The organism is Rhodococcus sp. ARC_M12 (genome assembly GCF_022810385.1).
Taxonomy (GTDB): domain Bacteria; phylum Actinomycetota; class Actinomycetes; order Mycobacteriales; family Mycobacteriaceae; genus Rhodococcoides; species Rhodococcoides navarretei.
In genome coordinates, this window is record NZ_JALGQI010000023.1 from 1 (window position 1) to 57,671 (window position 57,671).

Here is a 57,671-nt window from a genome sequence, read left to right on the forward strand (position 1 = left end):
TCTCCTTCGGGACGCTGGTGTGTGGTCAGAGACCATCAGCATCGGAGGAGGCCCGCCCTCATTGGCGGAGCCACACGGGTGAGCACTTTCAGAGATCAGATCTGGGCATTTTCACTGAGCGCCGTCAACGGGGATGAGTCCTCAAACTCAGAACCACGGTGACGGGCACCAATCATCCCCCGAAGCACAGAAAGAACTCAGGGGGCCACGCGTCGACCGGACATTACCGTTGGTTCGCTGGGGTCGTCCCAGATGGTGTCAGCGTCCCACTGGTAGACCTCTTGGGCGCGAACCTTGTACATGCCTATGCTCCCGGCGTACTCGACGCGACGGCTGGTCAAACACTGAATCTGGCCGTCGTTCTGATAGATCACGGTGGCGAGGCTGTCGAGCAGGCCCTTCAGCAGATTGTCGGCATCCTTTCGGCGGCTGCCACGAGGCACAAGTGAGGTGACCGAAATACACATCGGACTGTCGACGGTCGGTTGCCGGCCGCGAGAGAATTCCTTCAGCATGGCGGTTACTGCCACCTTGAGCTCGGCGTTGCGGGCGTGGTCAGTTTGTGCGGACCAGGGCTCCACCTGGATCGGCCAGTGCTGGATCACGGCATCCGGCACCGGTTCGCATGCGTTGCATGGAAGTTGCGCTATCGAGCTCATCTTCGACCTGGGTGAAAGTGCTGCCACAGGGCGACGTGTCGGCCATTCGACACGAAAGTCAGGAAGGTACGCGGCTTTCAAGGTTCCACGCATAGACACCAGCCACTCGTGCACGTCCTGGCGCTGCCGAGGCGTGGGTGGGTCGGCCAGCGCCCTTGAGGTCTCCTGTGAGTAGAACGAGAAGATGACCGCCAGGCGCGTATCCGGCGTGTCGTGTTCGGTCAATAGTTGCAGCGCTGAATCGATCGGATGCAAGCTCATGGATTGATCCAACCTTGCCGGTGGCGTGCGTACCCCGTCGGTCCGCGGCCGTACCGATACTGACCCATGGCACGTTCTGAACTGTAATGAAAATCGTTACCGATAACGGATATTATGTCAGGTAAAGTGCTGCATATTGTTCCAGCACTTCGCTTTTCGAATATACGAGGAGCTAGCGAGGGAGGATCGAGCCAGGCAGATCGACCTGTACATGGCAGTGACCGTTCCGCGCATTTCGAGCCGTCCTCGGTAGAAGCTTGATGAGACCACCGTGAGGATCTCGCAGCAGCGCTATGCGATGCCGGTACGGACAGCCGAATCGACGGTCCTCCACGTGACGTGACCGCCGTCTACGGATCCGGTACGGACGGCACGTCGACACCGATGGTCGAGCGGGCTGCTGGGGAGCCGACGCGCTCGTACGCAGCCGTCATGTCGATGGACGAGACCGAAGCGACGCTGGTCAGTGCATCGGACACAGTGATGATTCGCCCGTTGACGTACGGGCGGATCTTGAAGAGCTCCTCGACGACCGGGCGCGGTATCTCGATGGTTCTGGTCAGTGCGAAGTCGATGTCGAAAACTACGACCACGACCACGTCGTAATCGCTATCGCGGATTGCGCTGAGGTTTCGTCTGCCTCGAAGCTCGGTCTGCCGCATTCCCTTGACCTGCAAGCGACGCCCGCTCGGATCCTGGACATCCCAGCCTTTCTGGGAGAACGAACCTCGCTGGCCACCGTAGTGCTCGTGCACTATCGCCTCAGCGATGTCACCAACCGGGTTGTTGTTCGTTCGAACTACTCCCCGGACACGGAGTTCGTTCATGGTTCCGGCCCACAGGCGCAGCAGCTCGGCAATGGTCAACGACGACAGGTCTACAGGCACGGCGGCCATGGTAGGCCCGGAAGTCGTCCGGGAACGGAGCGCCCACGACCGCGCACCTGACGTCGATGGACAGCATCGTAGAGATGGTCGACGGCCGACTTCGGGCCGATGCGTCGAGGAAGTGAATCGGGGGCCCCGTCGTCGGACCCCGCGGGTCGAGGATTGGTCATTTGCTTCGGATCGCTATGCGGTATTGCCTGCGAACAGGAGTTCTGGTTCACTAAGTAAATCAGCATTAGTAATCGATTGGAGCTTTCGATGACGCGCAGAGCAGTGGTGGCGGGTGTGGGAATGATCCCCTTCGCCACACCGAGCAAGTCCGATACCTACGACGTGATGGGCACTACTGCCGCGCGCGCGGCATTGGCCGACGCTGGAATCGAGTACAACGTCATCCAGCAGGCGTACGCCGGGTACGTATACGGCGATTCCACGTGCGGCCAGGCCGTCGTGTACGGACTTGGGTTGACCGGTATCCCCGTCATCAACGTCAACAACAACTGCTCCACCGGCTCCTCCGCCCTGTATCTCGCGCGGCAGGCCGTCGAATCCGGCGCAGTCGATGTCGCACTGGCGGTCGGGTTCGAGCAGATGCAACGCGGCGCACTGTCGATGGGCTACTCCGATCGACCGAGTCCGTTCGAGCGCTTCGACGAGGTGATGGATCAGATCCAGGTCCGAGACGAATCCCCCTTTGCCGCACAGATGTTCGGAGGTGCAGGCAAGCAGTACGCAGACAGGTACGGCACCTCGCCCGAGACGTTCGCAAAGATCTCCGTCAAGTCCCGGTTGCATGCGGCGAACAATCCCTACGCGGTGTTCAAGACCCCGACGAGCGTCGAAGAAGTGCTCGCATCGCCGCACATTTACGGCTCACTGACCCGGTTGCAGTGCTGCCCGCCGACCTGTGGGGCCGCTGCGGCGGTCATCGTCAGCGAGGAGTACGCGAAGAAGAACGGGCTCGACGCCTCGATCGTGATCAAAGCGCAGGCCATGACCACCGATTTCGCCTCGACGTTCGACGAGAAGGACATGACCAAGATCGTCGGCTACGACATGTCGAAGGCAGCGGCGCAGCAGGTCTACGAGATGTCCGGTGTCGGCCCCGAGGACATCCGCGTCGTCGAGCTGCACGACTGCTTCACCGCCAACGAGCTGCTCACCTACGAAGCGATCGGTCTCACGCCCGAGGGAACGGCCGAGAAGTTCATCAACGACGGCGACAACACCTACGGCGGCCGAGTCGTCACCAACCCCTCCGGCGGGCTGTTGTCCAAGGGGCATCCGCTCGGCGCGACCGGCCTGGCACAGTGCGCAGAACTGGTGTGGCAGTTGCGTGGACAGGCCGAGAACCGTCAGGTCGAGGGAGATCTCAAGGTCGCTCTGCAACACAACATCGGACTCGGCGGTGCCGCCGTGGTCACCCTGTACGAGAAGGTGAGCTGAGAATGTCCATCGATCCCGCAGCGATCGGGACCGAGCTCGAGCCGGTCGCGATCACCGTCGATGCAGCGCGGTTGCGCTTCTTCGCCAAGGCAATCGGGGAAACGAACCCCGTCTATATCGATACCGATGCGGCCCAGGCCGCCGGGCATCCGGATCTGCCGGTGCCGCCGACGTTCCTGTTCTCCATCGAGCTCGACAGCCCCGATCCGTTCGCGTGGATGTCGGACCTCGGTGTCGATCTGCGCTTCGTCTTGCACGGTGAGCAGATCTTCACCTACCACTCGACGGCACATGCAGGCGACACCTTGACCGCGAGGTCGACCATCACCGATATCTACTCGAAGAAGGGCGGTGCGTTGGACTTCGTCGTCAAGGACACCGCCGTGACCCGAGCCGACGGATCCGCCGTCGCCGATCTTCGCGCAGTGCTCGTCGTACGCAACCCGGGAGGCGGACAATGACATCCACCGAACACATCACGGTCGGGACCGAACTTCCGGCCCTGGACGTCGGCAGAATCTCTCGAACCACGCTGGCGCTGTTCGCCGGTGCATCGGGCGATCACAATCCGATGCACATCGATATCGACGTCGCGAAGTCTGCCGGCCTCGAGGACGTCTTCGCCCACGGCATGCTCTCCATGGCCCACCTGGGTCGGTTGCTGACCAATTGGGTTCCGCAGGAATCGATTCGGTCCTACCGGGTTCGGTTCGCCTCCATCACACCGGTATCGGCCAAGCCGACCGCCACCGGCAAAGTCGTCTCCATCGACGACTCGGCCGGAACCCGAACCGCCACTGTGGAACTCACCGTCACTCTTGCCGACGGCACCGTCACACTCACCGGCGACGCCGTCGTCGCACTCGACTGAAAGAGACCGTTCACATCATGGGAAATCTCGACAACAAGGTCGCCATCGTCTCCGGTTCCGGACGCGGCATCGGCCGTGAAATTGCGCTCAAGCTCGCCCGCGAAGGCGCGAAGGTCGTCGTCAACGATCTCGATACCGCACCGGCCGAGGAAACCGTTGCCGCGATCACAGCAGCGGGCGGGCAGGCCGTGGCATGCGCGGGCAGCGTCACCGACGACGGCTTCGCCGAGCGGTTCGTGCAGACCGCAGTCGATTCGTTCGGCGGCCTGGACATCATCGTCAACAACGCCGGCTACACCTGGGATTCGGTGATTCAGAAGATGACCGACGAGCAGTGGGACGCCATCCTCGACGTGCACCTCAAGGCCCCCTTCCGCATTCTGCGTGCCGCGCAGCCCGTGATCGCCGCCGCGGTGAAGAAGGCCAAGCAGGACGGTCAGCCCGTGCCGTGCCGCAAGGTCGTCAACATCTCCTCCCTCGCCGGCACCGGCGGCAACCCCGGCCAAGCCAACTACTCCTCGGCCAAGGCAGGCATCACCGGTCTGACCAAGACGCTCGCCAAGGAGTGGGGCCGCTACAACGTCACCGTCAACACCGTGGCGTTCGGATTCATCAAGACCCGCCTCACCGAAGCCTCGGCCGACGGCGCAGCCACCATCGATGTGCAGGGCCGCGAGATCAAGGTCGGCGTCAACCCCGATCTGATGACCGCGATGGAGCAGATGATCCCGCTCGGGCGCGCCGGCGCACCCAGCGAAGCCGCGGGATCGGTGTACCTGCTGTGCACCCCCGAGTCCGACTACGTCAGCGCCCAGACCTTGGTCTGCGGCGGCGGCTTCAACTTCTAGGAGTCGACGATGAAGACAGCGGACTATCGGCCGACATGGATCGACGACGACGTCGTCGCGCTCAAGGACATGGCCACGAAATTCTTCCAGGCCGAGCTCCTACCGAACCAGGAACGCTTCGCCGAGCAGAAGTGCGTCGACCGGAGCTTCTGGAACGCCGCGGGAGACCTCGGTCTGCTGTGCGCCTCGATCCCGGAGGAATACGGCGGCGGCGGCGGGACCTACGCCCACGACTTCGCGATCTTCGACGCCCAGTACGGTCTCGGCGACACCAGCTTCGGCAACATGGTGCACAGCGGCATCGTCGCCCACTACATCCTTGCGTACGGAACCGAGGACCAGAAGCAGCGATGGTTGCCCAAGATGGCCACCGGTGAGATCGTCGGGGCGATCGCCATGAGTGAGCCGGGTGCCGGATCCGACCTCAAGACCATGCGCAGCAGCGCCCGCCGCGACGGCGATGACTTCGTGCTCAACGGGGCGAAGACGTTCATCTCCAACGGCAAACACGCCGACCTGGTCATCGTCGCCGTCAAGACCGATCCGTCGGCCGGTGCCAAGGGCGTATCGCTGATCGTCGTCGAGACCGCCGATGCCCCGGGATACCGAGTGGGGCGCGTGCTGGACAAGATCGGCATGAAGGGTCAGGACACCGCCGAGTTGTTCTTCGAAGACGTCCGTGTCCCGGCCGAGAATCTGCTCGGCGACGCCGGCGCCGGCTTCGCGTACCTGATGAAACAGTTACCACACGAGCGGTTGGTGATCGGGGTGTGCGCAGCCGCAGCAACGCAAACCGCTGTGGCTCTGACAGTGCAGTACACCAAGGACCGTGCGGCATTCGGCGGTCCGCTCTTCGACATGCAGAACACCCGCTTCCAGCTCGCCGAATGCGCCACCCTTGCTCACGTGTCACGAGTGTTCGTCGACAGCTGCATCGAGCGTCATCTGCGCGGCGAGCTCGACAGTGCGACCGCGTCGATGGCGAAGGCGTACACCACGGAGGTGCAGGGGCAGGTCGTCGACAAGTGCCTTCAGCTGTTCGGTGGCTACGGATACATGGCCGAATATCAGATCGCCCGGATGTACGCCGATGCCCGCGTGCAACGCATCTACGGCGGATCGAACGAAGTGATGAAGGACCTCATCGCGCGATCGCTGTAGCTGCTCCACCGCCCGACTCGAATCGAAGAGAAAGCGACGAACACTGTGGGACCTCTGGATGGCGTACGAGTGGTCGAGATTGCGAGCCTGGCTCCGGCCCCGTTCGGGTGCATGATCCTGGCCGATATGGGGGCCGAGATCATCCGGGTCGACCGCGCGGGCGGACGTGCATCGGCAGGTCTCACCCCGCCTGCCGGGCCTCTCGATCGCGGGCGGCGCAGCATCGCGGTGGATTTGAAGGATCCTGCCGGGATCGAGGCGGTACGCACACTGGTGGCCACTGCGGACGTGTTCGTCGAAGGATTCCGGCCGGGGGTGGCCGAACGTCTCGGCATCGGACCTACCGAGCTGCTCGAGATCAACCCGCGGCTGGTGTACGGGCGCATGACCGGTTGGGGCCAGGACGGCCCGCTGGCCCCGCGGGCCGGCCATGACATCAACTACATCGCCGTGGCCGGGGCGTTGGAACCGATCGGGCGCGCCGGTGAGAGGCCCCACGCGCCGATGAATCTGGTCGGCGACTTCGGCGGCGGTGGGTTGATGCTCGCGCTCGGGATCGTCTCGGCACTGTTCGAGCGGGAGCGGTCCGGGCAGGGACAGGTCGTCGACGCTGCAATGGTGGACGGGGCAGCGTTGTTGACCACGTTCATGCACGGCATGCACGCCAGCGGCATGTGGGACGGCCCGCGGGGAACCAACGCCCTCGACGGTGGAGCGCCGTTCTACGACACCTACGAAACATCCGACGGTCTGTATATGGCCGTCGGATCGGTGGAGCCGCAGTTCTACGCGCAACTCCTCGACGCCCTGGGCGTGATTGCGGCCGAGATCCCCTCCCAGTTGGATGCCGCCGCATGGCCGGAGCTGAAGAAGCTGATCGCAAGCAAATTCGTGCAGAACACTCGCGCGCATTGGACGGAGGTGTTCGCAGACTCCGACGCCTGCGTCTCCCCCGTGCTGTCGCCATGGGAAGCGCACGAGCACCCGCACAACAAGGCTCGCGAAGCGTTCATCGAGGTCGGTGGGGTCGTGCAACCGGCACCGGCCCCCCGGTTCGACCGAACGGTCAACGCGGTTCCGGTCCCGATGGACGACGGCGGTCGCGACGTGACCGAGACGCTCACCCGCTGGGGTCTCGGGGCGGACACCGTGACCGCGATGACCTCCTCGGGCGCAGTCCGCTGACCGATACGTGCGATCAGCGATCGAGCCCGAGTACCGCGTCGCCGATGCAGGCGAGCTCGTGAACGAGTTCGCCTGCCGGTGTCGTGGTGAACCGATCGACCGCGATGTTGACGACCACGATGTTGACCACCGTGATCGCGGCGAGGACGGTTGCCCGCAGTTCCTCGGTATCGGTATCGGTACCGGGATGAACAGAGGCCAGAAGATGAACCCACTCGTCGACGTATTCGCGCTGCCTGGACCGCAGCTGGTGCCGCAACGGGTCGGTCAGACTCGCCGTTTCGTTGACCACGATGGTCACCAGAGCAGGATGATCGGTCATCGACTCGATGTACGACACCAACGACAGATGCACGCCGTGCGCCGCAGATTCCGCGTGTGCGAGCGCTTTGTTCAACCCGATGTCAAGCATGTCGGCACCCCGATTGAGTGCGGCGATGAGAATGTCGTCCTTCTTCGCGAAGTGGTTGTACACGCTCGGTCCGGCCATTCCGGCGGATTGCCCGATCTCGTCCATCGTCACAGCGTGGAAGCCGCGTTCGGCGAACAGTGTTGTCGCTTCACCCAGAAGGACTTCTCGCCGAGAGCGGCGCGTGTGCCGTGGCGGTGCGAGTGTCCTGACAGGGTCGACGCTCGGTTCCGGCTGATCGAAACGGACGTCGACGACCCTGCCGATGATCGTCTCGAGCAGTGACCGGTACCGCTCGCTGGGCACCTGTGCGCGGTGGTAGGAGGGACTGAGCAGGATTGCAATCACGGCATCGGCGAGGAGTCGGCACTCGTCTGCACTGGAGGCCGGCCTGTGAGCGGCGATCAACTCACCGACACGCTGCTGGCAGTATCGGCGGCGATCGCGAAGTTCGGTCCGTTGATGCTCGGGGAGATTGCGGGCCTCGCGTTGCCAGAGCACTCCGATGTCGCGGCGCGAGACTGCCAGCGTTACCAACGTCGACATCGTCGAGGCGAAGTCGGCAGTGTCGTCGGCGAGCGCGGCAACGAACCGATCGGAGCCTTCGAGTGTCAGTTCGGTGAGCATCGATTCCTTGTTGCGGAAGTGCTTGTACAGCGCTCCTGCTGTGATGCCCACCGCATCGGCGATCTCGGAGATGTTGGCGTTGCTGTATCCGACAGTGCCGAACTGAGCCGCAGCGGCCGTCAATATCTGGGCCCGACGGTCGCGGGGGCGGCGCGTACCGACTCCGGTGGACTTCACCTGCGCTGTACTCATTGCCCGCCGATCCGTTCCGAACATCCGATGGTGCCGATCCTAGTGATGTACCACGCGCACACCGCACTTCTCGTAACTCTCGACGCCGCACCGGGGCACGGCGTCCCGTCGCGTCGCCCCCTGGGATCAGGGCGCTGAGCTCGCGAAGCCGACAAGGCTGTAGAAGCTAATGAAAAATTACTTATTGCATTGAAAGCCACTACAGAACGATTTGCAACCTCTACTATTGCCAGTAGAAATTTACCGAGCAGGTATCGAAGGGGAAAGCGGCTATGCCAACGATCGGAAGCATGTTGACCGTCAGTGCGCAGCGGTGTCCGGACAGGACGGCGCTGGTGCTCGCATCGAGTAGGCGTACCTACCGAGAACTCGACGCCGAGGTCAATCGTGCAGCCCACGCACTGCACCGACTCGGGTTGAGCAAGGGAGATCGATTCGCCCTGATGGCCGGGAACTCCGATTGGTTCGTGATCGCGTTCTATGCCGCGGCAAAGCTCGGAGCCATCGTCGTACCCATCAACCCACGATCCGCTGGACCGGAACTGCGCTATCTCCTCGACGATTCAGGTGCATCGGTCCTGGCATTCGATGCAACCGTCTCGCAGGTGGTCACCGAGACCGTCGGTGACGCGAGCTCCCCGCTGCTCCTCGCGCTCGGACACGTGGAGGGGCACCGCAGTCTCGCGGACCTCGCCGCCGACGAGCCCGACTCCACACCCGAGGTCCTGGTCGACGAATCCGACGATGCGCTGATTCTCTACACCTCCGGAACTACAGGTCGCCCCAAAGGCGCTCTGTTCGACCATCATCGGACCATCTGGGTGGGTATTTCACTCACCAGCCTGTTCGGGCTCACCGAGGCGGACCGGCTGCTGCACGTCGCTCCGCTCTACCATGCAGCCGAGCTGACGATGATGCTCATTCCCGGCACGATGGTCGGCGCGACACATGTCGTACTCCCCGGCTTCGAGCCCACAGCAGTACTGGACGCGCTCGAGAGCGAGCGGATCACCGGCTTCTTCGGCGTGCCGACGATGTACCAGATGCTGCTCCGCCAACCCGACCTCGCCGACCGCGACCTCAGCGCATGGAGGACCGGAATCTTCGGTGCCGCACCGATGCCCGCTGACGCCGTCGGCCGCCTCCTCGACGCACTGCCGGCAGTGAACCTCTACCAAGCGTGCGGTCAGACCGAAGGTGGACCGGGCGGAATCTACAGCCGCCCGCACGAGGTACGGGCCAAGCCCTCCGCAAGCGGCCGATTCAGCCTGCTCAACACCGTCGTCCGAGTGGTCGACCCGGAGAACCGGGATGTGCCACGCGGGGAGACCGGGGAGCTGATCCTGCAGGGCGAGACCGTCATGAAGGGCTACTGGAACAAGCCGCGAGAGACCGCAGACGTCCTACGCGAGGGATGGCTGCACACCGGCGACCTCGCGCGAATCGACGACGACGGATACATCACGCTGGTCGACCGAATGAAGGACATGATCATCACCGGTGGCCGCAACGTCTACTCCGTCGAAGTCGAGAATGCTCTGGCCGGCACCCCCGGGGTTGCCGACTGCGCCGTCGTCGGCCGCAGCGACGCCGTGTACGGCGAAACCATCGTCGCCGTCGTCACCCCACTTCCCGGTTGCGACATCACGCTCGACGAACTCCGTGAGCACGCCGGAAAGCTGGTCTCCGACTACAAACTGCCGCGCGAGCTGGTCATCGCCGAGATCCCCCGCAACCCGTCCGGCAAGATCATGAAACACAAACTGCGCGACAAGCTTCAACACAGCGCAACGTCGTCAGGGCCAAGCCAACACCCCTGACGGCCGGCGTCGCTGCGATACACCCGCCACCGCCGACCGACTCGTGCAGCGCCTCGGCACTGCACGAGTCGCACGCAGCAGCGGAGCAACACCTCCGACACGACAGCATCGAGATAGTCAGTTCCACACAACAATCGGCAGCGCGGGGGCCTGCCGCCACAGACCGGACCGGTCCGGTCCGGCAACGAACAAGGACCGACATGACTGCACGCCCCCTCTCCGTCCTGCGACCGGTCTGCGCGATCGCTGTGGCCGTGGCCATCGCGGTGACATCGGCACCGACTGCCGCCGCCGCGCCGACCAGCCTTGCTTTCATCGAGCCTTACGACATGGGGCCCACCGCAGCGCCGAACGTCGAGACCACGTACGTCACTGTTTCGGCACCCCTCGGGCCCAGCGGCATAGCAATCCCCGATGCCTGCCAGAACCTGGGCTACCTCCGCGTCAAATCCGGTTCGGGCCCAGATGATCCGGAGAAGTCGGATGCAGTACTCATCACCCAACCGGGGGTGTACGAAGGCGCAGGAATGTTGGCACCGTTCGCCTCGAACACCGTGCGCGCAGCGGCCCTTCAGGGCCGCAACATCGAAGTGTGGGTCATAGACCGCCGAGCGAACTGTCTCGAAGACCCCACCGGGCTCGAGCGCGCAAAACAGAACAACGATCCAGATGCTGCAGCGCAGTACTACCTACAGGACAACGCGCGCATCGAAGCCCCCCTCGATCCTGACATCGCCGTGACGAGTCTGCTCGGCATCGAGCAAACTCTTCGCGACCAACAAGTCATCACCGACCAGCTCCCAGAGCAGTTCAGGTCGAGCAAACTCTTCTGCGGAGGACACTCCCTCGGAGCCCTCATCGCCGGGGCACAAGCCAATCGGCTCGACGTCAACGGAGCCCTCGCCGCACCCTGCGCCGGATACTTCTCCCTCGACTCTCGTTTCGCCACCACCGGCTCTGCATTGTTCGACGCCATCGACTCACTGGGCATCGGACTCAATGCCCTCACCCCCGCGACGGGCGTTCTACCGACGATCCCGCTGCTCAACCGCGCCCTGGGCTTGGCGGCGAGCATCGCTTCCGCTGCAGACCTTGCCCCCGATGCCGAGTCCACGATCGTGGGCACCATCCCCGACGACCTCCTCAACGAGCTACTTGCACAAGCGCTGATATCCCCCACCGTCGTCGACTTTCTCCGCGCCGAACCCGACATCTCCCGCACTCGAATCACCAACGCGGCGCTGCTGGGACTCGTGCTCGACGACAACACCCAACCACTGGGCTACTTACGCAGCAGCATCGGCGGATTCGGCACGCCCGCCGACCTCAAGAACCTCGTTCTCCCCGCCCAGCTGCCGCAGATCTACACCGGTCTCGTCGGCGGGAACACGATGGTCGCCCCCGTTGCCATCGACGGCCCAATCACCTGGCTGCCCTACGACCGCATCCCCACCAGCGGACTTCAGACCCGCGACGGCATCACGTACACCACTCCCGACAGCGAAGTCACCGACATACGACAACTGGCGAGCTTGATGGCGAACCCGGTAGTCGACGGCATCGAGTGGAACTTCCCCCTGCGACTACTGCTCGAACTGCTCGCTCTCAACTCCGGAGACCGCACAGCGGACCTGCAGAACTTCGCTCCCGTCCTGACCATGCCCGACCGCCCCATCCTCTACCTGGACGGCGCGGACTCCGGTTTCGCAGACGGGCTGCAGCAAGCAAACGCACCCACCGACGGTCGCACCATCGCGGTTACCGGCTACAACCACCTCGACGTGTGCACCGCCGCGTGGACGCAGACGCGGCCGGAACCGGTCAGCGCAGCGATCGTCGGCGAACTAATTGCGCCCACCTTGGACTGGTAGAACGACCGTAACGGTCAGATATGCCAGGGGTGACGCCGTCGCAGACAGGATAGGAAATATCGACAGCTCGGTCGGAGTCACCGATGATGGCCATGGACGGTACCGCGTTGCAGACGCTGAGCAGAAGGTCAGCTCTTGCTGCGACAGGAACAGGTGTGGCTTCGCCGGTCTCGACAGCGTGTGTGCGATTGTCTCGAATCACAGGCAAAGACTGCTGTTTGTCGAGTTGGCGCACCTCGTCTTGACCGAGCTCGCTCATCGTCTGCGCAAGCAACGCCCGAGCAACGACATAGCCGGCGGGAGCCGCACGGGTAGCGGATTGACCGTCTTATACGGTCGACGTTGACCGAATCGTAACGCGCCGCCAAGATCGGCGCGAGCGCTCACGGTCCGATGGTGCTGGATCAGTATGAGGAAGCGTCACCATGGCATTCAGGCACTGTGCCGCAACTAGTTTCATGAGGCAGGTTGCCCTGCAGCATATTCGTCAGTGCCCGCCTCTACAGTGTCGGGTGTGAGCGACAACCAGTGCGTGGCCACGGTGCCTGAGCGTGTGCTCGACGAGCTTGCGCAGGTGGTAATCGACAGGATCGATCAACTCCTCGATCGGGTGACCGATCGCGCTGTGGGCGCGCCGCCTCCGGGATCGGCGGCGTGGGAGTTGGAGTGGAGTGCCCGAGACACTGTGATCGGACGTGCGCGCGTGGCCGAACGGTCGCGTGTACGAGAGGAATTGGCGCGCCGCGCGTGCGCCGAACTCGGCATCGCCGAAGGTTCCGCACCGGCGGTGCCGGCTCGGCACGCTCCCCCGGTACGACCCCTCCGGACGAAGCCCGGACGTGTCCGCGTCGACGAGGCGCAGCTGACCTTCTTCTGAACCTGCCGCTCGAACTCTTTTCCCCGATGGGTGCAGGCGTACGACCCCGCTGCTGTCCTGCGGCACCCGTTTACCGACGCACGGTGCGTTTCTTGGTGCCTGCGGTGGATTTGCGGTCCTCGAACTTCAGCTTGAATCCAAATGTCTTGCTGCCCTGGTACGTACCTGCGGCCAGTGCGCCTCGGGCCCGGTACGTCTTACCTGTCTTGCTCGTGGCGTCGAATTCGATGGTCTCCCCGGCCAATAGCTTCTCCAGTTCCTGATCGGTGAAGTCCTTACCCCGCCAGTGTTCGTTGGCACCCCATCCGCGACCTTTGAACGTCACCGGCTTGCCTTTCCACACTCCACTGACCAGATCGGTCCGAGGTGCACGCTCCTCGAATCGAGGGTTGAAGCTCACGTGTGGGTACTGCTTACCGTCTTTCTCCCTCACACCTGGTTCGAGCTTTCCCGTGCACGTGAACGTCTTTCCCGACTTCGCGCTCGTCGAGACGACCTCGATGACCCGGCCGGACAGCAGTGCCGCTACTTCGGTGTCGGTGAACCGGTGGCCGCCGAAGACCCGCTTCGCGCGGGTCACGACCGTGCCAGCGTGGGTGAAATGCAGCTCCGGTGGCAGCTCGATCATCTCCATCGCTTCTCGGGTCACCCCGGCCTTGCCCATCCGTGCGGTGAGCTCGCCGGACAACGTCCTCGCATTCGCCGTCATCGTCGCGAGGTCGCGGCGCACCAGATCCGCCACGAGGGAAAGATAGTCGGCTGCCTTGCCGGTTCCGGCCTCGATCTGCGCCATCTGCTCGAAGACCTGCTCGGTGATCGTCAGATCCCCGATGTGCGTGCCCGGCAGGATCCGATGGTTGAGTTCACCGATCGCGCTGAGGGTGATCTTGCCGCGCTTCTCGATCATCAAGGCCTTGCCGCCCGAGTTGTTCGTGACCTCGGCATAGGTGCTTGTCCGGGTCGCGCCGGTACCTACGCTCCGCTTCTCGAGCTGTTTCATCAACCATCCCATCGTCGGATGCGGCGGCCGCGGCGGGAAGCCCTCGTGGACGAACGGGTCCGCGATAGTACCCAACGCCGTCGCACCAGTGGGTTGCTCGTCGCGCTCGCCGCCGTCCTCCTCCTCGACGACGAACACACCTTTCCATCCGAGTACTGCGGGCACATTCAGCGAGCCGACGAAGCTCGGGTACTTCTCGACGTGGCCGCGATGCTGGTCGTACTCGTAATCGGGGGCGAGCATCGTCAGGTAGTTCTTCGCGAGGAGCTCGTAGATCTCCCGACCCAGCTCGCCGTAGGCCTTCTCCACTGCCGCGAGGCTCGGCGGTACGTTGGGCCCCGGACGGTTGGCACCGTGCGCGCCACCGGACTTGACGTGGCTCGTACGTGGGCCGCGATGGCTCAGCGCCGCCGGATCCACGCCCACCACACCGGCGATCGCGTCGACCGATGGAAGCAGCTCGTTGAACTGCTCGATCGAGATGAACTTGTCCTCGGTACGCGGGTAGGACACCACCTGCGCCTCGTACATCTTCTGATAGGTGTCGAGAACGTTCTTCGCCCCGAAGCCCTTCTTCGCGAGCAGTGACGACAGTCCGGCCAGGTCCATCAGTTTCGGCGGTCCCGTTTTCTTGCGTGTGGTCCCGTCGTGGACGACCGGTGACGACTGAAGGCCGCCGGGAACATCGTTCTCGTTCTCGAATCGATCGACCTCGGGGTCGGTGTACGTCACGCCGTTCTCGTCCCGAAACCGGTTCTCGTAGAACGCCTTCTTGACGTATCCGTGGTGCGCGTCGAGCCCGTCACCGACGATCACGACCATCGCGGACTTGAGCCGGCCGTTACGCAGTACCGTGCTCGCCCCGGTCGTCTTGGTCGCAACTCTGGTGAACTGCATCGAGAGCATGTCCCACTTCGACCGGAAGTCGGCCTTGCGGTAGTCGCCCTCGGCAGCGATCGCCGTGACCGGGCGACGGGCTGTGAAGGCCTTACGCAGCGATGCCGGTGTCTCGTCCAGGAACTCCATGCGTTCGAGCTTCTTGTTCTCGAGGCCCAGGTACTCCACGATCTCCCAGCCCAGCAGTGAGCCTTCACCGGTCGGATCGAGATCGGCTGCATTGCAGACGCTCTCGCACTCCGAGAGCACTGTCTTGAGGTCCTGCAGCAAGCTTTTCGCGTCCGGATCGGTGACCAGCTTGCCGCCGGACACCCGGCGCCGGATCTCTCGCTCCCAGCGGAAGTCGTCGGCGTTCCACGGGAGATATTCGAGCTCCCAGCTCTTGTACTTGTCGGTGAGAGGCGCGGGCACCATCGCGGAAGGGTCTTTCAACTCCAGCAGGTGGCCGCGAGCGTGGACGATGACGTACTCCGTGCCTGCGAACGTGCCACTCATACCGCCCAGTGCGGCGGCGAAGTTGCGAGCTGCGGAGGGCTTTTCGGTGAGGATTCCGACTTTTCCCATGACAATAGATCCTTCTCTGCGGTGCGTGCGGCGTGTGAACAGCGAGGGTGTTGCCGGTGGCCGGTCGGGCTAGAGGCTTGCGCTGACGAGGCGATAGTTCGCGACCTTCCAGCCGTCAGCGGTGCGTTCGAGGTCGACGGCTCCGGTGTAACTGGTGAACGGGGTGATCTCACCGCTGCGGTGTTGGACGACGCGGTCGATGACGACAGCCACGGTGGCCTGGTTGTCACCGTCCATCTCGGCGGCTGTGCCGTCGGCGTAGATGCTGGTGTCCGGTCGAGCGACGGCGGTGACGACGTCTCCGCTGCGTGCCCATGCCGACCACTCCGGGATCGGCTGCGGGGCTGGATCGGGTGGCGTGGCGGCGGCGGTGGCCATCGATCCGGTCACGTTGTCGCGCTGGGCGTGCAGGGCATCCCACGGTGAATCCTGCACTGCCGGTTGCCAGGTGAACACACCGGACATCACCGACGTCGCGACGCCGACCGGGTCGGTGGCCGACGGGTCGATGGCGATCCCGGCGTCCGTGCCCGGTGGTGGCGGTGTGTCCGAACCGCGGAACACGAACACGACCAGAGCGGCAATGACGACCACCCCGACGAGACCGAGAGACGCGAACACGATGCCTGCTCTTCGGCTCATCTCGTGTGCTCCTGCGAGTCGGAGTCGTTCGCTGATTCAGCGTCGGTGTCGCAGATCTGGCCCAGCGCAGCGGCTTTGGCGATGACTTCGAGCCAATCGACGATCGGTGCATCCGCCTGGCGGTTGTGGAGGATCTGTGCCATGTCTGTCTCCTTGGTCTGTGATGGTGCCAGTGTCCTGGTGGCCACCGACAACAAATGTGGTTGTGTGCCGCGCTAGCCGACGGTGGGGACTCCTGCTGCGGCGACAACGCTGACCGTCCATATCGCCCACATGACGAGCGCGGTCGCCGCCACGTGGATGGCTTTGCGGAGCGCAGTGACAGTCCAGTTCTGCGCTCGCGCAGAGGCGTCGGCGACAGCGATGAGGCTGCCTATGGTCATCGCCGCGGTGACGGCAATGACGGCCCACCAACCGTGCGCGAGAACGTCGCTGGTCGCCGCGGCGCGGCCGCTGTCCTCGATCGTGGTGATCATCGACTCCAGGATCAATCGGGCGACGGGAACAGCCCACACCGTCCATACGATGACCGAGGTCAGAGCAAGGGCTGTCAGTGCTCGATGCCGATCGTGGGACGTCAGGTGGTGGCTGGTGCGTGTCGGCGCGGTGCTCATGAGTGGGCCTTTCCATCGAGCATTGGTCGGTGGCGGCTATCGGGCCAGGTCGTAGTCGGATGCGGTGGCGGTGATGGTGGTGACGTAGTTCTGGGTCTCCGAGTAGGGCGGGACGCCGCCGAACTGTTGGACCGCTCCTGGGCCGGCGTTGTATCCGGCGAGCATCAGCTCCACGGGATCGCCGGTGATAGAGCCGGATTCGATACCCGGCCGTAGGGTGTCTGCGACCGAGCAGTTGTAGCGTCCCTGCGCCATGACGGCATCGCCGATGTCGTTGGGATCGCCCTCCCCCGCAGCTCCGGTGACCACGCCCTGATCGTCGACGGGGAAACCGAACGACGCCCACGTGCCGGGGAGGAACTGCGCATACCCTTCGGCACCGGCAGGGCTGGTCAGACCGGGTGTGAAGCCGGATTCCTGTTTGAGCTGAGCGGCGAGGATCGCGGGTGAGAGCTCGCGGCACTGCGCGGCCGACAGAGCGAGCCACGGCTCGAACTCGGGAGGGATCTGGCCGGCGGCGAGATCTCCGTGATCACCGAGACCGGCACCGGGTGCGGTGGTGCAGGTGCCGGCGGCCTTCGGTGCGGATCCGCCGCCGCCGGGGACGGGCCCGTAGGTCTGCCCGGGTGCCGGTGCGCCGTGGCCGACGGTGGTGACGTGGACGTGGTCGAAGTGGTTCTGGGTCGGAGATCCCCTGTCCTCCATGGTGTTCGGTTCACCTTGCGAGGGGATGTATTCCTGTCGCCAGATCATGTATTCGATCTGGAGGTAGTCGCGGTTGCTCCACAGGTAGTCCTTGACCTGATCGCCGAGCGCTTTGCCTTCCTCGGAGGACCAGTTGTCGATCATGATGTCCGCCGCCCGGCCGGAGGGGTGGTCGTCGAATCCCCCACCGTCGGCGCGCCACCCACCGATGGTGGTGATCTGCGGGAACTTCGCGTGCACGGCACGGGCGACGCGGACGGTGTCGACCTGGAAGTGCTCCTCGGAGCCGACGCCGGCGGGCAGCGCCGCCATCTCCGCTGTACTGCCGCCGGCCGGGGCGGGAGTCGACGGGGATGGCAGTGGGCTCTGGCCGGTCTGTCCACTACCCGGCTCGGCGGCGGCCTCGTAGAACGGCTGCGGGTCGATCGCATTGTCGGGTGACCACGGGCCGGTGTGGTACTCGAAGTGCAGGTGCGCACCGGTGGTGTCGCCATTGTTGCCTTCGTCGGCGATGTGCTGACCGGCGGTGACACGATCGCCTGGCGTGACCAGAACACCGTCGGGGAACATGTGCCCGTACACCGTCGAGACGGTCTGCCCGTCGATGTTGTGCTCGAGGACGATCCACATCCCGAACCCGGTCGCAGGCCCAGCTTGGGTGACGATGCCGTCGGCGTAGGCGTAGATCGGTGTACCGACGGGCCCGGCGAGGTCGATGCCCTTGTGCATCGTCCCCCACCGCGACCCGAACGGGCTCGTCAACTGCGCCTCGGAGGTTTTCATCGGTTTGGCGAACGACCCGGCCGGAACCCCGCCCGCGGCGGAGGAAATGCCTTTCCCGGGAATGCAGTTGGTGGGTACTTCTTCTCGGACCCCGGTGGTGACGAACAGGACCACGAACAGGGCCAGCGCGAGCACGACGGTCAGAGCGATCGCGCCGCCTTTTTTCACAACGCGGCCGCCGACATCGACTCCGCGCCGATCGATCGCGGGGCGTGGGCGGCCAAACGCTCGCTGAGGGAACGGTTCTCCGAACGCGGTCGCGTGATCTCCTCCTCAGCGGCACGAAGTCGTGCAGCCACCTCGTCCGCTGCGGGACGACGCGACGAACCGTATTTGTCCTTGATCCACCGGGCCACGGTGTTCTCATGCGCCCCGATCGAGACAGCCAAGGCAGCAACGCATTCCGCGCGGGAGGAGTAGTTGTGTCGCGACTTCTCGTATTGATCGAGCGCCCACGCGCGGGTCTGCGCCGGGTATTCAGCGCGCGGGTATTCGGCGGTCATCACTGCGCTCCGACCAGTGCCGTGTCGTGCGCGTAATGGGCGTCGTCGGTATCAGCGGCGTGGTGCTGGCCGCCGGCGAAGTACTCGGCGAAGCGGGCGTTGGTGTCGTGCACCCCGGTGTCGTATTCGACGTCGGTGAGCACCGTCTGGATGGGGATGCCGGGGGTGTTGTCCTTGGCGACCTTGATCAAGAACTTCCCGCGCCCGATCGGGTTGCGGACGGTGCGCCTTTCGGATCCGCGTAGCGCTGCCCCGCGCGACCAGGAGGTGACCATCCCGGCTTCGGCGTCGGTGAACTTCAGCTCCCCGGACAGGCGCTCGACCTCACCGATCGGCAGTCCCCCGCACACGACCATGCCGGCGCGGTCGATGAAGCCCTTCGCGGTCTTGATGTCGGCTTCGGTGGGCAGGGTTTCGAGGTCACGGCCGGTGTGGGTGATCATCAGCAGCCCGGTCGCGTCGGTGCGGTTGAGGCGGGTGATCTCGTTGACGCGGGCGACCATACCCGGTCCCGCGCCGATGACCTGCCACAGCTCGTCGAGGGCCATCAGGAACAGGCGTTGGCGGTCCAGGCCCGCGTCGGCGAGCAGGTGCGCCGCTTCCACGGTGCCGTAGGCGTCGGCCCAGCAGGAGAGCATCACGGCCGCTTTGAGGGTGGTGTCTCCCCGGTCGAGGGAAGAGACGTCGATGCAGATCATCGGTGCGTCGAGGTCGATCGGTTCGGTGGTGTGGTCGGCGAAGATGTCCCCGAGCGGGCCGGAGGTCAGTGCACCGAGGGCTTGCATCAGCTCGGTGACCGCCTCGCGGTAGCCGTCGCGGTCGGTCTTGTAGGCAGCTTGAAGCATGTCTGCCGAGCCGGCGTCGATGCGGGCGTAGAGATCTTTGAGCAGCGGCGGGTGGGTGTAGGAGAATCCGCCGTCGGCGTACAGCTCACGCAGCGCGATCCCGATCAGGGAATTCTCGAAGGCCTTCACCGAGTGGGTGTCGTAGCGGATCAGCTCCACCAAGGCGCAGACGGCGTTGATCTGGCGGGTGGAGATGGTGATGGTGGCGACGTCGATCAGCTCGTCGAGCTCGGCGATCCGGGCGGGGTCGGTGGCCTCGTCGCGGGCGGCGATCGCGCGGACGACGGCCTGCCCGAGGGCTCCGGCGGCAAGGGGGTTGAGATGTCCACCGCCGTGCCCGAGGGTGATCACCTGCCCGCCGAGCAGGTGGGTGAGCTTGACGTACTCGCCTTTGATATCGCCCGCGACGATCGGGGTCTGACCCCAGCCGCAGGCCCCGAGGAGAATCTTGCGGATCAGCGTCGACTTCCCCAGGCCCGGCAGGGACAGGACGAACATCGACGGGTTACCGATGAGCTTGTCTCGGAAGTACGCGAACGGATCGCACGAGACGGCGTTGCCGGTGATGGCGTGCTGACCGACGATGGTGCCCGCCGAGGGTGCGGCCGCGCCGATCGCCCACGGGTTCAGTCCGCACATCTGCACCGAGGTCGCTTCGTACTCGATCGGGGCCGGGACGGTCGACATCCGGCCACCACCGGCACCTTTGAGGCCGCGTGCGCTCGACGACAGTGCTGCGCGCCACCAGGGGTCTCCCGCTGCCTCGTGGACGGCTTGTTCGGCCCGTGGGTGGTCGTTGCGCCACCGGGTCAGCCCGAGGCCGCGCCGGGAAAGAGCGGAGGGCTCTTCGGCGTCGCCGGTGGCGATGAGGGCGGCGAGCTCGGCGTAGTCGGTGTCGCCGATGATCCACCGCACGAACGCCGACGGCTGCGGCGTTGACGTCTCGTACAGGTCGGGCTCGTCGGACCTGGCCTCGTCGTACCGAGGGTCGTAGTCCCTGCGCGGGCGGTGGTCGGTCGTCGTCATTGTGGGTGTCTCTTTTCTCGGGCAGGGGTGGGCCGGATGCGGTCGGCGGCGCTCTAGCTGCGGCGCACGAGGATCGAGGTGGAGATCTGATCGGGCAGCAGCACTCCGACGCCGAGGCCGGCGGCAAACGCGGCGTCCTGGAAGGCGAACGCACGCCGCAGTCGCAGGCGGGAGCGGGCGGCGAGGGATTCGGTGACGGCGGCCGCGTTCGCAATTTCTTCGACCGATCCGACGGTGATCGTCAGCAGTGCCGAATAGCGTTCGTATCCGGCTCCGGAGACCATCTCGCGGCGGGCCTGCTCGGCGATCTCGTGGCGCTTCTCCGACCCGGCGGAGGTGATCTTGTTGCCGCGAGAGTTGATCGCGTGCAGGGCGTCTCGGTGTTGCTTGTCGACCTTCTTCGCGGCATCCCCGGCGGTGTAGGGGCGGTAGACGAGCGTCAATCGCTTACGGGGGATGTCGTCGTGCGGCTGCAGCAGCGGTTTGAGGACGGTGTCGGTGAACACCGACTCCGGCGGTGCTGCCATTTCCCATACGACCGAGACACCGCCGTCGTGGCGGTAGTGACCCCACTCGGTCTTCGCTCGTCCCGGTCCGGCGTCGTCCCAGTCCACGCCGTGCTCTTCGCCGGAGATCTCGAGTTCCTCGAAGTCGTTCTCGGTCGAGGGGTTGTAGGAGCGGTGCACGGCCGCGGTGATCTCGGCGGCAGTCATCGGCTGGGCGTCGATCCCGGCCCCGGAGAGCGACTCGTACAGATCAGGTAGGCGGCGGGCCAGTTCGGTGGCCATCTCTTCGGGGTCCTTCTGGCGTTCGCGGGTGGTGGCGCGGAAGGTGATCGACAGCCGTGCCAGGGTGCGGTGGCGACCCGAGGGCATCCGGACGGCGGACTGCTCGACGAACGACGCAGCCAGCGGCGGTGCGGTGGGGACGAGTTCGTGTTCGGCGCGACGTGCCAGGCGTAGGCCCGTTGCGGGAATGTTCTCCACCACCACCACGGCTCCGACGATGTCGCCGGGTAGTCCGAGGTCGGCGAGGTAGACGCCCCAGTCGGCGGTGTAGAGGTCTTTGTCGCGCTGGACGATCGCTTCGTCACCGCCCGGGAGGGCATCGAATACGACGGTGTAGCGGTGATCGTCGGGGTTGTGGATCATCCCGAACTCGTTGCCGTGACGGTCGATTCCCATGTAGACCTTGGTGCGGGCGAGCAGGCCGGGGAGTTTGTAGCGGCCACCGGGGATCCTCGAGTGCGGTCCGGCGTGGTACTCCGTGGACTTGTCGATGTGCTTACGCCGCATCCATTGCATTCTCAGTTGTCCTGTCTCGTAGAGGGTTCGGCCGTTCGGGGCGATGACCAGAGGGGTGAGGATGAGCGCGCCGACACCCATCAGAGCCAGTCCGACGACGACGTGGACGAAGATCAGGACTGCGAACGAGACCGCGAAAAACCCTGCACCGTACGCGATGACCTTCGTCGGTAGGCCGAACGCGAACGTGCTCTGCGGCCGGTTACCTGCCGAATAGATCGGCGGCTCGTACGGGGCCTCGAGCTGCGCGCTCATCGTTGAATCCGTCCGTGGTAGTTGCCGACTGCGCCTTCAGCGGCAGAGCCGAGAGTGGTCGAGACCGATCCGGCGGTGCGGCCGACGGTGCCCGCGGCTTTGAGTGCCCCTGCTGCGCCGCGCAGGGTTGCCGAGGTACCGGTGCGGCCGGCCGATGCAGCGGCCGTTCCGACTCTGCGGGCTGCGCCCATCGGCCCGGACGATGCGCCCGCGTGCGAGGGACTCGATCCACCGTTGTAGCGGCCCTGGAAACCGGGAGACGAACGTGCGCCGGTACCGGCCGCACCCGAAGACCCGCCCTTGCCGCCACCCGAGGATCCGCCGACGGAGTTCGCGACCGAGCCGAGGGCACGCGATGCAGCCATCCCACCGGCACCCATCACCGCCCCGCCTGCTGCGCCGAGCTGACCGACCTCCCTGCCACCGGCGGAGATGGTGTCCGCTGCGGGAGCGACGATCTTGATCAAGGTCGGCAGGGAGAACCCGATTATCGCCAGGAGGACGGAGCCGATGATGACCGTCGCGATTTGGTCGGAGCTCGACGCCGACGACGCCCAGAACGCGAACAGGTACAGCAGCGTCGCGACCGGTTTGAACAGCAACGCGCCGAGAGTGAAGGCAATCATCGACTTGTAGGAGCTACGCCCGGTGCCGGTGGCCGACGCGGCAGCAGCGAGCGGGATCACGGCCACGACGACACACAGCACCGCCTCACGGATCAACAGTGCGATCAATTGGGCGACCGACCCGAGGAACGCGAACCCAGCGCACGCGAGCGCCAGGATCGGGCCGAGACCGGTCTTGTCGTCGAATGCCGTGATGGCGGTGATCTTCTCGTTCAGATCGCCGCCGACGAACTTCTCCAGCGCGTATGCCGAGGCGATGTCGCCGCCTTGATGGAACATCAACACCAGAATCGGCAGCAGTGACACAGTGACGACGGTGCGCACCAACATGGTCGCGGTCTCGGTGGCCCCTTCCATCACCGCTTGTTTGCGGGCGATCGCGAGCTTGATCATCGCAATGATGATGGAGGCGAACAAGGCGACGACGGTGAACCCGGAGATGAGGTTCCGCAGACCCGACATGGCGTTTTCTGCGGCCAATCCGGGTATGCCAGAGGACATCCAGAACGTCATCACCGACCGGAATGCTTGGGTGTTGCCTTCCATCACCGATTTGGCGAAGTCCCCGACCGGGTCACCCCAGAATGTCGAGAGTGTGGAGTCGACGGCGGTGGAGAACGCGTCGCCGGGGTGATCGGTGAACGCGTTGTCCAGGCACAGTGCCTCGTCCATGAAGCCGCCCACGGCGGTTCCCTCGAGTGCGTCGTTGAGCCAACCGTCACCGAGGACCGGCGAGCCTTCGGCAACGCACTCGCGGCGTTGTTGCTGGAAGTCGTTGCCGTCGGCGTCGGGGTTGATCTGCTCGGTCAGATTCGGTGTGGGTGCCGGTGTCGGATCTTGGGCGTGGGCGAGTCCGCTGGCCCCGACTACCGCGATCAGTGAGAGCAGTGCGATGACGACAGCGCGGGCGGCGAAGGCCGCTGTGCGGGTCACAGTGCCCACCGGGTGAAACCATCGAGCGAGCTGTACGGGCCGCCAGTAGTGGCACCGTCGAGTTTGCTGACCTTCCAGGTGCCACCATCCCACGCCATATTCAGGCGCAGTCCTGTGTAGGTCGGGTTCTGCATCCGTCTACCGGCGTCATCGACATCGCGGATCTGAGCGAGCTCGACGACGGCGAAACTGTCCGTGCAGGAGAGGATCTTGAACGCCATGGGTGCCCGCAATGCCACAGTCTCGGTGTTGACCGGTTTCGCGAGTTCTGCTTCTTTCTTCTCCTGGGTACCGATCTTCTCGTCAGGTATCAGGGTGAGCTTCTCCGTGGATTCGACAGCCACGGGTCCGCCCGCGAGGCCGCGGGGTAGGAAGTTAGCGGCGGCCAGTGCCGCGCCTTGCGGGGTGCGGGTGTAGCCGGCGAGGACCAGGCCGTCGATGTACGACGGCCCATCCGTCTCGGAGTACAGGGTCGAGACACCGAAGTTGCGTTGGATCATCATCGACTCCGGGGACGTCACCGGTCGGCCGTCGTTGGTGCATTCGACACGCGGCCCGGTCGGCTCACGCTGCGGCAATGGTTGGCCGGCAGGGTTGTTCGGGACCATCACAGTGCGCCCGGACAGGTCCGCGTCGGGAACACCGAACCCTTCCGCGCCGGTGTCGAGCTCGGAGCCACCGGTGGCAGGTGCTGCTGTCGTCGGCGGTGGACCAGCGGTCGTCGGCGGGGTGTCGTCGTCGTTCATGTTCGGGATGACGAAGACGATCGCGCCGACGACCGCGACGACGACGAATACGGCGAGGCCGATGAGGAGTTTGCGTGTCAGGGCGCTCATCAGTTGTGCTCCAACGTGGTGAAGCCGTCGAGCGAGTCCAGCTCGACCGCATCGATGTTCTCTTCGGTGGTCGGCAGGACAATGCGCCAGTCGTCGGCGATCCACTGCAGAGCAACGGGGTAGGCGTAGAGCTGGTCGTCGCCGCCGATGGTTTGAGCCACCGACACCGCCGCCGAGAGTGGGTTGTCCGTGTAGTCGGTGACCTCGAACCCGACGAACCTCGGTGCAGCGTCGGCCGGAACGGATCCGGAAACGGTGACGGCGGCGCGTGCGGCCGCGAACTCGTCACGTCCGGGCCCGGGTGCGGTGACGGTGTTGACCACCTCCGGCCATGCCCGGTCGTCGGCGACGGCGAGTGCTGTCTGGCCGATGATGGCGGCCAGGACCGCACCTTGCGGGGTCTGGGAGTAGCCGCTGCGGTTCACCGACGTCCCGGTGGCGGGCCCGTCGACCCGCGATGTCGGCACCGATACCCCTGCGATCTCGCGCCAGGTCAGCTCGGCCGGAGCGGAGCGGAGGTCCGGTGCCGGATTGACCGCCCCGGTGGCCGGGTTGTCGTCGTTGTCGGATCCGCACGCAGCGAGAACGAGGACGGTCGCTGCGGCTGCGGCGATCCGGAGTGTGCGCGAGACGGTCATCGAGAGATGCCTTTCGGTTGAATTCGGTGCGTTTGCAGTAGGATTGGACTCAGGCGAGGACGGCTTGGGCGATGCCGGATGCGGAGCCGATGATCGCAGCGCAGATCAGGATGCGAGCCAGGGTGGCGTCCTCGACCATCTGCGTGCCGGTGGATTTGCGTTGGTTGACGAACACCGCCCCGCACACGAACAGCGCTGCGATGCAGGCGATGATGGCGAACCACAGCAGCCACGACAAGCCGGTCATGATCGGCTGCCACACCTCGTCGGGCCACTCGACCGGTGAGGTCGGTGGTTGCGCGAGCACGACGGTGTTCATGTCATCGCCGCCGTGACCACTGTATTCGCCACTCCAGCAACGAATCCGAGCAGAATCGACACATACAGCAGTCCGATGGCCCGCTGGTTGGCCTGACACCAGCGGCCCCTGAATTGGTCGTACGCAAGCTCACCGCCGCCAACCATGACTCCGACAATCGAGGCAATGATCAGACCCCACAGAGTCCAGTTCACGATGGTCATAGGACGAGCATGTTGACCAGGCCTGCGGCACCACCGATGACGATGGACCCGAACAGTCCGCCGACGAGTTTGCCGGTCGCATTGCCGCCTTGGCCTCCGCCGGAGATTTTCTCGTACGCGAGCATCGCGCCACAGATCATGATCCCGGCGACGGCAGCGATGATGCAGCCCCACATCAGCCAGGACAGCAGGGTCAAGATCTTGTCCCCGGTAGGGCCGTCCGGTGCTTGGGGGCTGACATCGCCGATGTTCTGCGCGAGGAACGTGGTCGTCGATGCGGTGAGGCTGGCAATCATGGTGTTCTCCTTGGGTGTTGGTTGAGAGGGTGCGGTTCAGTGGCCTGACGCATTGCGGGCGGCGGTGAAGATCTCCCGCCCGATCGCGGCGAGTTCGTGGTGTGGGCTGGTCGTCGAGGGGGCCAGTGCCCGCATCCGGCCGGGTGGCGGTGGGTCGGGTTCGGTGGGTGTCCAGATCGCGAGTTCGTTCTGTCTGTGGGTGCGCAGATCCTCGACGTACGGGACTCGCCACACCGCTGGTGCTGCGGAGGCGACGACGTCCGCCCATCGGCGCAGGGTCTTGGGGAGTGGGCCGGGGGCGTCAGGTACCAGGACCAGTCCGAGGAGAGTGCAGTCGCCGACGAGGCCGGCCTGAGCTTGCAGGAGAAGGTCGTGGGCAGCGTCGAGGCCGGCGCGGTCGGTGCGGCAGACGACGACGACATTGCGGTGCCGGTCGGCTGCGGGCCAGCCCCGGCGAGCATCGCCCGCCGGGGCCCAGATCTGAGCGAGGGTGCCTGCGCCGGAGCGCCCGTGAGCGGCGAGGAGCCACATCACGGGCGGGCGACCGCTGACCGCGACCGGGTCGTCGTGAATCGGTGCTCGGCGTGAGGGCGGCGGTATCCGCAGCCCGGCCGGGGTGACCGACACGTCGTCGTCTCGGTAGTAGTCATGGTGCTCAGCTGGTTGTGCGGCCATGTCGGGCGCACCTCCTTCTCCGGCGTTCTCGGTCACCGAGTGGTGGTTGGTGAGACGGTGGTCGGCACAGCGGCAGAAGCAGAGGGGGTCGTCGTGGTGGCCGCTGTGGTCGTTGTGGCGGTGCCGGTGGCTCCGACGGTGGCGTGGGCGGCGAGGATGCTCCCGGCGCTGCGGACGGTGTCGGTGGTGGCGAACAGCGCCGCACCTTGTTTGATCACTGCCCCGACCTTGTCGGCGAGAGACTGATCGCCGGTCAGGTCAGCGGCGAGGGCGACGATCCATCGCACGGTCAGCTCGACGGGGGTCTCACCTTGGGATCCGACCGGAACACTGTCGTAGGAGCCGTGTTTGGTGGCGGTGTTCCAGTACGAGGTGTCGGTGACGAGCTGCGCGAGACCGGCGTTCTCGTCGATGGTGTTCGACACTTCCTTGAACGCGACGTCGACGGCCGAATCGATCGTCGCCGGGGGTACGAGCTTGACCGCCGAGGACAGCACCTTGGTGGCGAGTATGCCGAGGGCTGCGGGTGGGTTGGTGAGCCCGACGGTGGCGAGCTGGCCGATGGTCTCGGGGGTGATGACGTCCTTGGCGACGGTGATCGCCGCGCCGATGGCCATGCCGGCGATCTTGGTGACCGCACCGACCGCTTCGTCGATCATCTCGTCGGTCGAGGTGGCGGAGGGGTCGGAGTACTTCGCCATCTTCGACAGCACTGTTTCCGAGGACGAGTTGACCTCGAATCGTCCTGCCTTGGAGTCGAAGTCGATGTTGTCGTTGATCACCGACGCGCCGGTCATCAGGGCAGTTCGACCGACGGCGGTGGAGACGTCGGTGAGGATCCGGACGGGGTCGCGGGTGTCCATCGAGGACTGTCCGGCAATGGAGGCAACGAGCTTGGCGGCGGGGGCGTCGATGGGGGTGTCACACGCGAGATCGCCTGCGGTGCAGTACGAGGCGACCCGGTCCGAGACTGCTCCGAATCCTGCGATCTTCGGTGTCGGTGCGATACCGCCGCCTGCGGGGGCGGCTGCGGCGACGGCCGGGGCAAGTTGGACGGTGTCCACTGCTGCGCCGCTCGTTCCCGGTGCCGGGGCAGGAGTAGAGCCGCCGCCGGCGATGACGTCTTCGCCTTCGGCTCGGGTGGGGTCGGAGAACAGTGCTGCGCCGGCGAAGTGGTCGGCGTCGACGGGGCCGTATCCTGCTCCGATGTCGCGGGTGACTTGGGAGGCGACCTCGCCGCCCTGGGAGTAGCCGGAGAGGAAGACCTTGGTGCCGGGGCAGCGTGCTGCGATGTCGGAGATCATCTTGGTGGTGTTCTCGACGCCGATGTCGACGGACTGGGCGTAGGGAACGGCGGAGCGATCGCCGGGCTTGCCACCGAAACTCGCCGGGTACGGGACGTAGCTGCGTTCGAGAGCGGGCCCGTCACCGGAGTTCGCATCACGCATCGCCGGAACGGTCAACCGGGAGAAGAAACCGGAATCGGCGTCGGGAGAGGAGTTCTCGTCGATCTCGGTGGTGCCGGGGACGACGACGAGATGCAGCACCGGGCAGTCGCCGTCGGTGCTGGATTGGCTCGTAGTCGCCGATCCGGACGGGGTGGGTGTGGCGGAGGGCTGCGCGGCCGCGACGCCGCTGGCGGAGACCGCGACCGTCATCGCGGCGGTGGCGGCGAGCAGGCGCGGAGTGAGGCGACGAACCTGGTCGATGGTTGTGTGCACGGCTTCTCTCTTCTTCAGTGGGGTCCAGCGGATGTGCCTGGTCATAGGGGGTCAGCGCGGGACGATGGCGGAGATGAGCGTCGTGCCGTCCTGCGTCTTGGTGGTGGTGATCCGTTGGCGGCTCATACGGCCGTCGATGCCGGGGCCGCGTTCGACGACGGTGACGTCGTAGATCCCCGCGTCGACCGGATCAGCGAGCACGCAGAACTCGATGTCGGGTTCGAGCTGGTCGATGCCTGTCTGGAGGCGCTGTGCGGACGCCATCACCGCATCCGGTGCCCCTGCGGCGCGGGCGGCGACCCCGTCGCGGTCGAAGTAGAAGGCCTTCTCGAACCGCCAGATCGCCACTGCGCCTGGATCGTCGCTGTCTTCGGTGACCGGGTCACCGTCGGCTTGCCCCCGGCACCAGGTGACATCGGCTGCGGCGGCACCGGCCGCTGCGGGTGCGGTCGAGGTCGGAGCCGTTGTGGTGGTGAGGATCTCGTCGGGCAGCAGTGCGGCAGGGGCTTGCGGTTCGTCACCGACGCCGGTGAGGACCAGAGCTGCTCCCAAGCCTCCTCCGACCAGAACCGCGAGTGCAGTCGTGACGGCGACAGCGGAGCGGTGACGTCGCCACCAGGACTGCGAAGGTGTGGGCGCGGTGTAGGGGCCTCCAGCGCGAAGTAGAGAGGTCCGTTCGTCGAAGGAGCCGTATGCATCCGTTGGCTGGGATGCGGGGCCACGGTCAGGGTGGTCCACAGCGATGTCGTCGGTAGGGTGCTCGACGAACCAGTCGTCGTCCGGATCGACATCGGCGGCCTGGTGCTCTGCCAGGACCGTCAGTCTGCGTTCGGATGGATACTCGGACGCCGCTGCGGCGGTGTCGGTCTCGGCAACGACCGGGTCGGCGAACCAGTCGTCGGTGCCGTCGTCAACGCCGGTGTCGGTGGTGCGGTCTCGAGGTGCCACAACAGGCCTTTCCGAGGGTCGAGGTGAGGAACGAACGGGGTCGAACCTTCGGGTGCAGCCCGGCCACCAGCAGTGGTCGGGCTGCACCCGGACATCAGACCGCGATGTTCAGTCCTGCAAGTGCTGCTTTCGCCTGGTCGAGAACGGGAGGGACGGCGGTGTTCACCGCGGCTACCGTGTCAGCGACGGCGGGCTGCTCGAGCACCGTCGAGGAGAACTGCTGAACCTGCTCGTAGGCGGGTTCGGTCCATACCGGTGCAGCACTGATTGCCTGCCCGATGGTGGTGTCGACCGTGTCCTGGGTACCGGAGGCCTCGACAAGCAGCGGCGCAGCAGAGACCGCTGGAACGCTCACCGGGGCCGGGGCCGGGAGCGGGGCAGGCTCTTCGATGATTTGCTGCTCGCCGCCGAGCACGGTGGCACCGAGGATGCCGCCGATGGCAGCGCCGGTGCCGGTCAGGCCCAGCACGATCGGTGCCGACAGGGCAGCACCGACGCCTGCTCCTGCGAGGGCGGCCGCACCGGGAACGAAGATGTACCCCACCGGTCCGGCCCAGATGACCGCGGGTGTGGCTACGGTCGTCGCCGCCAATCCGAGCGCGCCACCGATAGCGGCACCGGTGCCGGTGATCACGGCGGCCGGGGCTACGGAGGCGGCGAGGCCGACAGCGCCACCGGTCAATACACCGGTGGCGGTGCCGGCGGCGATGCGGTCGGCGCGGGGTGCGTCGGCGAAGCCGTTGTCCACGAGCCAGTTTCCGCCGTCGGCTTGGATGGCGGCTCCGGTGTTGTTGAACTGTTCCACCAGGTTCGGGTCGAGCAGGTTCGGGTCGTACGGGACGAGCTCGCCGCCGACGAGGACGTAGCCCTCGGGTGCGTCGATCGGTGCAATGACCTTGCGCTGCACAGTCGGAACCGGCGGCGGGGGCGGCGGGGCCGCTTGCAGGGCAGGGGGTGCATCGGTCGGGGAGGCCTGCGGCGCGGGGGCGGGCTCGTAGTAGGTGGTCTGGTACGAGGACTGCTGGTTGCCGGACCGGTAGTCGTCGTAGCTACGCCACTGCGTCTGCTGGACCTGGGGTGAGGCCTGGTAGCCGGGCAGGAACTGGCGTTCCTGGGTCGGGGCCGGCGGCGCGACGGGGGTGGTGTCGGTGGTGCCGGACTGGGCGGTGTCGGGTGCGGTCACGAAGTCCTGCGGTGCCGCGTGTGCGGTTGCGGTGCCCCATGCCAGTGCGACGGCGACGGGCACGGCAGTGAGAACGAGTGCTCGTTCTCTGCGGCGGCGGTGACGTCCGCCGATTCCTTGCTGGGGAGACATGTGTGGTGGTGCCTTTCGTAAGTCGCTGCTATGCAGCGGTATTGGGCGGGTGTGACAGGAGTGGTTGATGGTGGAACCACCACCGTCCGCGCTGGGAGAACGACCGAAAACGAGGGTCAGCCTTCGGGTGATCCCTCAGCGCGGACGATGGGTGATGCCTTGGGAGTGGATGCCAGCGCGCGTCCGTTGCACGCTGGCATCCACGAGCGCTCAGCCCAGCAGGCCGAGCCAGAACCAAAGCTGCGAGAAGATCCAAGGCATCGGTCGTATTCCTTTCTGTCAGTGGAGGGGTGGGAGTGTGGTCGATGTCCCGGCGGGGTCGCGCAGTTCGGCACACGATGAGGTCGAAGCGTCACCACGCGACCCTCGCGCCGGTCCACCAACCGAGGGGCTACACGGGAGCCTCAGTGCAGTGAGTTCGCCGCGTAGACCCTCGCGACTGATCGCCTCTTCAGGCGTCAGTCGAGATTGGGGGTACTAGGCCACGTGGCTGAAGAGCGGAGACCGTGGAAGTGGTTCCAAGAACGTCGCATTGGCGTCAGTCCATTCACCGATCACCGCGCCGGTCTCTTCGCAGATCAGCCTGTGGTGGCTGTGGTGGGGCACGGCTGGGAGCGAACACACGGCTAGGCCCGCAACACGGTCGTTGACCGAGGGACAGAGGGCGGTGCCGGGATTGCAGGTGGAGCCCGGATGTAACGTTCGCGGTTGCGCGACAGATGTCATAGGTGTCTCCGATCCGATTGCGGTTCTGCTAGATCCGCATAGGCTGGGAGAGCCCCTGCGGATACAAGTTGGGCCCGATATTGGGGCTTTGTTCTGTAGGTGGAGGGGACTCCGGATGCGTTTCGGGACGACCAATCACGGCGCATCTGGAGTCTGCTAATTCGAGTTACTCTGTGTCAGTTGGCTTCTCGCTTTCTTTGGCGTATCAGTGATGCTTGGACGCTGCGGTTGATGCAGTGTGCGTCTGTAAGCCGAATCTTGCTCTACCGACGCCCAGGGGCGAACCTCAATCGCATCGTCTAAACAACCGCGTCTATACACTAGCATCAAAACATGCTTTATGTGCTACCGAATTGGGACAAGTGGCATCGTGTCCTCTCGTGAGGTTCCATCGGTGAGGCGTCGGTTGCGTGGTTTCGCACCTGACAAGCTGCGGGCACGACGAATTGAACTCAAGCTGAGTGGTGCCGAGGTTGCGCGTGTTCTCGGAGTGGCTTTGACGACGTACTCACAGTGGGAGCGAGGCCAGTCCCATCCCCGCATAGACACCCTTGCTCGATGCGCTAAGGAATTCGGGAGCGAGATCAGTGATTTCGTCTCAGTGCCGGAGGACGAGGAATACCTCGGTGATCTGCGAATATCCAGGGGGCTGACCCAGGGGATGCTCGCGAGCGAAATCGGCGTCAGTAGCCAGTACATCGGGGCGCTCGAGCGCGGGCAGAGCAAACTGAGCGCGCCGGCCGCCCGCCAGATAGCGGAAGCGTTGGGGTACCCGGCGCAACGGGTCAGCGAGGCATACGAGCGTGTGCGGAAGCGGCCACGGGGCGAACCGGCCTGACTGGGGACCTGACTCTGGATTGACATTCTGGCTCCAAGACGCGTGCTTGTTAGCCACGTGAAATGTGTTCCACGTGGTGCTCAAAAGGCTGCGTCTGGGGGCCATGCGGCCGACAGGAAATCTTCAACTCTTCGGGAGAGCGGAAGGTGCCGAGGGCGAAGCTATCACGATCAGTTAGGGAGTGGGAACCTCTAGCACCTGCTCGGAAGGTTGTAGCGCGGGGAGCACCGCAAGGACCAGCCGGTCACCAAGTTGCCCAGGGTAGGGCCGTAGTTCGAGTCGGGTTTGCTGCCATTTCCAGCCGGTCGCGTCGCCGCCGTCGATTGCACGGACGCGTACATCAGCTGACACAGGTGACGTATCGTAAGTCCACTTTTCCAGAGCATCTGACAGTGTCGCTCGGTCGTCGTCGTGCAACACGCCGCACCCGCTTGTGAGGTCACGCCATTTCACCCAGGTTGGAGCTTCCGGTAACCACATCGTCAAAATCCCGGTTCGGCCGTCGAATACAGCGATGCGTGTTCCACCGCTCTCGAGGCCGCTCGGCATTCCCAGCTCAGCCAATGTCGGTTTGTCGGGTTCCGTTGTGTCTGTCACGTCGTGCCATAGCAGCCTGAGGCCGACGTTGGGAGGGTCAGTTCTCCCCCTCCCCCAGCAATGCCAACGCATGATCCGGCCATCTGCGTGGAGAACGGACATCGGGCCCTCCCACTTCTGACCGTGTGTAGGGACCAATGCCTGGGCGAACAACTCCTCGGACCCATCGAATTTGACAGCCTTGGCGTTGTACTCAGCCGGGGTTCGTTCTGGTACGTGATCAGCAGCAGAGACGCCGGACATCGCGGAAGCCTCGACCGTCTGCTCGATGACGGTGCGTTCGAGTAGCCAGGCTATTCCGGAAACGATGCGCACAGGATCGGGTTCGACCTCCGGGTCCCCCACCCAGACCTGTATGCCGTGGGTTTCCCCTGACGGCCCCAGAACTGGTACTGCGCGTATGCGAGCTTCACGCCGACGGCCTTTGAAGAGCACATCTTGCTGGGCGCTAGAACTGCGTGTGAGTTCCAGAAAACCATGCAGATCGAACTCAGGCCCAGGTGACAAGCGATCGATTTTGGTCCAATCTCGGACCTTCCCCCCAGTACTGATGACTGTCATCTGTCCCGGCACCAGGGTTTCCACCAGGTGCCAGCTGTTCGCGATGTCCACAGGTTCCCCTTCCTGATCGACCTAGACCGACGACGGTACAGTCACAGCCGCCGCGAAACAGAAAGTCTGACGCCGTGTGGCCTCATTGTCACTGCTTCGCGCACATCGAGCTGGTAACCGGGGTCTGCCCGAATCTCGTACCGACGAGCGATGGACGCTAACGCAAGCACTGCCTCGTGTAAGGCGAATTGGCGGCCGATACACGCTCGCAAACCAGTGCCCCATGGCTTGTAGATGCGGCGGTTGGTGTCGCTGGCCTGGCCTGTGGCGAACCGGTCGGGGTTGAACTTGTCTGCCTCTGGCCCCCACTCCGGGGAGCGGTGCAGCTGTGGAAGGAGAACAAAAACCCAACCCTCGGGTACCTCGTACCCGCCCAGCGAAGTTGCTCCGCGCTCACGAGCCTTGCGGAAGTAGCCGGGTGCAGCGGGCCACAGGCGGAGAGTTTCGTCGACTACATGTCGTGTCCGTCGCAGCTTGGGCACATTCTCGAACTCGATGTCGGTGCCATCAGGAGCGACGGCGTCGACTTCGGCCCGTATCCGCTGCATCTCATCGGGCCGCGTGCTCAGGAAATGCAACGCAAAGGCGATGGTCGATGCTGTTGTCTCGTTCCCCGCGATTAAAAAAGTGATGATCTGATTGCGGATGTTCTCCAGGGCCAGTCTGTCGCCCGTATCGGGGTCTGGCGTGCTGAGCATATGTTCGAGCAGATCCGGAGATGTTTTGTTGGAGTCAGGCTGGGCCATTCGCTGTTCGATTAGGGAGTCGACAGTGTGGCGTATGAACTGGAGGTCCTCATCGTGCTGCCTCGTCGCCCTTCGTCCTAAGACAGAGCGGATGATCGGCACATCGTTCGATGACTTGTTCACATAGTGAAGGACGCGAGCGATGGCGTCCGCAAAGGGTACGGCCTGGCGAAACGAGCCAAAATCATGCGACAGGGCGCAACGCCCGATCACGTCGAAGGTCAGTTTTGAGCACTCGTCGTAGGCGTCTACCGAACCAGATCCGCTATCCCACGAGGTCAGAAGTTCGTTGACTGATTCCCGCATGGCTTCGTGGTAACCGCGCATGGCCCCTTTGCTGAACGCCGGCCCTAAAACAGCATGCGCGCGATGCCAGTTCGGCTCCGAGTTGAACGCGGTGAACAGACCGTCTTCGCCGATGGCGCGTAGCTTGCGATGTGGCAGGGCGAGAAATTTTGCCCAGTACTTCTCGTCGTTCACTTCCGCGACAAGCTCCGGTTCCGAGACGACCACGAGTCGGTGGCCGAAAATCTTGCGTTCGTAGATCCCCCCTAGCTCGGTGGCCATTGCCATCTCTTTTTGAACCGGCTTGGCAGTATCGAGGCCAACGATGTCTCCGGCAAACGGCAACCGGTAGCGCGGATGAGGCAGAGTCTTCGAGATGGTTTGGGCGATCTCCATGCCAGATAGTGTCCACCACGTCCACAGACATTGGTCGACGGCCATTGTGTGACGCAGCTGCGAGAGTGGACCGGCAACGCGTGAAGACCATTTGAATGACAGAGGTGTAATTCCTGGTGACTTCCTCGGCGTGTCTCAACGCTTCGAAAATGATTCTGGTTCAGGATAGACACCGGTTGGGACCGCGGAAGTAGACGAAGGAGGCCGTGCCATGCCGATGCCCAGTAAGGGTGACCGGACGTCGCTGACTGTCCGACTGCCGTCGGAGCTGATTGACACGCTCAAGGCGCAGCGAAGCTCGGCTGGCGCGACATCTCTGAGTCAGTACGTCGCTGATCTGATCGCGATTGCCAGCGACCGCGAAGATCTTGCGCGCGAACTGAATCGCGCGCATGAACAGGGGGTCCTGCCCTTGACTGCGTAGCCGTCTCGACCTGAATCGACATTCGGGTCTTAGTCCAACTAAATCTACGCAGCACCTTGAGATGACAAAAACCCCCGGCGTGCGGGCCGAGGGCTTCTGAAGTCAGAGAAGCGAGTGACTAACTCGCGACTCGTTCTGTGCTGCTTTCCCCGAAGGGACTGTCTTGGCGGACATGTCTCAGGGTACATCGTGCCCTGAAGTAGGTACAAGATTGAATGCTCGTGTCGTCCACCCGGATGCGACTGCGGACCGGCTGTGGCGTCGATTCGCACCGGCCATTGCTGCGCGCCGATCGATGCGTCTCTACGACCCGACGACACGTAAATACGTGTCTGCGGGGCCGCTGACGGTCAAAAGGCCGGCACTGCCTTCCGCTGTTCCGCTGTTCTCACGCGAGCGCGCCGGCATCGTTGCCCTGGACTTCGACACCAAACACCATGGCCACGGCTGCGTTGTCGCCGACGTGACGCGTCTGCTGGCCTGGTTGACCGAATGCGGTGGCCGCGCCGTCGTCGATCAATCGACCAGCGGCGGCCGCCACGTGCTGATACCGCTGGCACCGGGAAGAACAGTCACCGCCGACGAGATCCGGCCACTGCTACGTCTTCTTGCAGCGCGACTTCCCACGTTGGACATCACACCGATGACCAACCACAAAACCGGGTGCATCACCGTGCCGGGCTCGCAGTGCAAAGAAGGTGGCTACCGCACCCTCGTCGACCTCGACCCGACTACAGCGGCCGACATCCTGACCGTCGGGTCCGATGCCGGCACACTCCAACGCCTCGAAGCGCTGCTCGGAGGAACGGGCCGTACGGGCACCAGCCCGATCGACACTCACATCCGCGCCGAGACGTCCTCTGAACGCGTCCTCGGCAGCAGCGATGACGCACGGCTGCACCCACGTTTCTGCCGTTCCGCCCCGCCGCCGCGCTGCGTCCTCGACTTCGCCAGCACCGGCCGCATCGACACCCGCCGCTGGCCTTCACGCTCGGAAGCACGCCAATCGGTCATCACCCACGCAGTCCTGGCCGGAGCCAGCGCCACCGACATCCTCACCCGCGTCACTGAGCCTGCATGGGCGGGTGTGCGTGCCGCATACGCCCGCTACGCCGAACCCGAACGCGCCATCCGCCGCGACACTGCCCGCGCCCTCGACTGGGCCGCATCGACACTCTCCGACCCAGTCCGGGATACCGGGCACAAGCAAAGGCACACAGGGGGTACCTACGATCCGGTTCTTCGTTTATGGCTTACCCACGCTCAAACCTGGGTCGCGTCCGAGTTTCTTCATCGCCGGGATCGTTGGACTACTCATGCAGTCGTTCAGGCACTGGCGTGGGCTGCCGCAGTGTCAGGGCAGATAGTGGAAGGTGTGCCCACCGTCGGTGTCGGTGGGCGGTCATTGTCCATCGCCGCTGGCATGCTCCCGGAATCGACGGTGTGGTCCGTTCTGGAGCGGCTGCGGGACATGGAAGGTTCACCGCTGTTGCTGATCGAACGCGGAGTCGGCCAGAACCCCGATCGGTACGCACTAGTGCCCACACATGCGGGTCGAGCGGCGGTAGTCGATACCGTGGCAGGGCCAGCCGAAGTGGAGTCGGTACACCCGGCGTGGAGTGTCATCGGGTGGCGTCACCGCGTCCTCTACGACGCAGTAGTTGCCGCAGCAGAGCCTCTGACGGCGGATGAGTTGTTCACTGCCCTCGGGATGGGACGCACCAGCGGGTACGAGGCTCTGCTGGATCTACGCGTCGCCGGGCTCCTCGCAATCGAGAACACCCACATCGGTATCGGGCCCGTCGAACTAGACGACATCGGCCATCGTCACGGCCTCACCTCGGCCGTTCGTGCCCGCATCGTGCGCCACCGCGCCGAACGCATCGTCTGGCGGGAATGGCTCGCAGCCCGGGAGGAAGCACGCACCCCGCCGGAGCCGGATCGATCAGTGTTCGTGATCGTCGACGATCACCCGGCCGATCCACCCGATCACGACTACATGCTGGCCGTGATGAACACCGGCCCACCGGACCCGTTCTAGCGCACGGTGTGCATCGGCCACGAGTTCAGAGTGATACCGAGCACCGGCCTTGTTCGCTCTACTCGCTCTGGTCCTCCTCCAGCGCGGCTGGATGCTGCCACGCCGGACCGAACTGGACTCTTGGTGCAATGGCGCTGTGTGGATGCTGAATGGTGTGAGCGATTGACGTGCTCGATGTCGATCCAGTCGACGTCCTTGGGTGTTGGGGTCAGATAATCGGTGCGTTGGGTTGGCGGCGGATGAAGTCCGCCATCCCGGGGACGGTGAACGCAACCAGGCCGCGGGCGGGAGACCAGATGAGTCCTTTGCGTATGCAGGAGTCACGGTGCGGTGCCATCGATTGCGGATTCGATCCGAGCGCTTCTGCGAGGGCTGCCGTCCGCGGAGTATCGGTTCCGCTGCGTGCGATCGCCACCAGATAGCGTTTCTCGGCTTCGGTGGCCCGCAGCCACCGTGAGCTGTAGAAGCCGGAATCGAGCGAGGCGTGGCCGGTGTCGACGGCGTCCTCGGCGTCGGCGAGTGTGAACGGGGACTGCTGGGCTGCCTGCCAGAGCTCGTGACCGAACACCTGAAGGAAGTACGGGTAACCGTCGCTCGCCGCGACGACGTAGTCGGTTGCCTCGGCATCGATGTCCTGGTTCAGCCGGGTGATGGGTGTGACGATCGCATCGCGGGCCTGATCGTCGGCGAGCGGACCGATGGTCCTGTAGTCGAACTGGCGCTCGGCGTACGAGCGTGCGTCGGCCAATGCTTGCGCAAGGTTCGGCAGGCCGGCACCGCACACGAAGAACGGCCACTCGCGCTGAGCCGCGCGGTGCTGGGTAGCCAGGATCACCTGCAAGAGCGCCGGTTCGAGTTCCTGCATCTCGTCGATGAACAGCCCCAGCGCGGTGCCGTCCTTGCGGAGTTCCTCGGTGAGATCTTCGACGAGGTCCTCGAATTCGACCCCCAGGCTAGGTTTCTCGGCACCGGATGAGCGAGCGAGCTCGACTCCGACACCGAATGCTGTGGCGGACATCGAGAATTCTTCGGTCAACTGCCGGATCTTGTCCGCGACCGGGCCGGCGAACTGGCGACGCCGTACAGCGCGAGAAATATCTTTGGCGATACGCCTCCGCAGGGCCTCGGCACCTTCCACACTGGTCTGGGCTTCGACCTCGACCACCACCCAGTCGTGGCGGCGAGCCTGGTCCGCCATGGTCGCCAAGAGCGTGGTCTTCCCGACCCCTCGAAGTCCCTGCAGCATCAAACCGCGGTCGTAGCGGCGCTGTTTCGCGCGTGCAATCAACAGGTCGAAGCGTTCGAGCTCGGCAGTGCGTCCGACGAGCTCGGGGGGTCGGGTGCCAGACCCGGGTGTGAAGGGGTTCAGTCCGTACTCCATGCACTCATACTATCTGATTGTATGTATAAGTATCAGACTTAGTCTTATATGGTTATATACATTCCAATAGATCAGCAGTCCGGTGCAGATCCGGGCGTGCTATGGCGACAAGCAGCACCGGGCGCTAGGGCAAGTGCCGCGACGCCTCTACGGTGTCGATGTCGGCCGATGGCATGAAGAGCGGCTACGCGCCGTCAAGATATGTTGACGATCGGCGACCGGGTCTCGAGCCCACGCCTGAGCCTTGAACGTCATCTGTCGCGGTTCTCGGAATCCAGGTGCTGCGCCCACGTTGCGGCAGCGGCGCGGTGTCCGATCTCTTGCTCGACGAGTTGGACGACGACCTAGGTGCCGGATCGTGAGCGTGCCGCATCAAGTGCTGTCGCCGCTGGTGGATGAATCGAGGAGCTGCAGGGTGCGTTGCAGGAGTTGCTCGATGCGGTCCTCGACGTCGTCGACCATGTCCGGTACATCGGCCAACGCCGTGTGGGCGCGTCGACGTGCCTCGACACCCGAGCGGTAGTACCCGGAGTCGAGCTCGACAGAAACTGGCTCAGGCGCGGCGATCGGGTCACTCCGATCGGTACCACCGTCGGTGGGTCTGACGAGGAGGCTGCGCGGGGTGTGCAGTGGCGAAGCCCCGGTGCGGTGCCTGGTGATCACCGCTCCGACCTCGGCGGCGGTCATCGCCGTGACTGGCAAGGGTAGGTGGCCCCACCGGTCGATCGGCACCGCAACCGGACCACTGCGCTGCGGAAGCCCGGTCATATCGGGAAACGTGTTGCGCTGCAGATGTTCTGTAAGCAACGTCGTCGACGGGTAGCGCTCGGAGAACTGCAGGACGGTGTGCCACCGGTGCCATATCGTGGCCGGCTCGACATTGCTGGCGTCGTGGGGGGCGATGCGGATTCGGTGGCGGCCGCCGATCCACACAGTGTCGTCGTCGGTGGTGATGTCGGTGCGGTCGAGTTCGGCAATGGCTTTGTGGGCCAGGCCTGCTCCGGCGAGAACGAGAAGAACGGCGTCGCGGCGACCGAACAGTGCGGTCGTCGATCCGGAGGTCGGCAGTCGGGCCGCGATCGTCTGGTACTGCGCGGCACGCCGGATCGTTCTGTTGCTACGTATCGAGTTCATTGCGATCCGGATCGAGGTGACGCGTCCGGGAGCGGGCTGGCCGGCGTCGAGGTGAGCGCGGTTGATCGCGGAAACCCGGCGCAGCTGGACCGCTTCGCTGGCGGGGTTTTCGGCGAGGAACTCCGCTAGCGTGATCGGCGATGCGGGTAGCGCCTTGACATCGGCCGCAGCGCACCAATCGGCGAACAGTGACCACTGATAGCTGTAACCGCCCACCGTGCTGCCCCGTCTCGGTGTCACAGTGCGACGGTACCGGGCTGAAGGCCGACCGATCAGAGGACAGCCGCCGAGGGCCGTTCCGCCGCGAACGTGGGCGCATGCTCGTCGACGGCATCGCTGTCGACGGTCGATGGTGCAGGTACGCCACAGGCATCGATGTCGGCTTGCGATGAAGCCACAGGACGTAGCCAGTCCTGTGGCTTCATCGTGTGTGCCGTACTCGAGTCTTACTCGGCGAGCTTGGCGATCGACTGCGCCCAGAGGAAGTACTTGTTGCGTCCGAGATCGCCGATGGTCTTGATGTTGAATGCGGCCTTGAGATGCTCGGCATCGCCAGGGCTAACGCCCTGCAGTGCTTCGACGGGTGCGTCGACGAGCTCGGTGAGCGGCTTGTCTTCGTATGCTTTGTCGAGCTTGTCAGCGATTCCAGCCATGGAGGTGCCTCCTTGCGTCTCGGATAGCGGTGCCTGTTCGGCACCGCCACCCGAGGGTACGGAACGCCCGCTAGAAACCGTTGCGCTGCAGAGACTGCGCCTCGGCGAGCGCGTCGAACGCGTTCTTCGAGCCGTGGCCTTGAGAGTCCGTAAAACGGTGGGTACCTGGTGGGATCGTCCGGCGTCGTATCAATTCGTGCGGTGCGAAGAAGATCTGAGATAGCGGACTCGCCGGCGCAGATGGTGGCGAAGTGGGGGTCGACGTCGTTGGCGATGCACCACGCACGATCGGCCGGCCACACAAACGCAGGTAATCGGCAGCTCACCAGAGTCGTCTCGGGCGTCCTTCAACGTCGACACGTCCTCCGCAGTACCTCGGAAGAGGTAACAGGGCCGCTCCGGGATCGAGACTGTCGCGGCCCTGAAGTGGTCGAGGTTTTCGTAGTCCTCCCAGATCAGGAAATAGCACACGTCCGCAGTCGTGGTGAACCGGGCGAGGGCGGAGACAGCGATTCCGAGCTGGGCGATCTCGGGCTGTCCGTCGTTGGCGAGGTTGGTGTCCATTTCGCGCTGACCGTCGTAAGTCGGATCCGGGATGAACCTCAACCGTGCGTAACGCTCGTAACCCGACGGGCCTCGGGTGACCAGATCCCACCCGTCGCGTCTCTGATCGGTCAACCATCGAGCGGGTGAGCCGTCACGACACGGAGTAATGGTCACTTGGACGCCGCCGTCTGCCGACAACGCGCCTGCCCGCACGACACCGGCGAGGGTGAACCGCAACACCAGGTGTTTCGGAGGGTGGTCGCTCCAAGGCAGGCCGCTGCTGCCCGTACCGCCATCTCGGCGCTCTCGCCCTGCCGCAACGTCATTCGACGATGTCCCAGTCCAGTACCCCGTTGTCGACCGCTGCTGTGTGCCAGCCGATCGATATCTGATCGGTCACGGCCAACCTGACGTCGCGAACAAATGCTTCCAAAGACGGCCAGGTTGGCACACCCAGGTGCCCGCCGTCGTCTGATCGGTACGACACACTCCCCCGCATCTCTCCCGAACGGGTGTCGCAATACATCAGATTCGAATCCCATGCTGCGATAGGGACGTACCCCGGTAGGAACAGGTGATCTTCTGCCTCGACGCCCGCCTCGACCAGGTTGTCGACGATCTCGGCGTAGGTCCCGTCGTACATATCTGGTTCTGTTGCAACGATATCCGCCATGACTTCAACCATGTCGGAATGCCGCTGAGGTATCTCCACGACCTGCAGCAAACGTCCAGCCGGAACGACGAGTCCCGCGCCGCCGACCTCCTTCTGCCCGTCGTGAAGGCCGAAGAACTCGCGAAGCTCGTCCGGCCACGGAACCGTCGCCGCCTCGGCCCGTTTCACCGCGCTCGTCGACGCGCATGGCCGGAGCGTTCGCGCCGTCACCGGTGCCACGTCCCGCAGCGCAGTCACGAGGAGGTTCCACTCATGAGTCAACGACATTGCCCGACCATACTGCGCAGAGGGATCTTTCGATTATCGCAACGCAGATCGCTTCGCGACAGTGACCGCACCGTCAAGAGATGTTGACGCGAGCACGCCCCGCCACCTTTCGTACTTGTGGGCTGCGCCGCAGTAGTCTGGAGCGCACAAGTGGCCGGCGCGCCAGCGATGAATTCGGCTGCGTCAGGGAAGAACAGCTGTGCCTTCGGCGGCAACACATTTCCCGAGGACCCTCAGTGTCAGCACCCATGACTGAACCCCTATGCCCGCCATCGCGTACGCCAGCAACGCGTTAGGTTATCGCCATGATGACGCGAAGGGATCGTCTGTCTGCCGCTTCTGCTGCGGCAGCGGGATCGTTCACCGGGTGTTGGGCGGTGTTGGCAACGCCACCTACCGATTTGCTGGTGGCGGAGCGCGACTCCTCCGTCTCGTCGGCTTTTCTGAATCCAGCGTGGGCAGGGTTTGTTGCGATCCTGGCCGCGCTCGTCGTGATCGGTGTTGCCGCGCAACTCCCCAGGCGAGGTGTCGTAAGCATCGCCGGCCTTCTCGGTTCCCTCGTTCTCCTCTCACCTGCCCTGGTCGATATTTCGACCGTATTGTCGGTGTCGGTGGCAGGACTCGGTGCCGGTCTCCTGCTTGCCGCGTCGGCGCTTTTGGCACAACGACAGCGCGGCACTTTCGTCGCGCTCGTTCTCGGTGCCGCCGCCGGATATCGATTTGGCGAATGGGCAGCACAACAACCGACGGACGAATTTCGATGGTCGGTCGGCCTACCGGGAGACCCGTTCTACCCCGGGCCGGTAGTGCCGGTGATCGTTCTGGTGGCGTGCGCTGTGCTGTTCGCCGGTGTTATTACGCAGACGCTCAGTGACTTTGAACAGCACGCACGACAATGGGGAATTGCAATAGCGGCCCTTGCGGTGTGGGTCGCCTACGTGTTCTTCGGCGACTACACCGCGTCCGTCGGTCAATGGGTCGTCGCTGCCGTTCTCACATTCGCGGTCATAGCCTGTGCCGCGCTTGGTTACGGGCGTGGTGGGGCGTTCATCTGCGCCGGACTCGCGGTGGGGGCCACGTCCGTCGGTTCGATGGCGTGGAACGCATGGTGGCTCGTTCCACTTGCGGCGATCGGCCTGGTAGCAGGTGCCGTGTGTGCGTGGCGGGTGCCGTCGGTCCCCTCGGGCTGCATGGTGTTGGCCTTGATATGCGTTTCAGCCCTGGTGCCGTACTCGACCTTGTCGACGATCGCATACGCGGTGGTTCTTCCTGCTGCCATCGTCTACACACTGCTGTCATCCGGACCCCCGGATGCCACCGTCAGCGCAGCGGGACTGCTACTTCCGACGATGCTGTGCGTATTCAGCCTGTCCGCACCTCCGTTGCAGCCCTACACTTTCGGGTGGACATCAACTACACCCGACGGCGCATCGGTGACCGCATTCGACCCCGGCGCGGTCGGCGCCTTCGCCCCTGTTGCAGTTGTGGTTGCGACCTGCACAGCGTTGCTCGCCGGGGGCATCGCAGTTGGATGCTTGAGGCTGCGCCGCGGTACGCCCGCCGAGTGAACTTTGCCTGGCCAGGCGCAAACCCCCCAAGAGCAGTTGGTGTAGCCCACCGCGAACTACTGGACCATCGGGCCGTCGGTTGATAGTCCAGGAAATTCAACACGCAATGACCGCTCGCGCGGCAATTGCGCGCTCGATGCCGGGCATCCCGTACCACTCGGACTCGCTATAGCTACCTTTCCGTCACGACATGGTTGCGACTCGAACGCACCCGACAGCGGCAGAAGTGCAACTGCAGCGGGTCGTCCCGACATCAACCCGTGCCGGAGCAGCAGAGGCAGTGCCTTCATCCACTACCTTCGCAGCGGGGGTGTTGGGGTGGGAACTCGCGCACCAGTTCGGGATGGCACCCTCGCAGGTACAAGCCGGCGAATGTATGCGCTTCGTCGGCAAGCCAATGCCAGCTTTCCCGCGACCACGTCGCCGCCTCGGCGCGCGCGTCCGCCACGGTCACCACACCGGTGTCAGAGCGCTGAAGGATCACCGAGTCGTCGTCCCAGTCGATCGATGCAGCGCGTACATCGAGGGGTCCGTGGGCGGCGATGATGTCGAGGTCGGCGTCGATCGGAAATGACTCGTGCTGCACCCGCCGCTGAAACTCGTTATCCAGCATCTGGTCCTGAGTCAGTGACGCCACGAACCACCGCCTCTCCGTGCCAGGCGTCGAAGACCGGATCAGCAGCGCCGTCACCGCGCCCACCGACCCCGATCCTGAGTTCGTCACCGGCGCAACCACAATCGCCACGTTGCCGTCGATCAAAACCACCGGCGCTCCGCCCAGACCCACGGATCGATCGGATTCCGCTGACGTTCCGAACGTGTCGTCGTAATCACCCGACAGCAACTGCTCCAGCAGTGGGCCCGTCGCGCGGCGCGCCACAGCCCACCTATCCCCACGCGCGATTGCCTCGACCAGGATGTCGACGTGAGCGACCAGTCCCCCACGACCCGTACGCATAGCGAGCCGGTTCACCGTCACAGTGCGGTCACCGATCTTCGTGTCGCGGTCGCACGTGCTCGTCGACCACAGGACGCGCGGGATCTTCACTGGTGGCGTGTGCCTCGCGGCCGATGACGCCGGCGGTTTCGGGTGAGTGTGCGTACCAGCCGCTAGGAGCGTCCGTATTCCTGGGCGCGCGAACCCCCGACCAGCCGATAGAGCGTGCTTCGGTGAGGATGTCGCGCTCGGCTCCAGCGCGTTCGGCCGGGAACTGGCGCCACCGAGCGAGGATTCCCTCAACGAGTTCGAGAACGGTGACTTCGGGGCCGCTGCCCGGGTGTGCCCGCGGAGCGGCAGGAACATCGCTCCAGATGTGCGCCCCGATCACAGGATGAACGAACCCATCTGCAATACGCGCGGACATCATCCTGCTGTGCGCTCTCGCCCCGGCAGCACCTGCGCCGTCCCCATGATCACCTCCGAGACGGGTGAACAATTCCTCCGCGAGTCGGTACTGTTCTTCGTTGATGCGCGAACCGTCCGCAACGCGCTCATCTCCGGATTTGAACGGTGTGAAACGTGAGAGCACGTCCGCCACCACGTCGGCGGTGTCGGGAGGTATCAACGGCGGCACCAACGTGAGGTCACCGTGCACGGCCGACAGATAGCCCAAGCAAGCGATCGGAAATCTGCTCCAGTCGCTCTCCCCCACCGCTACGGCCGTGGCGGCAAACACGAAGCTGTCGAACAGATCTCGGTGCACCGGCGGTAAGCGACGCATCGCGTTCGCGTCGGCCAACGAGACACCGTCGTAGATGAATTGTTCGAGGACTTGACCCTCTACTTCTTGCAACCACATATGAAAACCCGCGAACTAGGAGGACCGCCAGACGAAGCCGACGGGCGCGGGGTCACCGAACGCCAGTAAACACGCCCCGCACCTCCAGTACAACCCACAAGCCCGAGGAGGCTTGGTGAGGTCGCCCTCGTTAAGTTACCGCACCGTCAAGAGATGTTGACGAAGCTCCTAATCCGCATGTTAACGCTCGAAGCCAGTTGGAAGTCTGGGGCCGAGCGAACCTGGAAGTCCATGTGATGAACGGTTTCTGCCACGTTGTACTCCATGGTGCAGATCACTCAGCAACGTGCTGCCATGAGATCGTCCATTCCAGGATGGAACTGGCGGCACCGCATAAGAGATTTGAGCTTGAAGCCCGGACGTTCCCGATAGCAGGATCCGTCACCAGATGTAGTGCCTTGGTCCGATTCGTTAGGCTACATCTTGGGTTTCTACGGCGTGTCCTGTCCGATGTGTCGGACTGCACAACTAAGATGGGGAACGCAGATATGCCTGAAGCCTCGGGCATATACGCCGAGGCTTCAGGTATTGGTCAATCGTGGTTGATTTCCGACTCTAGAACTCGCGGTGTTCCGTAACAAATCGACGCGCTGCGGTTCCAGATACGTCTCGGTCTGCAAGAGACCTGGATGCGCGAGAATGGAGTCGCCATTATGGCCGCTTCCAAACCGTTGAAACCCGGAACCAGGGCTCCCAACTCGGGGCAGGTCGAGATCGTCGGACCGCGCGGCGGGCGCACTGGGGAAGAGCGCACCACTACGAAGGGCAAGCCGCTGCCTCCTACCCCCAAATCGGGGCAAGGTTACTTGGTCGTCGATCGCACTAAGAACGGTGCAGGCAAAGGCAAGTAGGACCTCGGTTCTGTACGGACACCCGCGTTCTGGAAGGGGCGCGGGTGTCCGGCAAAATGAACGGAAAGAGCAATGGGCTCAAACGAATCGCCGCAGTCGTCGTCGCTTTCCTCCGCCAGTTGGGGGAGGTCCGAGCTTGTGAAAGAACTAGCGAAATTGCCGGAGGGGCAACGCTCGATCCTTGAGCTGCACGATTGGATTCTGACCCTGTTGGACGCGGCCATAACCGCCGCGATGGTATTTGTCGACCCACACGATTTGCGATCCGCGGAGGAGCGCCTCGATTGGCTGATCGAGACGTTCGATCTTCCCGAATCTGGGGATGAGATTGAACGGTTCACGGCTCGTCTGACGGAACTTTCCGAGATGCAGGTTCCGCGGTGGGCTAAGAAGACCGGTACCGACAGTTGGAAGAGATTTCTTCGCCGTTTCATCGGTGCGGCGGCATACGACCGGCTAGCTGCGGCGTTGGTTTCGGACACGACCGTGTTGGCACACGCTCTGCGGCAGTTGATCTCGAAAATACAGCCGTACGCGCTTGCCGTAGATGACTGCGCAATCCTCCTTACCCCGGAGCAGGTAGCGAAGCTAGGTCCGTTTGGAACTGGTCCCACGAATTCGGTCCTGCATCTCGTGCTGACACTTGACGGGGTACTCACGAATGTACTGGAGGCAAATTTCGATTTCAGCTCGATCGCATTCGACCCGAATTTGCCTGGCGAATCCGACCTCGGGGAAATCATCGAGAACCTGCGGCCGCTTCTGTCGGGTGCCACCCGCAAGACGCTCGCCGAGATAAGTGCCAAGCTGAGCCGGAAGCTAGCTGGGGCCTCCACTGCTTTGAACACATCAGAGGATGGAGTCGCGCAGGCCGCTGGCTCGTTGGTGGAGTTGATTGACAGGTTGTTTCGCGAAGCGTTCCCTGATAAGCAAGTTCTGGCCTGGCTGGAGGCTACTGATCGAGCTGCTGACAGTGATTTCGTGTACATCGACAAGAGTAAGGGCATCAGTAGACCCACTAAGCGGGCTCAGGCTCTTTGTTTCGTACATGGGGGGCAAGTAGCCGAGCGCTCAATATTTCATGAGGTTGCGGCGGCCGGGTTAGTTGTGGCACGCGAAAAGTTGCAGAAGATCAAACATGCAGACACCGGTGACCCCGAGGAACGGGAGATCGTGGAGCGCGCGTTGACTGTAGTGGAAAGTTTCTTGTCTGTGGCAATAGAAATTGGGTGGCTCGGTTTGCCAAGCGAGACGGTGGACGGCCTGAAGCTGCGTCTAGCTGCATAAGCTGCGTGTTGAGGGTTGTTGTCGTCGGTCGTGGCCACATGGTCGGCCGACTCAAGCTGGGGCAGAGCCCGTTCCATACTCAAATACGTAGGGATGGATCCTTTAGAGGGTCGTCCATTTAGCTTTCGAGCAGCTCTCGCAGAGCCTTGCACTCCCATGCATGCCACTCGCGCACCAATGTGTCGCCCGTTTCCAGATCCTTGACCAGCCCGGCGTCGCGCGCAGCGCAAACGACCGGACGCAAGTCCGACGGGTCACTGGGTCAATACTTCGAAGATGCTCGTGCCCGTGATCTTCGATTCTCAGCAGTACTCGCGAAGCAGGCCACCGGAACTCGGCGAGCGTGTGCGTTTCGAACTGTTCTGGAATGACCCGTTCGCCCGCCTGTGGGCAGGGTTGCGACCTGGATGGTCGCTCACCGCGAACCTGACAGCGACGAACGCCGACACGGTCGTCCACCTCGGGTCCACCCCCGAACAGAACACCCGACTGCAACCCGCCACGGCCACATCAGGTGGGCTCCGGTTCGGATACACCTCGACGATCCCCGTACCTGCAACGTTGACGGTCTCCGGAGCACTCCGCGTCACCGCGTTCGACACACCGAACAGGCCACCCGGTGAGCCGCTCACAGCGTGGTCGAACACTGTGGACGAGGACCGCGTCACGACCGGGATCGTGCAGCGACTTCAACTGGTCTCGATTCTGAACGACTTTCGAACCGGCTCACATGTCGGGTGGCACGAACTCGAACGTATCGCCGGCACCGAGTGGTTCTACAACTTGGTCAACCCACCCGAGAGCCTGCACGTCTACCGACCGGCCGAGGAACCCGACGACCGTGCACCGCGCACAGGATTCTCGGCACCGGTGCGAACCGAGATCCTCGTACTCGATCTCGCCGTCGACGACTGAACCGTTCGCGCACTACCCTTCGCCGAAAGATCCTCTGTGCCAGAGACTACTCGGCCAATCGGGTTCTACCGATCATGATCAACCGAGTGGCTGATATGAGACGGTTCGAAACCGCCTCCGACCGTCGGGTCGCCCTCGTCTCCGTCACCACCACGGCACGGCCGCATAATGGTCGGGCGAGTTGATGACTGTTGGATTTCCCAGGAGAGGTAGACGATCTGCCGACCGGCTTGTCAGGTTACGAACCTTCCCGTTGACCGCTCACGCGTGGCCACGTCGGTCCGGCCGCGATCACTGCGATGGTAGACCCGCAGAGAATCAGTACTGCAAAGTTGTCTACGAAAGATGGTGCGACGGTGTCGTAGCTCGGGACGTTACGCTCGAGCTCGGCGATGGGAGTGTGATGTCGTATGGACCCTGTACAAGCGCTACTGCTGTGCCCACGCGGACGGCGCTTCTGCGCGTCTCTCGCCTCGCACCTCGACCCGACGTTCGAACTGCACCAGGTTCTCAATCGCACCGCCCACGGGTACGTCGACTACGGCCCCTCCGGTCTCGGCGCATCAGCCGACGCCCTCGACAGCATCCCTACATCGGCGTTCACGGCGTCGTCCGCATCCGATCTGCTGACCGCATTGATGGAAACGGTTGGCTATGCCCGCTATTGGCAGCCACCGGACGAAATCGACGTCATCCTCGACTCACACGAGCTCGGTCGACCACTCCGGCGGATCGCAGAAGCAATCTCCGCAGCACCACACACCCGGTGGTTCGGATCCCCCGCTGACCTCACCTCCCAGCGATCGGTGTGGTGGTACGACGAGCACTTCGGAGGGTGGGGCACCGTCGAACGCCCGACGACTGCCGCATGGAACGACTGGAAAACCGAACTCATCGAGGAGGAGAACCGCGCGGCTCGGGATCGACCGTCAGACCCGGCAGCACCGTACAGCGGATTCTGGTGGTCGACACCCATGGCCGCCGGAAGCCCCGAAACCACCCGCGCAACAAACGAAATCCCCGCATTGGCTCTCGACTTCACCGAAGACGACATGGGTTGGGACCGCGCACGAGTTTCACCCGTCGCCGTGGACGGAAACCCACGCATCTACGAAATCACCGAACCTGCAGACTGGGCGCGGTTGGTCGAAGACCATCCCATCGAGGTCACCGCATCCCGTCGACACGATTGGTACAACACGACCGGACGCGCCGGCAGATGGCACATGCCCGACTGGGCATCGGTGGCCGAGCAGTTCGATGCAGTCCACCTCACCGTCTGGGGCTATCTCACGACCGCCGGCAACGCGGTACCGGTGCACCTGCTCGACGGCGACAGTGCCAGCGTCCTGGCCGGTTGGACACCCGACGCCACACACTGGCTCAACCCCGCAGCAATAAGCATCTCCGACAGTCCTACCGAGTACCGACACAACAAAGACGGTCTCTGGACCGAAGCCTCCGCCTGGAGGCTCGACTTCTAGTCCCCTTTGCAGGCCCGCTGAAAGGTTCCTTTCGTCGGATGGGGTTCGCCGTACAGTGCCGCTACGCGCCTTGCGCTCAAGGGCCGCATCACCGAATTCGAGCCGGTTGAGCGAACTCGTTCGAGACTTACTGACCTGCCGAAAGTGGTCGGGCTATGGATACTCGCGTACCAGTTCTGGATGCCTTGCTCGGAGGTACATGCCACCGAAGGTGATGCAATCAGCGGCCAGCCAACTCCACGCCGACCGATCGAAATCGTTCAATTCGGCTACTGCGTCTGCGACCGTGCACGTGACCTTCTCGTCGGACCGAAGGACCACCGTGGGGTCGTCCCAGTCGATGCCAGCTGCTTCGGTGTCGAGTTGTCCGTGCGCTGCGATAGCCGCGAGATCCTCCTCCTCGTCGAACATCCCCAACTGGACCTGTTTTTGAAAATCCCGGTCTGCAACGAGCTCGAAGTTCAGCGCCGCGACCAACCAGAGCCGTGGACTATCGCGCGAGACCAAGACGGCTGTGATCGAAATCGGTCCGGATTCACTCGACGCGGGGATAGACCCGACGACCACAGCAACGCGATCGTCGGCGACAGCAATAGGAACGTCTTCGAGCCAGGGCAGCTCGCCGTGAACATCGACAACGAACACCTCGTCGTACCGCCCGGCCAACAGGTCTCGAAGCAAAGGTCCCGTGCTCTTACGGGCGATCTGCCATCGATCGCGTCGAGCGACCGCTTGAACGAGAGTGGTAACGGCCGCGATGAAAAGCCCCAGGCGTCGGTCTTCCCTGAAACGGTTCTCCATACGCCTCCTCGGTGAATTGTCGAGGTCTGCATCAGCGTCGTCATCGTGCGGCGTAGTCATGGCATCGTGGTGACGTCGAGGTGCATCGTGCCTTCCGAACCGGGATGTTCGATGTACCCGAAGGCCACGAAAGCGTGGTCGACATAATGCAATTCGATGGTCCGTGCGCCGGAGTTGGCTAGTGCGTGGGTGATTGCTTGGACCAGTTTCGTCAGCACAGACCTTGGTGTGTTCGGTACCGATTCGACGACATCGACGACCGCGGTGGTGTCGTCGTCCCATCTTGCTGCCGCGTGGGCGACGAACGGTCTTCCGGCCGCGTTGTTGACGTATGCCTGCAGCCAGGCGGCGAGATGACCGGATGACTGTGCTGCAACGGTTTTGTCAATGTTCAACCCCGCTTCGGCAAGCCAGACTCCGGACTTGTCGTGCTGTGGCACGTTCGCGATGTAGTAGGCGCGATCACGTTGCAGGCCACCCGTGGGCCATGACACATGCAGTGTCCCGTCGCTCATTCGTGTACGTGTGCCCCAGAACAGCAATCCGGTCCGCAAGTTTTCCTGCCAGTTCGCGAAAGTCTCGGAGACCAGGGAGCCGGGTGTATCGGCCGGCGGTCCAGGTAGGTCGTTGACTGATTGAGGTAGCGGTAGTGACAGCGCGAACGTGTTCGGGTTCTTGGCCCAGAGGAAATACACACGGGCAGTGTCGTTTTCGATATGGACGCGCGTGGTACGGAATTTGCTGTCGATCACCCCGCGCATACGAACACGGCGCATCAGATGTCGTGCGGCGTCCCCGGCTGAGGCAGTGAGGTCAGCGGGGTCGAGTCCGGTGAACTCGACCCGCCAGCCCCCATCGGCATCGGTGTTCGGATCCCGAATCTCGCCGGTGTCGAAGAAGGGGCCGACGCGTTCGATGTGCGCTCCCAGAGAAGCGGATTGGGGTCTGATCTTGCGGGCAGAGCAGATGCCATGCCATAGCCTTGGGAAGGCGAAGTTGTCTGGAGCGAGCGTGGGTTCCCCGTCTTGCCCGAGCAGTACCACGTAGATCCGCTGCTTGAACCACATGCGATCGCGCACGCGTTCAGAAGGATGCTCGTCCCTCACCAGTTCGTAGGCGTGGTCGGCCCAACGGTCGCCGAGTAGCGCGCGCGTCCATGCTTCGCTTTCGACCTCGGTGACGGCGTCGAGTAGATCGCTGCGGGCAGCTGCGCGGTCGGGGTACGTTGCCGCGAAGGCCTGTACGTGAATGCGCACTGCTAACGGATTGGATTCTGTAGGAAAGGATCCGAGGTCCCCGGCGTCTTGATAGCTGTGGCGGAGGTGGATTTTCAGTCTGGCGTCCAGCAGCGATGGACCCTCGAGCGGGTTGGTGTCTACCGGCCAGCGCGGATCCGAATGTGTGGGACCACGTGTCGAAGCAATGTGTGCCAGGAGGTCTCTGTGTACCGCTATTGCAGCGCTGTAGCGCGTCGCAATATCTGCGGTCATGGCAAACAGGTCGGGCGGCACCTGATGTTGGCCGCCGTTTGAGTCAGCGGGCCGAGACATACTTTCTACGTGTTGTCAGCATTGCCACATGCTAGCCCATTTCCGAAAATCGGCACCGTTCTCGCGTTCATTTAAGCCACGGTCAGTCAACGAAGTTAACCGCAGACGGCGTTAAGGTAACGGAGTCTGCGCATTCGGTCCGAACCACGTCTAACTCAGAACCGTTGTTGCACAATCATATCCAATGCGTCTCTGCTCAGTTGACCCGTCACAGCCCGATCTCGTTGACAGCGTTGCCAATGAGAGGCGCGTGCTCGCGGCGATAGACCTCGACAGAGTCGAGGCTGGCGTGGCCGGTCTGCCGGGCGATGGCGGATCCGTCGGCTCCGTTGCGGGTGCCTTGGGTGACGAACCCGGCGCGCAGGGAATGCCCGCCCAGCTTGGCGAGCGCGGTCGGGTCGAAGCCGGCGTGGTGGGCTCGCCGGCGGATGGTCTGGTGGATCGCTGCTCCGGACAGCGGCTTGGCACCGAGGTTTCCGTTTTTGGCGATTGCGCGAAACAGCGGCGCGCGAGCGGCGGTGCGAGGTACTCCCTCACTGCACACGTGCGCGTCGAACGGTTCGCGATTGCGGAGTAGCCGGATCACTGATGGCCTGCCGCCGAGGTCGAACGCAGCGACGACCTGGACCCATCGGACGTACGCGCAGGGTGGGCAGGTCTCGTAAGAGTCTGTGTAAGGCAGTGCCTTCATCGCTCCCCTGCCCTCTTGGTCGGTCTTCGACTTCCGCAGTCGGATGTGCAGACCGTCGTGTCGATGCACAGCGACGTCTCCACAGACCATCTCCGACAGCTCGCTACGGCGGTACGCGCCGGCGAACCCCAGCAACAGGATGGCGGAGTCACGGCGTTCGAGGACTTCGTCCGCCCATCCGCGGCACCGTTCTCGGGAGGTCCCGACGAGGAGTTTGATGTCGTCGACCAGTAGCGGGTCTCGCGGGGTGCGGGGTCGGTCCCCAGCCAAGGCATACTCCCGCCGGATACCGGACAGGGTGGCGGCGACGAGTTCGTGGGCAGTCGGAGACAGATGGCCTGTTGTGCGGTGCTGGTGGTTGATCGCGGCGATCCAGGTGCCGAAAGTGGCGACGGCGTAGGCCCGCTCCCCTGTTTCCGTGCGGGTGTCCGCGGCGTCGACAAGGTAGGCGGCAACAGTGATCGGGTGCGCCGGAAGCGTCACGTGACCATTCGACTCGCACCAGCTAGTGAAGCGTCTCCACGCGGCCGCATACGTCCTACGTGTTCCCTCGGAGCGGGAGGACTGCACGGCGCTCGCGATGCGCTTCGCGACGGCGGGTGGGATCTCCGGCTCAACCGCCACGGCCCCGATGCTTTCAGGCATGCCGACCGCAGGTGTCCGGGTTGGTCGAAAGTCCATCAGAGCAGCTTAGCGCAGGTCACAGACACGCCTGCAGCGTAAAACTGTGCTGAACTGGTGTTTCACCCCAGACGCTGCGGAAAATGCAATTTACGTGGGTCAACTCCATTGAACTATGGGTGACAACGAAGGCGGGATGAATGTCCCTGCTAATCAACTTGAAAGAGCCGCCGTAGTAGACCCCAGTTTGATCCGGCCCGGGGCTGCACCAGGCGATCTTGGCGGTCGTTGCCTCCCCCGGTAGTTACAACGACCGTCCGTTTCGCGTCTGCTTTTTGGGGCCTCGAAGTGTGGGATTCCCTCGTGGCCGTGGGGCCCGCCGTTACTGCGGTATTCCACCGAATCATTGGTTGCGTTCGGGCGCAGTCGTGGTTCCGACCGTTCCTACGACTTAGACAGGGAACAGCCTCGCGGTGCGGCGCTGTGTCTTGGGTGTCGGTAAGACGCACGTTACGCACCTTGAGAATGGTTGCCGGCGGCGCTTGTGGACGCAGTCAACCGTCAAGTCCTCATCCTCGACGCTGAACTCGCCGCAGGCTGAGTCGGTTGCAGCCGACGAGTCGCGCGACACCCCATAGGTCATCATCTTGTAAGACGACCGTCCAACCTGTTGTGATGAATGCCAACGCTAGTGATGATAGCTATCGGAGCTCGCAACGCTAGCGGTACTGACACCGGGCATGATTTCGCCTGGGTTGAACAGAGCGCCCAATCCGTACGTGATCACAGGCTCGCGAATGTTCGGTTTGCGATGTTGCTGCCTGGCGCAGTCCGTCGCAGTTATCTCGCCTCTCAGTTCAATCCGCCGAACCGTGGGTCCGGCGGATTCGGCTGACGCACTGTGGAGCAAGGTGTTGCAAGGCTCTGCAACGCCAGCCCTGTACAGACACTCTTGGGCTTCGGCATACGCGAGTGCTAGGCCATCTAGCATTGCTATTTATCCTGCTGAGGGCGGTTGCACGTGAGATTCGCCCTGCGCGCAGACGGGCAGTTAACCGGGTTCGCTCCGTTCGCGTTCTGTTGAGCAGTAATTGAAAAGGTATGGGTGCAATGATAGCGAGCGGAGCTAGCAAAGGATGCAGAGCGAGCGGAGCGCCGGTACTTGCGCTAACGTAGCTGGCGTAGCTAGCAAAACAACGCTAGATAGGCGTGGTGCACTAGTTGCGAGTGCTACACAAGCGGTGCTTGCGAGGCAAGTGAGAGTTGCTCGTCGAGCACGTTTATCTAGCGTAACTAGATCCGCTTGGCTAGATACGCAAGGTACTGCAGCTCGGCGTGCAAACAGTGCGAGACGAGCGAAGCGAGCTACGCAAGCGAGCCAAGCACTCGTCGCAAGGTTCGCTCCGCGTGTTAACGCAGCACACGAAGCAATTGGCTATAGCGTAGCGAGCCAGAAGGCTTGCAGGGCATAGGTCCAGGGTGCGAGCCAACGCAGTTTTCCTCGGAGAAAAGTTCGTTGGCCTTGATCCTCAAACAGAGAAAGGAACGCGAATCCCAATGTCGACGTCGTCGAAGCAACCCAGGAAGTTCGCGATATGTAACCAGAAGGGTGGGGTTGGGAAGACAGCGACAACACTCGGATTGGCGAGTGCATTGGCGGACAAGGGCAAACACGTCCTCGTCATCGATATGGATCCTCAGGCCAACGCGACGACCGGTCTGGGAGTCGACGTTGATGACGACATGCGAACTACCTTCGACCTGATGTCGGTCACTGGCGAGGGTGCAGCAGCGGATGCGGTAGTAGCAACCGAATGGGATCGGGTCGACCTGATCGCGGCGACTCAGAGCCTCGCCAATCTTGAGGCTGACGGTGCAAACGACTTGATCTTTCGGTTGGATATCGCGCTTGAGGGTGTCGATCTGTCGCCTTACAGTGCAGTTTTCATCGACTGCCCGCCGTCGCTTGGAAAGTTACTTTTCGCGGTCCTCTGCGCCTGCGACTCAGTCATCGCGGTCACCGAACCCACCATCGACAGCGTGCGAGCGATTACCAAGGTTGAGGAAACCATCACCAACGTCAAGCGGCGTGCGAACCCTCGTCTCGAGCTCGAGAAGATCGTCTTGTCTAAGAAACGAAGGACCTCGGAGCATCAGTATCGCGAGGACGAGTTGCGTGCTGCATACGGCGAATTGGTTGCAAGAGCGGGGATCCCGGAGCTGGCGGCGCGCCAAGACGCTCATAGCAGCCACACTCCCATCCATTCTTACAAGGGAGGCCGGGCGATAGACCTGCAAGTCGCCTACGACGCCCTGTTGAAAGAACTGTCTATCGACCTCCTAGGAGAGCCTGCCGCATGAACGCACAACGCGAACCCGCCATCCGCCGCCATCCGGCTGCAGACCTCCCTTCGCGACCGACCGCTTCACCCAGGCGCGTTGGGCTCGAAGCACAGCAAGAATCAACCGGTTCGCCGAGCGTCGACGTTCCGACCAGTGCTGGCGGTATCAGACCGACAAACGAGCCCACTCTTCCGGCAACGAACGAACCGTTGGCTCAGCACAATGCGCGGCCGGCGGCAGGACCAGGCGCGGAAAAATTTACTGAGCAGCACAATGTGCGGATACGGAGTTCTACCAAGCTTCGTTTGAACAGAGCCGTCGACAGGCTGCGGTACGAGACAGGGGACCGATCAATCAGTATTGCTTCCTTGACCGACGCAGCGCTCTGTGAGTACCTCGACAAGCGGGGCATCTAGACCGTTGAATGAGGATGCCCGCTTGCTGTGCTAGCTAGCGTTGCTAGCACAGCCCTTTTGGTCACCCATAAGTATTCAGTCACGTACATGTGCGCGATGGCAGACCTACGGCGGGACCGAGACTTCAGGCACCCCCACCGAGGCTCGGAGTCCTTTTTGACGATCGTTTATCGAGACACCCCGCGGCCGAATCTGTCAGTTTCAAAAGACGGCTGCACTCTTTGCAGGCGTTTTGAGGATGAGTGCACGTGTCTTCTGACATTCTGATGTCGGAAGTGCGGTGCACGGTCGCGCGTTCAGCTCTCGGTGACAGGGAGGCTTGTGATGGAGCTCGACGTCGTGGAGACCGGTGTGCTGACGGCGTCGGGGGAGCGGTGGGCGCAGGCAGAGACCCGATTCGCTGTCTTGGCTCCCTTGCTGGAGATGCATCCGGTGCGTTTGGCAGCGGTCGATGATGCGGCCGAACGACTGGGGTTGTCGCGCCGTCGGGTCTATGCGTTGCTTGGCAAACTCAGGGACGGGACAGGTACGGTCACCGATCTTCTGACGAAGGTCTCGCCGGGTGGGCGTGGCCGCAGCCGAGTAGCGGCTGAGGTCGAAGAGGTGATCGGCGATCATCTCACCCGATATTTTCTTCACCGCCAGAAGCTGAGTGTCGCTGCGCTGCATCGACGTATCGCGTTGACTTGTCACCGCGCGGGTCTGCCAGTGCCGGCCAGAAACACCGTCACCGCACGAATCGCCGCGCTCCATCCGGCATCGGTGGCCAGGTCACGCGGAGGACCCGATGCCGCCCGCCCACGTCAGTCCGCCGGCGACGATCCACCGACGGTTTCGGGGATTCTCGATCAGGTCCAGATCGACCACACCGTCGTCGATCTGATGGTCGTCGACGAGTACGAGCGGCAACCGATCGGCCGCCCCTACCTGACGATCGCCATCGATGTCCTCAGCCGTTCCGTACTCGGGTTCGTCGTCACTCTGGAGCCGCCGTCGTCGATATCGGTCGGGTTGTGCCTGGGCCGCGTGTGCTGCGAGAAGCAGACATGGCTGGAGGCATGCGAGCTCGCGGAACAGGTGCAGTGGCCAATGGCAGGGAAACCGAAACAGTTGTACCTCGACAACGCCTCCGAGTTCAAAAGCGAAGCGCTGCGCCGCGGATGCGCCCAGCACGCCATCACACTCGAATACCGTCCTCCGGGCCGACCGCACTACGGCGGGATCGTCGAACGCATCATCGGAACGGCGATGACGGCGGTGCACG

General features: G+C 63.7%; 52 protein-coding genes (1 of these 52 running past the window's edge). 18 read left to right on the plus strand and 34 right to left on the minus strand.

The window, feature by feature from the left end; all coding sequences use genetic code 11:
- Window positions 1–197 precede the first annotated feature (197 nt).
- Together MTX35_RS23715 and MTX35_RS23720 are read right to left on the minus strand one after the other, a co-directional pair.
- Window positions 198–920: a RusA family crossover junction endodeoxyribonuclease gene (locus MTX35_RS23715; RefSeq protein WP_243597277.1), complete on the minus strand. Its 723-nt coding sequence runs from the start codon at window positions 918–920 to the stop codon at window positions 198–200.
- 350 nt (window positions 921–1,270) lie between these two features.
- Window positions 1,271–1,807 carry a hypothetical protein gene (locus MTX35_RS23720; RefSeq protein WP_243597278.1) on the minus strand — a complete coding sequence of 179 codons (537 nt, stop codon included), beginning with the start codon at window positions 1,805–1,807 and terminating at the stop codon, window positions 1,271–1,273.
- 258 nt (window positions 1,808–2,065) lie between these two features.
- Between MTX35_RS23720 and MTX35_RS23725 the strand changes: the two genes are divergently transcribed.
- From MTX35_RS23725 to MTX35_RS23750, 6 genes are read left to right on the plus strand one after another with little or no spacing between them, the layout of a single operon-like run.
- Entirely contained in the window at window positions 2,066–3,253 is a 1,188-nt protein-coding gene (locus MTX35_RS23725) for a lipid-transfer protein (protein WP_243597279.1), read from the plus strand.
- Between the two features lie 2 nt (window positions 3,254–3,255).
- On the plus strand, window positions 3,256–3,714 hold the full coding sequence (locus MTX35_RS23730; protein ID WP_243597280.1) for a MaoC family dehydratase N-terminal domain-containing protein: 459 nt from the start codon (window positions 3,256–3,258) through the stop codon (window positions 3,712–3,714).
- The gene (locus MTX35_RS23735; RefSeq protein ID WP_243597281.1) at window positions 3,711–4,124 is read left to right on the plus strand and encodes a MaoC/PaaZ C-terminal domain-containing protein; all 414 of its coding nucleotides are present in this window, start codon (window positions 3,711–3,713) and stop codon (window positions 4,122–4,124) included. The genes MTX35_RS23730 and MTX35_RS23735 overlap by 4 nt, the downstream gene beginning before the upstream one ends.
- Window positions 4,125–4,141: 17 nt before the next feature.
- Window positions 4,142–4,972 (plus strand): SDR family NAD(P)-dependent oxidoreductase, encoded by an 831-nt coding sequence (locus tag MTX35_RS23740; protein WP_243597282.1) that lies wholly within the window; start codon window positions 4,142–4,144, stop codon window positions 4,970–4,972.
- Between the two features lie 9 nt (window positions 4,973–4,981).
- A complete protein-coding gene (locus tag MTX35_RS23745; protein ID WP_243597283.1) occupies window positions 4,982–6,133 on the plus strand; it encodes an acyl-CoA dehydrogenase family protein in 1,152 nt (383 codons plus the stop codon).
- A gap of 45 nt (window positions 6,134–6,178) precedes the next feature.
- Window positions 6,179–7,318, plus strand: coding sequence for a CaiB/BaiF CoA-transferase family protein (locus MTX35_RS23750; RefSeq protein ID WP_243597284.1), 1,140 nt, complete (start codon window positions 6,179–6,181; stop codon window positions 7,316–7,318).
- Between the two features lie 13 nt (window positions 7,319–7,331).
- On the opposite strand, the gene MTX35_RS23755 is transcribed toward MTX35_RS23750, so the two are convergent.
- Complete coding sequence (locus MTX35_RS23755; protein ID WP_243597285.1) at window positions 7,332–8,546, minus strand: TetR/AcrR family transcriptional regulator; 1,215 nt, start codon at window positions 8,544–8,546, stop codon at window positions 7,332–7,334.
- Window positions 8,547–8,836: 290 nt separating this feature from the next.
- Between MTX35_RS23755 and MTX35_RS23760 the strand changes: the two genes are divergently transcribed.
- From MTX35_RS23760 to MTX35_RS23770, 3 genes are all read left to right on the plus strand, one after another.
- Complete coding sequence (locus tag MTX35_RS23760) at window positions 8,837–10,366, plus strand: class I adenylate-forming enzyme family protein (RefSeq protein ID WP_243597286.1); 1,530 nt, start codon at window positions 8,837–8,839, stop codon at window positions 10,364–10,366.
- 200 nt (window positions 10,367–10,566) lie between these two features.
- Window positions 10,567–12,237, plus strand: a complete 1,671-nt coding sequence (locus MTX35_RS23765; RefSeq protein ID WP_243597287.1) for a hypothetical protein — start codon at window positions 10,567–10,569, stop codon at window positions 12,235–12,237.
- A 514-nt stretch (window positions 12,238–12,751) separates the two neighbouring features.
- Window positions 12,752–13,114, plus strand: coding sequence for a hypothetical protein (locus MTX35_RS23770; RefSeq protein WP_243597288.1), 363 nt, complete (start codon window positions 12,752–12,754; stop codon window positions 13,112–13,114).
- A gap of 70 nt (window positions 13,115–13,184) precedes the next feature.
- Here MTX35_RS23770 and MTX35_RS23775 read toward each other — a convergent pair whose 3' ends face one another.
- The 18 genes from MTX35_RS23775 to MTX35_RS23860 all read right to left on the minus strand — a co-directional run bounded on the left by MTX35_RS23775 (window position 13,185) and on the right by MTX35_RS23860 (window position 30,762).
- On the minus strand, window positions 13,185–15,575 hold the full coding sequence (locus MTX35_RS23775; protein ID WP_243597289.1) for a DNA topoisomerase III: 2,391 nt from the start codon (window positions 15,573–15,575) through the stop codon (window positions 13,185–13,187).
- Window positions 15,576–15,644: 69 nt separating this feature from the next.
- Window positions 15,645–16,217 carry a hypothetical protein gene (locus tag MTX35_RS23780; RefSeq protein WP_243597290.1) on the minus strand — a complete coding sequence of 191 codons (573 nt, stop codon included), beginning with the start codon at window positions 16,215–16,217 and terminating at the stop codon, window positions 15,645–15,647.
- Window positions 16,214–16,360, minus strand: a complete 147-nt coding sequence (locus MTX35_RS23785; RefSeq protein WP_243597291.1) for a hypothetical protein — start codon at window positions 16,358–16,360, stop codon at window positions 16,214–16,216. The genes MTX35_RS23780 and MTX35_RS23785 overlap by 4 nt, the downstream gene beginning before the upstream one ends.
- A gap of 72 nt (window positions 16,361–16,432) precedes the next feature.
- On the minus strand, window positions 16,433–16,831 hold the full coding sequence (locus tag MTX35_RS23790; RefSeq protein ID WP_243597292.1) for a hypothetical protein: 399 nt from the start codon (window positions 16,829–16,831) through the stop codon (window positions 16,433–16,435).
- 36 nt (window positions 16,832–16,867) lie between these two features.
- The gene (locus tag MTX35_RS23795) at window positions 16,868–18,487 is read right to left on the minus strand and encodes a M23 family metallopeptidase (RefSeq protein WP_243597293.1); all 1,620 of its coding nucleotides are present in this window, start codon (window positions 18,485–18,487) and stop codon (window positions 16,868–16,870) included.
- The gene (locus MTX35_RS23800; RefSeq protein WP_243597294.1) at window positions 18,484–18,822 is read right to left on the minus strand and encodes a transposase; all 339 of its coding nucleotides are present in this window, start codon (window positions 18,820–18,822) and stop codon (window positions 18,484–18,486) included. The genes MTX35_RS23795 and MTX35_RS23800 overlap by 4 nt, the downstream gene beginning before the upstream one ends.
- Window positions 18,822–20,693: an ATP/GTP-binding protein gene (locus MTX35_RS23805; protein WP_243597295.1), complete on the minus strand. Its 1,872-nt coding sequence runs from the start codon at window positions 20,691–20,693 to the stop codon at window positions 18,822–18,824. The genes MTX35_RS23800 and MTX35_RS23805 overlap by 1 nt, the downstream gene beginning before the upstream one ends.
- Before the next feature lie 53 nt (window positions 20,694–20,746).
- Window positions 20,747–22,252, minus strand: a complete 1,506-nt coding sequence (locus MTX35_RS23810) for an SCO6880 family protein (RefSeq protein WP_068426425.1) — start codon at window positions 22,250–22,252, stop codon at window positions 20,747–20,749.
- Window positions 22,249–23,820, minus strand: coding sequence for a hypothetical protein (locus MTX35_RS23815; RefSeq protein ID WP_243597296.1), 1,572 nt, complete (start codon window positions 23,818–23,820; stop codon window positions 22,249–22,251). The genes MTX35_RS23810 and MTX35_RS23815 overlap by 4 nt, the downstream gene beginning before the upstream one ends.
- Window positions 23,808–24,647 carry a hypothetical protein gene (locus tag MTX35_RS23820; protein ID WP_243597297.1) on the minus strand — a complete coding sequence of 280 codons (840 nt, stop codon included), beginning with the start codon at window positions 24,645–24,647 and terminating at the stop codon, window positions 23,808–23,810. The genes MTX35_RS23815 and MTX35_RS23820 overlap by 13 nt, the downstream gene beginning before the upstream one ends.
- Window positions 24,647–25,285 (minus strand): hypothetical protein, encoded by a 639-nt coding sequence (locus MTX35_RS23825; protein ID WP_243597298.1) that lies wholly within the window; start codon window positions 25,283–25,285, stop codon window positions 24,647–24,649. Before MTX35_RS23825 ends, MTX35_RS23820 begins: the two co-directional genes overlap by 1 nt.
- A 49-nt stretch (window positions 25,286–25,334) precedes the next feature.
- Window positions 25,335–25,604, minus strand: coding sequence for a hypothetical protein (locus MTX35_RS23830; RefSeq protein ID WP_243597299.1), 270 nt, complete (start codon window positions 25,602–25,604; stop codon window positions 25,335–25,337).
- Window positions 25,601–25,807, minus strand: coding sequence for a hypothetical protein (locus tag MTX35_RS23835; RefSeq protein ID WP_032386870.1), 207 nt, complete (start codon window positions 25,805–25,807; stop codon window positions 25,601–25,603). Before MTX35_RS23835 ends, MTX35_RS23830 begins: the two co-directional genes overlap by 4 nt.
- Window positions 25,804–26,103: a hypothetical protein gene (locus MTX35_RS23840; RefSeq protein ID WP_051364808.1), complete on the minus strand. Its 300-nt coding sequence runs from the start codon at window positions 26,101–26,103 to the stop codon at window positions 25,804–25,806. Before MTX35_RS23840 ends, MTX35_RS23835 begins: the two co-directional genes overlap by 4 nt.
- Window positions 26,104–26,139: 36 nt before the next feature.
- The gene (locus tag MTX35_RS23845; RefSeq protein WP_243597300.1) at window positions 26,140–26,778 is read right to left on the minus strand and encodes a DUF6668 family protein; all 639 of its coding nucleotides are present in this window, start codon (window positions 26,776–26,778) and stop codon (window positions 26,140–26,142) included.
- Window positions 26,779–26,810: 32 nt separating this feature from the next.
- Complete coding sequence (locus MTX35_RS23850) at window positions 26,811–28,544, minus strand: cutinase family protein (protein ID WP_243597301.1); 1,734 nt, start codon at window positions 28,542–28,544, stop codon at window positions 26,811–26,813.
- A 6-nt stretch (window positions 28,545–28,550) separates the two neighbouring features.
- Window positions 28,551–29,447, minus strand: a complete 897-nt coding sequence (locus tag MTX35_RS23855; protein WP_243597302.1) for a hypothetical protein — start codon at window positions 29,445–29,447, stop codon at window positions 28,551–28,553.
- A 94-nt stretch (window positions 29,448–29,541) separates the two neighbouring features.
- Complete coding sequence (locus MTX35_RS23860; RefSeq protein ID WP_243597303.1) at window positions 29,542–30,762, minus strand: hypothetical protein; 1,221 nt, start codon at window positions 30,760–30,762, stop codon at window positions 29,542–29,544.
- A 1,066-nt stretch (window positions 30,763–31,828) separates the two neighbouring features.
- On the opposite strand from MTX35_RS23860, the gene MTX35_RS23865 reads away from it, so the two are divergent.
- Complete coding sequence (locus MTX35_RS23865) at window positions 31,829–32,326, plus strand: helix-turn-helix transcriptional regulator (RefSeq protein WP_094685989.1); 498 nt, start codon at window positions 31,829–31,831, stop codon at window positions 32,324–32,326.
- A 174-nt stretch (window positions 32,327–32,500) separates the two neighbouring features.
- Here the strand turns inward: MTX35_RS23865 and MTX35_RS23870 are convergent, their stop codons facing one another.
- Window positions 32,501–33,535, minus strand: coding sequence for a GAF domain-containing protein (locus tag MTX35_RS23870; protein ID WP_243597304.1), 1,035 nt, complete (start codon window positions 33,533–33,535; stop codon window positions 32,501–32,503).
- A gap of 41 nt (window positions 33,536–33,576) precedes the next feature.
- Window positions 33,577–34,962 (minus strand): cytochrome P450, encoded by a 1,386-nt coding sequence (locus MTX35_RS23875; RefSeq protein ID WP_243597305.1) that lies wholly within the window; start codon window positions 34,960–34,962, stop codon window positions 33,577–33,579.
- A gap of 211 nt (window positions 34,963–35,173) precedes the next feature.
- Here MTX35_RS23875 and MTX35_RS23880 point away from each other — a divergent pair, with 211 nt between their 5' ends.
- Both MTX35_RS23880 and MTX35_RS23885 read left to right on the plus strand, forming a co-directional pair.
- Window positions 35,174–35,386, plus strand: a complete 213-nt coding sequence (locus MTX35_RS23880; RefSeq protein ID WP_032370879.1) for a hypothetical protein — start codon at window positions 35,174–35,176, stop codon at window positions 35,384–35,386.
- Between the two features lie 211 nt (window positions 35,387–35,597).
- Window positions 35,598–37,427 (plus strand): hypothetical protein, encoded by a 1,830-nt coding sequence (locus MTX35_RS23885; RefSeq protein WP_243597306.1) that lies wholly within the window; start codon window positions 35,598–35,600, stop codon window positions 37,425–37,427.
- A 208-nt stretch (window positions 37,428–37,635) separates the two neighbouring features.
- On the opposite strand, the gene MTX35_RS23890 is transcribed toward MTX35_RS23885, so the two are convergent.
- The 6 genes from MTX35_RS23890 to MTX35_RS23910 all read right to left on the minus strand — a co-directional run bounded on the left by MTX35_RS23890 (window position 37,636) and on the right by MTX35_RS23910 (window position 42,081).
- Window positions 37,636–38,808 (minus strand): ATP-binding protein, encoded by a 1,173-nt coding sequence (locus tag MTX35_RS23890; RefSeq protein WP_243597307.1) that lies wholly within the window; start codon window positions 38,806–38,808, stop codon window positions 37,636–37,638.
- Between the two features lie 372 nt (window positions 38,809–39,180).
- Window positions 39,181–40,182 (minus strand): hypothetical protein, encoded by a 1,002-nt coding sequence (locus tag MTX35_RS23895; RefSeq protein WP_243597308.1) that lies wholly within the window; start codon window positions 40,180–40,182, stop codon window positions 39,181–39,183.
- 32 nt (window positions 40,183–40,214) lie between these two features.
- Complete coding sequence (locus MTX35_RS25840; protein ID WP_269596439.1) at window positions 40,215–40,340, minus strand: hypothetical protein; 126 nt, start codon at window positions 40,338–40,340, stop codon at window positions 40,215–40,217.
- Window positions 40,341–40,388: 48 nt separating this feature from the next.
- Window positions 40,389–40,595, minus strand: a complete 207-nt coding sequence (locus MTX35_RS23900) for a hypothetical protein (protein ID WP_008720325.1) — start codon at window positions 40,593–40,595, stop codon at window positions 40,389–40,391.
- A 189-nt stretch (window positions 40,596–40,784) separates the two neighbouring features.
- A complete protein-coding gene (locus MTX35_RS23905; RefSeq protein WP_243597309.1) occupies window positions 40,785–41,273 on the minus strand; it encodes a hypothetical protein in 489 nt (162 codons plus the stop codon).
- A 190-nt stretch (window positions 41,274–41,463) separates the two neighbouring features.
- Window positions 41,464–42,081, minus strand: coding sequence for an SMI1/KNR4 family protein (locus MTX35_RS23910; RefSeq protein WP_243597310.1), 618 nt, complete (start codon window positions 42,079–42,081; stop codon window positions 41,464–41,466).
- A 305-nt stretch (window positions 42,082–42,386) separates the two neighbouring features.
- On the opposite strand from MTX35_RS23910, the gene MTX35_RS23915 reads away from it, so the two are divergent.
- Window positions 42,387–43,649 carry a hypothetical protein gene (locus tag MTX35_RS23915; RefSeq protein WP_243597311.1) on the plus strand — a complete coding sequence of 421 codons (1,263 nt, stop codon included), beginning with the start codon at window positions 42,387–42,389 and terminating at the stop codon, window positions 43,647–43,649.
- Between the two features lie 286 nt (window positions 43,650–43,935).
- On the opposite strand, the gene MTX35_RS23920 is transcribed toward MTX35_RS23915, so the two are convergent.
- Complete coding sequence (locus MTX35_RS23920) at window positions 43,936–44,436, minus strand: hypothetical protein (protein ID WP_243597312.1); 501 nt, start codon at window positions 44,434–44,436, stop codon at window positions 43,936–43,938.
- 199 nt (window positions 44,437–44,635) lie between these two features.
- A complete protein-coding gene (locus MTX35_RS23925) occupies window positions 44,636–45,448 on the minus strand; it encodes a hypothetical protein (protein WP_243597313.1) in 813 nt (270 codons plus the stop codon).
- Window positions 45,449–46,371: 923 nt separating this feature from the next.
- Here MTX35_RS23925 and MTX35_RS23930 point away from each other — a divergent pair.
- The 3 genes from MTX35_RS23930 to MTX35_RS23940 all read left to right on the plus strand — a co-directional run bounded on the left by MTX35_RS23930 (window position 46,372) and on the right by MTX35_RS23940 (window position 49,985).
- Window positions 46,372–47,586 carry a hypothetical protein gene (locus MTX35_RS23930; RefSeq protein WP_243597314.1) on the plus strand — a complete coding sequence of 405 codons (1,215 nt, stop codon included), beginning with the start codon at window positions 46,372–46,374 and terminating at the stop codon, window positions 47,584–47,586.
- 276 nt (window positions 47,587–47,862) lie between these two features.
- Window positions 47,863–48,501, plus strand: coding sequence for a hypothetical protein (locus MTX35_RS23935; protein WP_243597315.1), 639 nt, complete (start codon window positions 47,863–47,865; stop codon window positions 48,499–48,501).
- A gap of 410 nt (window positions 48,502–48,911) precedes the next feature.
- Window positions 48,912–49,985 (plus strand): hypothetical protein, encoded by a 1,074-nt coding sequence (locus MTX35_RS23940; protein WP_243597316.1) that lies wholly within the window; start codon window positions 48,912–48,914, stop codon window positions 49,983–49,985.
- A gap of 153 nt (window positions 49,986–50,138) precedes the next feature.
- On the opposite strand, the gene MTX35_RS23945 is transcribed toward MTX35_RS23940, so the two are convergent.
- From MTX35_RS23945 to MTX35_RS23955, 3 genes are all read right to left on the minus strand, one after another.
- Complete coding sequence (locus MTX35_RS23945) at window positions 50,139–50,786, minus strand: hypothetical protein (protein ID WP_243597317.1); 648 nt, start codon at window positions 50,784–50,786, stop codon at window positions 50,139–50,141.
- Between the two features lie 56 nt (window positions 50,787–50,842).
- Window positions 50,843–52,042, minus strand: a complete 1,200-nt coding sequence (locus MTX35_RS23950) for a hypothetical protein (protein WP_243597318.1) — start codon at window positions 52,040–52,042, stop codon at window positions 50,843–50,845.
- A gap of 502 nt (window positions 52,043–52,544) precedes the next feature.
- On the minus strand, window positions 52,545–53,708 hold the full coding sequence (locus tag MTX35_RS23955; RefSeq protein WP_243597319.1) for an integrase: 1,164 nt from the start codon (window positions 53,706–53,708) through the stop codon (window positions 52,545–52,547).
- 1,497 nt (window positions 53,709–55,205) lie between these two features.
- Between MTX35_RS23955 and MTX35_RS23960 the strand changes: the two genes are divergently transcribed.
- Complete coding sequence (locus tag MTX35_RS23960) at window positions 55,206–56,009, plus strand: ParA family protein (protein ID WP_032407517.1); 804 nt, start codon at window positions 55,206–55,208, stop codon at window positions 56,007–56,009.
- A gap of 722 nt (window positions 56,010–56,731) precedes the next feature.
- A protein-coding gene (locus MTX35_RS23965; RefSeq protein ID WP_243597320.1) for a Mu transposase C-terminal domain-containing protein crosses the window boundary here: on the plus strand, window positions 56,732–57,671 show its 5' portion. It continues 731 nt past the right edge of the window; only the first 940 of its 1,671 coding nucleotides appear in the window; its start codon is at window positions 56,732–56,734; the stop codon falls past the right edge of the window.

Excerpts from the sequence above, each read along its gene's own strand:
- MTX35_RS23840 (WP_051364808.1), bottom strand. The coding sequence starts at position 26,103 with ATGATTGCCAGCCTCACCGCATCGACGACCACGTTCCTCGCGCAGAAC.
- MTX35_RS23825 (WP_243597298.1), bottom strand. The coding sequence starts at position 25,285 with ATGACCGTCTCGCGCACACTCCGGATCGCCGCAGCCGCAGCGACCGTC.
- MTX35_RS23810 (WP_068426425.1), bottom strand. The coding sequence starts at position 22,252 with ATGAGCGCGCAGCTCGAGGCCCCGTACGAGCCGCCGATCTATTCGGCA.
- MTX35_RS23785 (WP_243597291.1), bottom strand. The coding sequence starts at position 16,360 with ATGGCACAGATCCTCCACAACCGCCAGGCGGATGCACCGATCGTCGAT.
- MTX35_RS23880 (WP_032370879.1), top strand. The coding sequence starts at position 35,174 with ATGCCGATGCCCAGTAAGGGTGACCGGACGTCGCTGACTGTCCGACTG.
- MTX35_RS23860 (WP_243597303.1), bottom strand. The coding sequence starts at position 30,762 with ATGTCTCCCCAGCAAGGAATCGGCGGACGTCACCGCCGCCGCAGAGAA.
- MTX35_RS23730 (WP_243597280.1), top strand. The coding sequence starts at position 3,256 with ATGTCCATCGATCCCGCAGCGATCGGGACCGAGCTCGAGCCGGTCGCG.
- MTX35_RS23780 (WP_243597290.1), bottom strand. The coding sequence starts at position 16,217 with ATGAGCCGAAGAGCAGGCATCGTGTTCGCGTCTCTCGGTCTCGTCGGG.
- MTX35_RS23935 (WP_243597315.1), top strand. The coding sequence starts at position 47,863 with ATGCTCGTGCCCGTGATCTTCGATTCTCAGCAGTACTCGCGAAGCAGG.
- MTX35_RS23820 (WP_243597297.1), bottom strand. The coding sequence starts at position 24,647 with ATGAGCGCCCTGACACGCAAACTCCTCATCGGCCTCGCCGTATTCGTC.
- MTX35_RS23755 (WP_243597285.1), bottom strand. The coding sequence starts at position 8,546 with ATGAGTACAGCGCAGGTGAAGTCCACCGGAGTCGGTACGCGCCGCCCC.
- MTX35_RS23925 (WP_243597313.1), bottom strand. The coding sequence starts at position 45,448 with ATGTGGTTGCAAGAAGTAGAGGGTCAAGTCCTCGAACAATTCATCTAC.
- MTX35_RS23955 (WP_243597319.1), bottom strand. The coding sequence starts at position 53,708 with ATGGACTTTCGACCAACCCGGACACCTGCGGTCGGCATGCCTGAAAGC.
- MTX35_RS23790 (WP_243597292.1), bottom strand. The coding sequence starts at position 16,831 with ATGAGCACCGCGCCGACACGCACCAGCCACCACCTGACGTCCCACGAT.
- MTX35_RS23775 (WP_243597289.1), bottom strand. The coding sequence starts at position 15,575 with ATGGGAAAAGTCGGAATCCTCACCGAAAAGCCCTCCGCAGCTCGCAAC.
- MTX35_RS23745 (WP_243597283.1), top strand. The coding sequence starts at position 4,982 with ATGAAGACAGCGGACTATCGGCCGACATGGATCGACGACGACGTCGTC.
- MTX35_RS23930 (WP_243597314.1), top strand. The coding sequence starts at position 46,372 with ATGGGCTCAAACGAATCGCCGCAGTCGTCGTCGCTTTCCTCCGCCAGT.
- MTX35_RS23740 (WP_243597282.1), top strand. The coding sequence starts at position 4,142 with ATGGGAAATCTCGACAACAAGGTCGCCATCGTCTCCGGTTCCGGACGC.
- MTX35_RS23865 (WP_094685989.1), top strand. The coding sequence starts at position 31,829 with ATGTGCTACCGAATTGGGACAAGTGGCATCGTGTCCTCTCGTGAGGTT.
- MTX35_RS23835 (WP_032386870.1), bottom strand. The coding sequence starts at position 25,807 with ATGACCATCGTGAACTGGACTCTGTGGGGTCTGATCATTGCCTCGATT.
- MTX35_RS23940 (WP_243597316.1), top strand. The coding sequence starts at position 48,912 with ATGGACCCTGTACAAGCGCTACTGCTGTGCCCACGCGGACGGCGCTTC.
- MTX35_RS23910 (WP_243597310.1), bottom strand. The coding sequence starts at position 42,081 with ATGTCGTTGACTCATGAGTGGAACCTCCTCGTGACTGCGCTGCGGGAC.
- MTX35_RS23830 (WP_243597299.1), bottom strand. The coding sequence starts at position 25,604 with ATGAACACCGTCGTGCTCGCGCAACCACCGACCTCACCGGTCGAGTGG.
- MTX35_RS23915 (WP_243597311.1), top strand. The coding sequence starts at position 42,387 with ATGATGACGCGAAGGGATCGTCTGTCTGCCGCTTCTGCTGCGGCAGCG.
- MTX35_RS23890 (WP_243597307.1), bottom strand. The coding sequence starts at position 38,808 with ATGGAGTACGGACTGAACCCCTTCACACCCGGGTCTGGCACCCGACCC.
- MTX35_RS23850 (WP_243597301.1), bottom strand. The coding sequence starts at position 28,544 with ATGACCAGGCACATCCGCTGGACCCCACTGAAGAAGAGAGAAGCCGTG.
- MTX35_RS23715 (WP_243597277.1), bottom strand. The coding sequence starts at position 920 with ATGAGCTTGCATCCGATCGATTCAGCGCTGCAACTATTGACCGAACAC.
- MTX35_RS23845 (WP_243597300.1), bottom strand. The coding sequence starts at position 26,778 with ATGGCCGCACAACCAGCTGAGCACCATGACTACTACCGAGACGACGAC.
- MTX35_RS23725 (WP_243597279.1), top strand. The coding sequence starts at position 2,066 with ATGACGCGCAGAGCAGTGGTGGCGGGTGTGGGAATGATCCCCTTCGCC.
- MTX35_RS23805 (WP_243597295.1), bottom strand. The coding sequence starts at position 20,693 with ATGACGACGACCGACCACCGCCCGCGCAGGGACTACGACCCTCGGTAC.
- MTX35_RS23760 (WP_243597286.1), top strand. The coding sequence starts at position 8,837 with ATGTTGACCGTCAGTGCGCAGCGGTGTCCGGACAGGACGGCGCTGGTG.
- MTX35_RS23945 (WP_243597317.1), bottom strand. The coding sequence starts at position 50,786 with ATGGAGAACCGTTTCAGGGAAGACCGACGCCTGGGGCTTTTCATCGCG.
- MTX35_RS23765 (WP_243597287.1), top strand. The coding sequence starts at position 10,567 with ATGACTGCACGCCCCCTCTCCGTCCTGCGACCGGTCTGCGCGATCGCT.
- MTX35_RS23735 (WP_243597281.1), top strand. The coding sequence starts at position 3,711 with ATGACATCCACCGAACACATCACGGTCGGGACCGAACTTCCGGCCCTG.
- MTX35_RS23875 (WP_243597305.1), bottom strand. The coding sequence starts at position 34,962 with ATGGAGATCGCCCAAACCATCTCGAAGACTCTGCCTCATCCGCGCTAC.
- MTX35_RS23960 (WP_032407517.1), top strand. The coding sequence starts at position 55,206 with ATGTCGACGTCGTCGAAGCAACCCAGGAAGTTCGCGATATGTAACCAG.
- MTX35_RS23800 (WP_243597294.1), bottom strand. The coding sequence starts at position 18,822 with ATGACCGCCGAATACCCGCGCGCTGAATACCCGGCGCAGACCCGCGCG.
- MTX35_RS23900 (WP_008720325.1), bottom strand. The coding sequence starts at position 40,595 with ATGGCTGGAATCGCTGACAAGCTCGACAAAGCATACGAAGACAAGCCG.